The organism is Desulfobotulus alkaliphilus (genome assembly GCF_007830435.1).
Taxonomy (GTDB): Bacteria; Desulfobacterota; Desulfobacteria; order Desulfobacterales; family ASO4-4; genus Desulfobotulus; species Desulfobotulus alkaliphilus.
Map to the genome: position 1 here is coordinate 82,007 of NZ_VLLC01000001.1, position 56,431 is coordinate 138,437.

59 protein-coding genes and 4 tRNA genes (1 of these 63 only partly in view) are annotated in these 56,431 nt (G+C 50.6%); 38 read left to right on the top strand and 25 right to left on the bottom strand.

Going from position 1 to position 56,431, the window contains the following annotated elements; all coding sequences use genetic code 11:
- Positions 1-497 precede the first annotated feature (497 nt).
- The 5 genes from LZ24_RS00350 (at position 498) to LZ24_RS00370 (ending at position 7,219) form a co-directional block, all read left to right on the top strand.
- On the top strand, positions 498-4,238 hold the full coding sequence (locus tag LZ24_RS00350; RefSeq protein WP_144681154.1) for an SIS domain-containing protein: 3,741 nt from the start codon (positions 498-500) through the stop codon (positions 4,236-4,238).
- 88 nt (positions 4,239-4,326) lie between these two features.
- Positions 4,327-5,157, top strand: a complete 831-nt coding sequence (locus tag LZ24_RS00355) for a transporter substrate-binding domain-containing protein (RefSeq protein WP_144681156.1) — start codon at positions 4,327-4,329, stop codon at positions 5,155-5,157.
- Between the two features lie 74 nt (positions 5,158-5,231).
- Positions 5,232-5,555: a hypothetical protein gene (locus tag LZ24_RS17465; RefSeq protein ID WP_144681158.1), complete on the top strand. Its 324-nt coding sequence runs from the start codon at positions 5,232-5,234 to the stop codon at positions 5,553-5,555.
- 23 nt (positions 5,556-5,578) lie between these two features.
- Positions 5,579-6,439 (top strand): GGDEF domain-containing protein, encoded by an 861-nt coding sequence (locus LZ24_RS00365; protein WP_144681160.1) that lies wholly within the window; start codon positions 5,579-5,581, stop codon positions 6,437-6,439.
- A gap of 105 nt (positions 6,440-6,544) precedes the next feature.
- A complete protein-coding gene (locus LZ24_RS00370; RefSeq protein WP_144681162.1) occupies positions 6,545-7,219 on the top strand; it encodes a protein phosphatase CheZ in 675 nt (224 codons plus the stop codon).
- Positions 7,220-7,420: 201 nt separating this feature from the next.
- Here LZ24_RS00370 and LZ24_RS00375 read toward each other — a convergent pair whose 3' ends face one another.
- The 3 genes from LZ24_RS00375 to LZ24_RS00385 form a co-directional block, all read right to left on the bottom strand.
- A complete protein-coding gene (locus LZ24_RS00375; protein ID WP_144681164.1) occupies positions 7,421-8,386 on the bottom strand; it encodes an electron transfer flavoprotein subunit alpha/FixB family protein in 966 nt (321 codons plus the stop codon).
- Complete coding sequence (locus LZ24_RS00380) at positions 8,383-9,159, bottom strand: electron transfer flavoprotein subunit beta/FixA family protein (RefSeq protein WP_144681166.1); 777 nt, start codon at positions 9,157-9,159, stop codon at positions 8,383-8,385. Before LZ24_RS00380 ends, LZ24_RS00375 begins: the two co-directional genes overlap by 4 nt.
- A 66-nt stretch (positions 9,160-9,225) precedes the next feature.
- Positions 9,226-9,570 carry a flagellar brake domain-containing protein gene (locus LZ24_RS00385; RefSeq protein ID WP_186442838.1) on the bottom strand — a complete coding sequence of 115 codons (345 nt, stop codon included), beginning with the start codon at positions 9,568-9,570 and terminating at the stop codon, positions 9,226-9,228.
- Positions 9,571-9,823: 253 nt separating this feature from the next.
- On the opposite strand from LZ24_RS00385, the gene LZ24_RS00390 reads away from it, so the two are divergent.
- From LZ24_RS00390 to LZ24_RS00410, 5 genes are all read left to right on the top strand, one after another.
- Positions 9,824-10,525, top strand: a complete 702-nt coding sequence (locus LZ24_RS00390; protein WP_144681170.1) for a histidine phosphatase family protein — start codon at positions 9,824-9,826, stop codon at positions 10,523-10,525.
- A gap of 25 nt (positions 10,526-10,550) precedes the next feature.
- Entirely contained in the window at positions 10,551-11,744 is a 1,194-nt protein-coding gene (locus tag LZ24_RS00395; RefSeq protein WP_144681172.1) for an acyl-CoA dehydrogenase family protein, read from the top strand.
- Positions 11,744-12,427 (top strand): TetR/AcrR family transcriptional regulator, encoded by a 684-nt coding sequence (locus LZ24_RS00400; protein WP_246118485.1) that lies wholly within the window; start codon positions 11,744-11,746, stop codon positions 12,425-12,427. The genes LZ24_RS00395 and LZ24_RS00400 overlap by 1 nt, the downstream gene beginning before the upstream one ends.
- Positions 12,428-12,842: 415 nt before the next feature.
- Positions 12,843-13,907: a phosphotransferase family protein gene (locus LZ24_RS00405; RefSeq protein ID WP_144681174.1), complete on the top strand. Its 1,065-nt coding sequence runs from the start codon at positions 12,843-12,845 to the stop codon at positions 13,905-13,907.
- Positions 13,908-13,948: 41 nt separating this feature from the next.
- Positions 13,949-14,710, top strand: a complete 762-nt coding sequence (locus LZ24_RS00410) for an SDR family oxidoreductase (RefSeq protein WP_144681177.1) — start codon at positions 13,949-13,951, stop codon at positions 14,708-14,710.
- A 63-nt stretch (positions 14,711-14,773) separates the two neighbouring features.
- Here the strand turns inward: LZ24_RS00410 and LZ24_RS00415 are convergent, their stop codons facing one another.
- From LZ24_RS00415 to LZ24_RS00440, 6 genes are all read right to left on the bottom strand, one after another.
- Entirely contained in the window at positions 14,774-16,198 is a 1,425-nt protein-coding gene (locus LZ24_RS00415) for a sigma-54-dependent transcriptional regulator (RefSeq protein ID WP_246118486.1), read from the bottom strand.
- A 21-nt stretch (positions 16,199-16,219) separates the two neighbouring features.
- Complete coding sequence (locus tag LZ24_RS00420; RefSeq protein WP_144681182.1) at positions 16,220-17,491, bottom strand: dihydroorotase; 1,272 nt, start codon at positions 17,489-17,491, stop codon at positions 16,220-16,222.
- Complete coding sequence (locus tag LZ24_RS00425) at positions 17,475-18,413, bottom strand: aspartate carbamoyltransferase catalytic subunit (RefSeq protein WP_144681184.1); 939 nt, start codon at positions 18,411-18,413, stop codon at positions 17,475-17,477. Before LZ24_RS00425 ends, LZ24_RS00420 begins: the two co-directional genes overlap by 17 nt.
- A gap of 34 nt (positions 18,414-18,447) precedes the next feature.
- On the bottom strand, positions 18,448-19,098 hold the full coding sequence (lepB, locus tag LZ24_RS00430; RefSeq protein WP_342779228.1) for a signal peptidase I: 651 nt from the start codon (positions 19,096-19,098) through the stop codon (positions 18,448-18,450).
- A gap of 111 nt (positions 19,099-19,209) precedes the next feature.
- Complete coding sequence (locus LZ24_RS00435; protein ID WP_144681186.1) at positions 19,210-20,382, bottom strand: homocysteine biosynthesis protein; 1,173 nt, start codon at positions 20,380-20,382, stop codon at positions 19,210-19,212.
- Positions 20,383-20,438: 56 nt separating this feature from the next.
- Positions 20,439-21,809 carry a M23 family metallopeptidase gene (locus tag LZ24_RS00440; RefSeq protein ID WP_144681189.1) on the bottom strand — a complete coding sequence of 457 codons (1,371 nt, stop codon included), beginning with the start codon at positions 21,807-21,809 and terminating at the stop codon, positions 20,439-20,441.
- Positions 21,810-22,026: 217 nt separating this feature from the next.
- Here LZ24_RS00440 and kdsA point away from each other — a divergent pair, with 217 nt between their 5' ends.
- From kdsA to LZ24_RS00530, 18 genes are all read left to right on the top strand, one after another.
- A complete protein-coding gene (kdsA, locus tag LZ24_RS00445; protein ID WP_144681191.1) occupies positions 22,027-22,854 on the top strand; it encodes a 3-deoxy-8-phosphooctulonate synthase in 828 nt (275 codons plus the stop codon).
- Positions 22,851-23,366: a KdsC family phosphatase gene (locus LZ24_RS00450; RefSeq protein ID WP_144681193.1), complete on the top strand. Its 516-nt coding sequence runs from the start codon at positions 22,851-22,853 to the stop codon at positions 23,364-23,366. Before kdsA ends, LZ24_RS00450 begins: the two co-directional genes overlap by 4 nt.
- The gene (gene lptC, locus LZ24_RS00455) at positions 23,363-23,926 is read left to right on the top strand and encodes an LPS export ABC transporter periplasmic protein LptC (RefSeq protein ID WP_144681195.1); all 564 of its coding nucleotides are present in this window, start codon (positions 23,363-23,365) and stop codon (positions 23,924-23,926) included. The genes LZ24_RS00450 and lptC overlap by 4 nt, the downstream gene beginning before the upstream one ends.
- 211 nt (positions 23,927-24,137) lie before the next feature.
- The gene (locus LZ24_RS00460; RefSeq protein WP_222427479.1) at positions 24,138-24,959 is read left to right on the top strand and encodes an LptA/OstA family protein; all 822 of its coding nucleotides are present in this window, start codon (positions 24,138-24,140) and stop codon (positions 24,957-24,959) included.
- Between the two features lie 16 nt (positions 24,960-24,975).
- Positions 24,976-25,698: an LPS export ABC transporter ATP-binding protein gene (gene lptB, locus LZ24_RS00465; RefSeq protein WP_144681199.1), complete on the top strand. Its 723-nt coding sequence runs from the start codon at positions 24,976-24,978 to the stop codon at positions 25,696-25,698.
- A 1-nt stretch (position 25,699) separates the two neighbouring features.
- A complete protein-coding gene (gene rpoN, locus LZ24_RS00470) occupies positions 25,700-27,130 on the top strand; it encodes an RNA polymerase factor sigma-54 (RefSeq protein WP_144681201.1) in 1,431 nt (476 codons plus the stop codon).
- Between the two features lie 447 nt (positions 27,131-27,577).
- Complete coding sequence (gene hpf, locus LZ24_RS00475) at positions 27,578-28,147, top strand: ribosome hibernation-promoting factor, HPF/YfiA family (protein ID WP_144681203.1); 570 nt, start codon at positions 27,578-27,580, stop codon at positions 28,145-28,147.
- Positions 28,148-28,237: 90 nt separating this feature from the next.
- Entirely contained in the window at positions 28,238-28,696 is a 459-nt protein-coding gene (locus tag LZ24_RS00480; RefSeq protein WP_144681205.1) for a PTS sugar transporter subunit IIA, read from the top strand.
- A 74-nt stretch (positions 28,697-28,770) separates the two neighbouring features.
- Complete coding sequence (gene rapZ / locus LZ24_RS00485; RefSeq protein WP_144681207.1) at positions 28,771-29,655, top strand: RNase adapter RapZ; 885 nt, start codon at positions 28,771-28,773, stop codon at positions 29,653-29,655.
- Positions 29,656-29,686: 31 nt separating this feature from the next.
- Entirely contained in the window at positions 29,687-30,112 is a 426-nt protein-coding gene (locus LZ24_RS00490; protein ID WP_144681209.1) for a PTS sugar transporter subunit IIA, read from the top strand.
- On the top strand, positions 30,096-30,545 hold the full coding sequence (gene rimI, locus LZ24_RS00495) for a ribosomal protein S18-alanine N-acetyltransferase (RefSeq protein WP_186442840.1): 450 nt from the start codon (positions 30,096-30,098) through the stop codon (positions 30,543-30,545). The genes LZ24_RS00490 and rimI overlap by 17 nt, the downstream gene beginning before the upstream one ends.
- 23 nt (positions 30,546-30,568) lie before the next feature.
- A complete protein-coding gene (gap, locus tag LZ24_RS00500) occupies positions 30,569-31,576 on the top strand; it encodes a type I glyceraldehyde-3-phosphate dehydrogenase (protein WP_144681213.1) in 1,008 nt (335 codons plus the stop codon).
- A gap of 25 nt (positions 31,577-31,601) precedes the next feature.
- Positions 31,602-32,381 carry a triose-phosphate isomerase gene (gene tpiA, locus LZ24_RS00505; RefSeq protein ID WP_144681216.1) on the top strand — a complete coding sequence of 260 codons (780 nt, stop codon included), beginning with the start codon at positions 31,602-31,604 and terminating at the stop codon, positions 32,379-32,381.
- Positions 32,378-32,677: a preprotein translocase subunit SecG gene (gene secG / locus LZ24_RS00510; RefSeq protein ID WP_144681218.1), complete on the top strand. Its 300-nt coding sequence runs from the start codon at positions 32,378-32,380 to the stop codon at positions 32,675-32,677. The genes tpiA and secG overlap by 4 nt, the downstream gene beginning before the upstream one ends.
- A 13-nt stretch (positions 32,678-32,690) precedes the next feature.
- Positions 32,691-32,775: transfer RNA gene (locus LZ24_RS00515), tRNA-Leu, on the top strand.
- A gap of 68 nt (positions 32,776-32,843) precedes the next feature.
- Positions 32,844-32,928, top strand: a tRNA-Tyr gene (locus tag LZ24_RS00520).
- Positions 32,929-32,933: 5 nt separating this feature from the next.
- Positions 32,934-33,011 (top strand) — tRNA-Glu (locus tag LZ24_RS00525).
- 12 nt (positions 33,012-33,023) lie between these two features.
- Positions 33,024-33,105 (top strand) — tRNA-Leu (locus LZ24_RS00530).
- An 11-nt stretch (positions 33,106-33,116) separates the two neighbouring features.
- On the opposite strand, the gene LZ24_RS00535 is transcribed toward LZ24_RS00530, so the two are convergent.
- Both LZ24_RS00535 and LZ24_RS00540 read right to left on the bottom strand, forming a co-directional pair.
- Positions 33,117-33,761, bottom strand: a complete 645-nt coding sequence (locus LZ24_RS00535; protein WP_144681220.1) for a GntR family transcriptional regulator — start codon at positions 33,759-33,761, stop codon at positions 33,117-33,119.
- A gap of 28 nt (positions 33,762-33,789) precedes the next feature.
- Positions 33,790-35,670, bottom strand: coding sequence for a class I adenylate cyclase (locus LZ24_RS00540; RefSeq protein WP_144681222.1), 1,881 nt, complete (start codon positions 35,668-35,670; stop codon positions 33,790-33,792).
- Between the two features lie 182 nt (positions 35,671-35,852).
- Here LZ24_RS00540 and LZ24_RS00545 point away from each other — a divergent pair, with 182 nt between their 5' ends.
- Positions 35,853-36,071 carry a uracil-DNA glycosylase gene (locus LZ24_RS00545; RefSeq protein ID WP_144681224.1) on the top strand — a complete coding sequence of 73 codons (219 nt, stop codon included), beginning with the start codon at positions 35,853-35,855 and terminating at the stop codon, positions 36,069-36,071.
- A gap of 354 nt (positions 36,072-36,425) precedes the next feature.
- Here the strand turns inward: LZ24_RS00545 and thyX are convergent, their stop codons facing one another.
- The 8 genes from thyX to LZ24_RS00585 all read right to left on the bottom strand — a co-directional run bounded on the left by thyX (position 36,426) and on the right by LZ24_RS00585 (position 42,881).
- Entirely contained in the window at positions 36,426-37,820 is a 1,395-nt protein-coding gene (thyX, locus tag LZ24_RS00550) for an FAD-dependent thymidylate synthase (RefSeq protein WP_144681226.1), read from the bottom strand.
- 12 nt (positions 37,821-37,832) lie between these two features.
- Positions 37,833-38,681, bottom strand: a complete 849-nt coding sequence (gene hisG / locus LZ24_RS00555) for an ATP phosphoribosyltransferase (RefSeq protein ID WP_144681228.1) — start codon at positions 38,679-38,681, stop codon at positions 37,833-37,835.
- Positions 38,682-38,692: 11 nt separating this feature from the next.
- On the bottom strand, positions 38,693-38,956 hold the full coding sequence (locus LZ24_RS00560) for a phosphoribosyl-ATP diphosphatase (RefSeq protein WP_144681230.1): 264 nt from the start codon (positions 38,954-38,956) through the stop codon (positions 38,693-38,695).
- Between the two features lie 9 nt (positions 38,957-38,965).
- Positions 38,966-39,790: a rhodanese-like domain-containing protein gene (locus LZ24_RS00565; protein ID WP_144681232.1), complete on the bottom strand. Its 825-nt coding sequence runs from the start codon at positions 39,788-39,790 to the stop codon at positions 38,966-38,968.
- A 24-nt stretch (positions 39,791-39,814) separates the two neighbouring features.
- Positions 39,815-40,438, bottom strand: coding sequence for an HAD family hydrolase (locus tag LZ24_RS00570; protein WP_186442841.1), 624 nt, complete (start codon positions 40,436-40,438; stop codon positions 39,815-39,817).
- A 49-nt stretch (positions 40,439-40,487) separates the two neighbouring features.
- Positions 40,488-40,889, bottom strand: a complete 402-nt coding sequence (locus LZ24_RS00575) for a hypothetical protein (RefSeq protein WP_144681236.1) — start codon at positions 40,887-40,889, stop codon at positions 40,488-40,490.
- Positions 40,890-41,058: 169 nt separating this feature from the next.
- Positions 41,059-41,583: a 3-isopropylmalate dehydratase small subunit gene (locus LZ24_RS00580; protein ID WP_144681238.1), complete on the bottom strand. Its 525-nt coding sequence runs from the start codon at positions 41,581-41,583 to the stop codon at positions 41,059-41,061.
- A complete protein-coding gene (locus tag LZ24_RS00585; protein WP_144681240.1) occupies positions 41,580-42,881 on the bottom strand; it encodes a 3-isopropylmalate dehydratase large subunit in 1,302 nt (433 codons plus the stop codon). The genes LZ24_RS00580 and LZ24_RS00585 overlap by 4 nt, the downstream gene beginning before the upstream one ends.
- A gap of 162 nt (positions 42,882-43,043) precedes the next feature.
- On the opposite strand from LZ24_RS00585, the gene LZ24_RS00590 reads away from it, so the two are divergent.
- On the top strand, positions 43,044-43,961 hold the full coding sequence (locus LZ24_RS00590) for a dihydroorotate dehydrogenase (RefSeq protein WP_144681242.1): 918 nt from the start codon (positions 43,044-43,046) through the stop codon (positions 43,959-43,961).
- A gap of 111 nt (positions 43,962-44,072) precedes the next feature.
- On the opposite strand, the gene LZ24_RS00595 is transcribed toward LZ24_RS00590, so the two are convergent.
- Entirely contained in the window at positions 44,073-44,429 is a 357-nt protein-coding gene (locus LZ24_RS00595) for a hypothetical protein (RefSeq protein ID WP_144681244.1), read from the bottom strand.
- Positions 44,430-44,494: 65 nt separating this feature from the next.
- Here LZ24_RS00595 and LZ24_RS00600 point away from each other — a divergent pair, with 65 nt between their 5' ends.
- Both LZ24_RS00600 and LZ24_RS00605 read left to right on the top strand, forming a co-directional pair.
- Positions 44,495-44,959, top strand: coding sequence for a DUF2147 domain-containing protein (locus LZ24_RS00600; RefSeq protein WP_186442842.1), 465 nt, complete (start codon positions 44,495-44,497; stop codon positions 44,957-44,959).
- 240 nt (positions 44,960-45,199) lie between these two features.
- Positions 45,200-45,757 (top strand): chalcone isomerase family protein, encoded by a 558-nt coding sequence (locus LZ24_RS00605; protein ID WP_144681248.1) that lies wholly within the window; start codon positions 45,200-45,202, stop codon positions 45,755-45,757.
- A 56-nt stretch (positions 45,758-45,813) separates the two neighbouring features.
- Here LZ24_RS00605 and LZ24_RS00610 read toward each other — a convergent pair whose 3' ends face one another.
- From LZ24_RS00610 to LZ24_RS00630, 5 genes are all read right to left on the bottom strand, one after another.
- Positions 45,814-46,086 (bottom strand): hypothetical protein, encoded by a 273-nt coding sequence (locus tag LZ24_RS00610; RefSeq protein WP_144681250.1) that lies wholly within the window; start codon positions 46,084-46,086, stop codon positions 45,814-45,816.
- A 13-nt stretch (positions 46,087-46,099) separates the two neighbouring features.
- Positions 46,100-46,582 (bottom strand): tRNA (N6-threonylcarbamoyladenosine(37)-N6)-methyltransferase TrmO, encoded by a 483-nt coding sequence (gene tsaA / locus LZ24_RS00615; protein WP_144681252.1) that lies wholly within the window; start codon positions 46,580-46,582, stop codon positions 46,100-46,102.
- Between the two features lie 9 nt (positions 46,583-46,591).
- Positions 46,592-48,520 carry an AMP-dependent synthetase/ligase gene (locus tag LZ24_RS00620; protein ID WP_144681254.1) on the bottom strand — a complete coding sequence of 643 codons (1,929 nt, stop codon included), beginning with the start codon at positions 48,518-48,520 and terminating at the stop codon, positions 46,592-46,594.
- Between the two features lie 141 nt (positions 48,521-48,661).
- A complete protein-coding gene (locus tag LZ24_RS00625; protein WP_144681256.1) occupies positions 48,662-49,210 on the bottom strand; it encodes a nitroreductase family protein in 549 nt (182 codons plus the stop codon).
- A 94-nt stretch (positions 49,211-49,304) separates the two neighbouring features.
- Positions 49,305-50,969: a sensor domain-containing diguanylate cyclase gene (locus LZ24_RS00630; protein ID WP_144681258.1), complete on the bottom strand. Its 1,665-nt coding sequence runs from the start codon at positions 50,967-50,969 to the stop codon at positions 49,305-49,307.
- A gap of 310 nt (positions 50,970-51,279) precedes the next feature.
- Here LZ24_RS00630 and LZ24_RS00635 point away from each other — a divergent pair, with 310 nt between their 5' ends.
- The 6 genes from LZ24_RS00635 to LZ24_RS00660 all read left to right on the top strand — a co-directional run.
- Positions 51,280-51,843: a cohesin domain-containing protein gene (locus LZ24_RS00635; RefSeq protein ID WP_144681260.1), complete on the top strand. Its 564-nt coding sequence runs from the start codon at positions 51,280-51,282 to the stop codon at positions 51,841-51,843.
- A 114-nt stretch (positions 51,844-51,957) separates the two neighbouring features.
- Positions 51,958-52,902 carry a GGDEF domain-containing protein gene (locus LZ24_RS00640; protein ID WP_144681262.1) on the top strand — a complete coding sequence of 315 codons (945 nt, stop codon included), beginning with the start codon at positions 51,958-51,960 and terminating at the stop codon, positions 52,900-52,902.
- A 12-nt stretch (positions 52,903-52,914) separates the two neighbouring features.
- Positions 52,915-53,970: an ATP-binding protein gene (locus tag LZ24_RS00645; RefSeq protein WP_144681264.1), complete on the top strand. Its 1,056-nt coding sequence runs from the start codon at positions 52,915-52,917 to the stop codon at positions 53,968-53,970.
- Positions 53,971-54,187: 217 nt separating this feature from the next.
- The gene (locus LZ24_RS00650; protein WP_144681266.1) at positions 54,188-55,048 is read left to right on the top strand and encodes an STAS domain-containing protein; all 861 of its coding nucleotides are present in this window, start codon (positions 54,188-54,190) and stop codon (positions 55,046-55,048) included.
- A gap of 3 nt (positions 55,049-55,051) precedes the next feature.
- A complete protein-coding gene (locus LZ24_RS00655) occupies positions 55,052-55,399 on the top strand; it encodes a hypothetical protein (protein ID WP_144681268.1) in 348 nt (115 codons plus the stop codon).
- 140 nt (positions 55,400-55,539) lie between these two features.
- Positions 55,540-56,431, top strand: the 5' portion of a protein-coding gene (locus LZ24_RS00660; RefSeq protein WP_186442843.1) for a TolC family protein. It continues 494 nt past the right edge of the window; the window shows 892 of its 1,386 coding nt (coding positions 1-892); it begins with the start codon at positions 55,540-55,542; its stop codon lies beyond the right edge, outside the window.

Below are 56,431 nucleotides of genomic sequence, written 5' to 3' on the forward strand. Positions count from 1 at the left end.
CTGCAAAGCTCTGATCCGAAACGATTGCAATGTCACTTTCAAATAGCCTCGGAGCCTTGCAACAGTACGAAGCTGCTGCAATGACTGCATTGGTAGTTCGACATAAATTGTGCTGAATAATTACGGGGCTTTTTGACATCTGTGCTGTTTCTGTGTAATTTTTATTATTTTGTATAACTGACATAATGTTTTCTGATTACCACTGTCTTTCAGCCATATAAGCCTTAGTCATGGAAATTATATGACCATATTTTACGCATGTTAGCGGGCACCCGTAAAGGGTGCCCCTACACAAAACAGGGCCGTAAAAACCATTCGTAGGGGCAGGCCTTGCGCCTGCCCGTATTAAAGCTCGCACCATGGGCCTGACAACAACCGGACCAGCAAGCTGTGGCTGAGTCAGGGTAGTAATCAGATAATGTTTTTACTGCCATTTTCTCATGCTAACAAAAAAACAAATCCCTTACATCTATCACCCTTTCATTAAGGTATAATATATGCTTCTTTCCAGTTTTTTTTCCGGACAGAATCCAGAAAACCGCCCCATCCCACCTTTAAAAAAAATATTCTTCGGACGCAGCCTTTCTTCGGTACCGCAAGGTTCCCTGATATTTTTTCCCTTATCCTCAAACACCCTTGCCTGTGGCCTTGCCGGACTGATGGCCTACAAAAAAAAGGATACGGACCGGTCCTTTAAAAATATCGCATCGGAAATAAACGATACGCTCAAAGAAGTCATCCAGAGCGACATTCGCAGCCTGAAGGCTGAAAACATGGATGCCTCCTTTCTCGGCGGAAAAAAAAATATGGAAAGACTTGCCTCAAAGATCGAAGATCTTCGAAGTGAAGCTGCCATGACCGCCCTTTTTAATGAACATGACATCCTGAAAAACCTATCCGATCTGGCAGATAAGATAGCAGAGCGGATCAGGGATCAGAAAGCCGCCCTTATGGAAAAACAGGCCGTGCTTTCAAGGGAAATGCTGGCGGAACTCACGGATCGCCTCGAAAAAATACAGGATATTCACTGGCATCTTTCCAGGGATTTTCTTAACAACATGGATAAAATCAGACTGCTTGTGGGCAGATACTCCCTGCAGCCATCGGCATCTGCCATTTCCGTTTTTCACAGAACCAATACAATTTTAAACAGCATTGAAATCCTTGAGGTCCGGGGCAGGGATTCTGCCGGGATTTCCATCTTCTTTACCCTGTCCCCCAGCAAGTATAAAACATACCAGAAACTGGTGGAAGAAGAAGGCCTCGCTGATCAGCTTTCAGAACGCAGCAATCCCAGGGTGCTTGTCAACCAGTCCATTGCCGTACAGCATCAGATCCTGAAAAAACAGCACAGCGTCACCCTTGCTTTCACCTATAAAACCGCTGCTGAAATCGGATCTCTGGGAGATAACGGAAATTTTTTGCGGAGCCAGATTAAAAACGATCCCCTCATCCACCTCATCGGCAGTCTTTCCCATCTTCACTTTTCCGTGGCTGCCCATACCCGCTGGGCTTCGGTAGGAGAAATCTCTGTCCCCAACTGTCACCCGGTGGATAACCAGACAGGAGATCCCGGAAGTATTCGCACCGGCATCATACAAGTGGCCCTGAACGGTGACATCGACAATTATCTTGAACTCAAAAAACACTATGAAAACCGCTGGGACTTTATTCCAGATGAAATATCCACGGATACAAAAATCATTCCCCTGCAGACAGAACATTATCTGCGGGAAGGCAACACCATTGAAGAGGCCTTTCGCCTTGCGGTTTCGGACTTTGAGGGTTCCCATGCCATCTGGATGCAGACGGATCTGGCTCCTGGCAAGCTCTTTCTCGCCCAGAAAGGCTCCGGTCAGGCCATCTTTGTGGGAATAGGAAAGGATGGTTACATTGCCGCCTCGGAGGTTTACGGTTTTGTGGAAAGCACTCCCCGGTATATAAAAATTGAAGGGGAAAAAATCGCAGAAGGCATAAACGGCCCTGTTCAGGGGCAGGTTTTTATTCTTGATGAAAACCCGCAGGATCCTGTTCAGGATATTCATGCCTTTTATTACGATGGAACACCCGTAAAAATCAGTGAAGAAGAAATCAGGGAAACGGCCATTACATCAAGGGATATCGACCGCCAGCATTTCCCCCATTACTTCATCAAGGAAATCAGTGAATCCCCCAGATCCGTTGCAAGAACCCTGCAGGGACGCTTTCATCTGGAAGATGCAGAAACCGGGGGCTATACGGTAAGCCTTGAAGAAAACGCCATCCCTCTGCCCCTGCAGAAAGCACTTCAGGAAGGACAGATCCGGAGGATCTTCTTTATCGGACAGGGCACGGCATCCATTGCAGCCCAGACTTCGGCGGACCTGCTGCGCCATTATCTCAATGACCCTGCCATACAGGTTCAGGCCCTCAAGGCCTCGGAACTCAGCGGCTTTTTTCTGGAAGATTCGGACGGGCCGGAAACCATGGCAGATGCCCTTGTGGTGGCCATCAGTCAGTCGGGAACCACCACGGATACCAACCGCAGCGTGGACATGGTCCGCAGCCGTGGTGCCAGAACCATCGGTATCGTCAACCGCAGGGATTCAGATCTCACCTTCAAGGTTGAAGGGGTGCTTTACACAAGCTCCGGCCGGGATATTGAAATGTCCGTGGCTTCCACAAAGGCCTTTTATTCTCAAGTTGTGGCAGGGGCACTGCTGGGCCTCCAGATCGCTCAGATTACGGAAAAAAGACGCCCGGATTTCATCAGCACAGAAATCAGAGAACTCCTTGCTGTACCTGAAAAAATGGAAAAGGTTCTCTCCATCAGGGACAGTATAGGAAAGGGTGCAAAAAAACTCGCCGTTACAAGATCTTACTGGGCAACGGTAGGATCCGGACCCAACAAAAATGCGGCGGATGAAATCCGTATCAAACTCAGTGAACTTTGTTACCGCACCATTTCATCGGACTATGTGGAAGACAAAAAACACATTGATCTTTCCGCAGAACCCCTGATTTTTGTCTGCGCCGCAGGAACAAGGCCTTCGGTCATCGGAGACATCATCAAGGATACGGCCATTTTTCATGCCCACAAGGCCCTGCCCGTTGTGGTGGTATCCGAAGGGGATCACCGTTTTGATCCCTATGCCTCCCAGATCATTGCCGTACCGGATCTGCCCGAACATCTGGCTCCCCTGCTCACCACCCTTGCCGGTCATATATGGGGTTACCATGCAGCCCTTGCCATCCATGAAGGCTCCCGTTTCTTCTATGAAGAGCGTCGTAGCATTCTGGAAACCGTTCAGGGCTATTCCAGGAAGGGTATGGACATCCATGAAATTGTTCTGGAAAAACGCTTTCGTGAAGAAATGGCCCTTTTCGGAGCCCTTTTCAGAAAGAGCCTTTCCGAAGGCCCCCTGCACTCCCTGATGGATGCAAGGGATGCCACGGATCTGCTGCTGCTGACCAAGTACCTCTCAGGCCGTCTTCCTCTCAGCGATATTGAAATGGACTTCGGCCAGGGAGAAAGCATACAGGGCGTTTTAAACCGTTTTTTTGAAAAAATGGGAAAAGCCATCAATCTGCTGGCCCGGCCTGTGGATGCCATTAAGCATCAGGCAAAAACCGTAACCGTAGGCACCAGCCGCATTACGGAAAAGGCAGAAGGTCTGCTCTTTGACGCCCTTGAAAAACATGGTATCCGCATATCCCAGCTCAGCAGCCGTAACATTCTTGTTCTGCGGAATCTTCAGGGAGTGATTTCTGCGGTCAATGGTGCTTTTCTGTACAGGGTGCAGGGCCTGAATCTGCTGGGAGACGTCAACAGCCACACCAGCATCTCCCTGATTCAGAAAACAGGCTCCCTTGCTGAAATGTCATCAAGGACAGAAAAGGATCCCGTTCTGCGGGGCAGCAAGCGTATCATCGTGCAGGAGGGCAATGTTTTTATTGGTCAGGGGAAAAAGGACGGGCGCAGAATTCTGATCATACCGGCTTTTTCAGAAAAGACCCAGGGCCCGAAGCTCCTTGAATACCTTTTATCCTTAGATGTGGATTTCCATGAAAAGGTTCCCCTCTTTGCCCGGATGAAAGCCCTGGGAGGCAAGCTGGACCGCATCAGAAACAATGTCAACGAATACTCCGTACCATGGAAGGATGAATATCTGGATCTCTTTGCAACGGAAGAACTTTTCGGATTCACCGCAGACAGGATAGTGGAAGAGATACTGAAACGACGGGAATTAAAGGGTTAACCATAAAAGAATGGATTTCCAAAGAGGTTTCTGTTAATTTCTTATCAAGCTTTTCCAACCATTTTTTTTAATTGAAAGGATATACCCCATGAAAACTATCTGCCGGAAATTTTTCCTTCCTGCCATGGTGCTTTTTTTTGCCGCACTTCCCCTTGCATGTACGGAAAAAGCCCAGACAACACATGAGTCCGCCATTGACCGTATCGTATCAAACGGTGTCCTCCGTATAGGTATGGATCCCGGTTACATGCCCTTTGAAATGAAGGACAGGCAGGGAGATCTCATCGGTTTTGACGTGGATCTTGCCTATCTGCTGGGAGATGCCATGGGTGTGCGCATTGAGTTTGTTCCTCCTTCAGGTAGCTTTGCCAGTCTGATGGACGACCTTTATGCCAACCGCTTTGACATGATACTCAGTGGCATGACCATCACACCGGAACGCAACCTCAGGGTCATGTTTTCTGATCCCTACATCACCGTTGGTCAGGCTGTCCTTGCCAACATCAAGCACAAGGGAACGGTGCGCCATGCAGAAAACCTGAACAGCACCACCTACCTGATCACCTACCTCGAAGGTACAACGGGGGCTGCCACCGTAAACAATCTCCTGCCACGGGCCAGAAGGGTATCCGTTGCCAGTCAGGAAGAGGGCATTGCCATGGTCCGTGACGGCAGAGCCGATGCCTTTGTCTATGATCTTCCCGCCTTTGCAACGTTGATGGCCAAGGAAGGTAAAGAATCTTTCCTTTTCCTTGATCAGCCCCTGAGCTTTGAACCCCTTGGCATAGGTGTACGTTTTACGGACTTTCAGCTCCACAATCTGCTGAACAACTTTATCCGCCAGATTCAGGCCGATGGCACCTACGATACCCTCTATGACCGCTGGTTCCTGCAGACCGGCTGGTTCCAGAGGCTGTAAGCAAGCGAAGACCTTCACAGCCTGCCGGAATCCGCCCCGGATTCTGGCAGGTTGCAGGCCAGAAAGGTACTGCCATGATCTCTCTTGATTTAAGAAAAAAAACATTTCTTTTCTTATTCTTCCTTATACCCGTACTTTCATTATCTGCCCTTTCCATGGAGCACCAGAATTCAGACCTACCCAAAAAACCTGAAGTCAGGGAAGGTATGTCCCTTGACGAAGTCAGAAACATCATGGGAATGCCACGAAATATCACCCGAACGGAATGGCGTTATCCTGAGATTATTATTCTCATTGAAAACCAGCAGGTTGCCTGCATTATTAAACCATCCTGTTTTGGCCGGTGGACCAATTGTCAGGCATACCGGACCCGGTCGCCGGAATGCCTGATTGAATAATCCTCAAATATGAAAGTTTTTCCATGGATCCTGATCTTCTTGCCTACTTCCATGATATGATCCCCCTTGAAATGTGCATTCTTGATTCAGGGCTCAACCTGATTTACGCCAATGAAGCACTGACAAAAAGCACAGGCATCCATGATTTTTCCGGAAGAAACATGAAAAGTCTGATTCCCGAGACCCGTCTGGGAACCCTTCAGGTTCTTCTGGAAAAATCCAGAAGGGAAAACAGAGAAATCCGTTACAGAGCCGAAGGCCTGATCGGGGGCGAAGACAGGGAGGTAATTATAAAGTATCACCACGAGACCGGGACATTTTACGCCGTCCTTGTCAGAGATTCCTGTCAGCCCATAAAAGAAAACAAGGATGCCCTGACCGGTCTTGCCACAAGGGAAATATTCATGGAAAGGGGTGTACAGCTCATTCACCATGCAAAACGGCAGAAGACATGCGTTGCTCTTGTTTTCATGGATCTCAACGGCTTTAAGCCTGTAAATGATACCTATGGGCACAAGGCCGGAGACATCGTTCTTAAGGTTATCTCCGAACGCCTGCAGTCCACTATCCGCAAAACCGACACCCTGGCACGTTTCGGCGGGGATGAGTTTATCCTTGGGCTGTCGGATCTCAAGGCGGGCATCCATGCCTCCCTTGGCGTAAGAAGACTGATGAAGGCCGTTGCTGAACCCATTGATATCGGGGGGCAGCTGGTTTCTGTTTCCGGAAGCTTTGGCATTTCCGTATATCCCGATGACAACAGTGATCTCAAAACTCTGGTACGATATGCGGATGAAGCCATGTATCAGGCCAAAACCAGAGGACTGGGCTATGCCTTCTTTTCCACCCCGCATAAAACCTCCAGCGGGAAAGAATCCGTTTAGACCAGGTGATTGTTCTTCAGGGAAGACAGCCGGAGTGAAGACCAAAACATACACCCATCCCAAGACTATAGCCAACTGAAAACCCCTTACCCGGAACAGGCAGGTATGGAAGAAGAAATTCTATCGAGACTGGCGGAACGACTCAACATGGATGTTTCCAGAACCATTAAGGAAACACTGGAAAAATCCGTTGCCATTGAAGTTCAAAAAGCCCTTTCCCAAGCCATAAACGATGGTGAATTCTATCAGGGTATTTCTTCGGATATCAAAGAAGGCCTTGAGGATCTGGTAAGGGAAATGCGCAAGTTACGCAGGGAAACGGGAGAAATCTCGGATGAAGAGGCTCCAGGTGAAGCCTTCAACCAGACGGCCATGCAGTTGGAAGACATCCATTCCCGTACAGAGAATGCCACATTCTCCATCATGGATATCGTGGAAAAACAGATGGAAACCCTTGAAAAACAACGGAGCATATGCAAAGAGGGCAAAATATCAGGGGAAGATCTGTCCTGCTTTATGGATGAACTCCAGGACAATTTTTTTGAAATTCTCACTGCTTTAAGTTTTCAGGATCTCATCGGCCAGAAAATGAACAAGGTGATTGTCTTTATCAGAAAAGTGGAAGAAATCATCAATCATCTCTACCTTTCCCACAATCTGATGCTTCAAAACAAAGAAGCCAATCCGGACAAAAATACAAAGGATATCCGTGAAGAGGTCCTGAACAAAATTTCCCAGGAAAACATCGACGCCCTCCTCTCCGAGTACGGGATAGACTGAGAACTGGCCGGAACGTAACTGTTCAGCACAGTTTTCCAGGCACCATAGCTGCAAGACAGATGCACAGGCCCCAGGCTGTTTCCCCGTGACGCAATCCGGAACGATTGCAATGTCACTTGCAAATAGCCACGGAGCCTTACTAAGAGTACGAAGCTGCTGCAACTACAGCATTGGCAGTTCAGAATAAACTGTGCTGAATAATTAGGCTTTTTCTTTATCCATGATTTTGAACAGCACCCCAAGAAAAAGCTCCAGATCCTCCACAATCCCAAGATCCGCATGCTGAAAAAAAGGGGCGGTCTTTTCTCTGTTCACAGCAACAACAAAACCGGACCTGCCCATACCCGCAAGGTGCTGGGAAGCACCGGAAATCCCAAAGGCCACATAAAGATCAGGGGCCACGTCGGCACCGGTTTCACCAATCTGCCGGTCATAGGGCAGCATTCCCCCGTCACAGACAGGACGGCTTCCCGCAAGGATGCTTCCAGGAAGATGTTCACCAAGTCGGCGTATAAGATCCAGCTGCACGGGGCCCTCAACACCTCGGCCGGCCGCCAGCACAATACGGGCTTCCCGCAGCCCTGCAGCAACAGCACCGGGCTCCTCGCCCATAAAAGATATGGATGCGCCCACCTGCGGTGTTTGGAAAACTTCTGTTTTGCCGGGAATATCTTTTTTTTCTGCGGGAGTGAACACACCGGGACTGACGGTGAAAATGGCACTCTTTTTATGGAGCCGTATCCATAGCATCCGTCTGCCGTTCCATACCTGACGCCCCAGAAGTACGCCCTCAGCATCCTTTTCAAGGGCCCGTATGGCCGGAATATAGGCCGCATCCCTCTGAAATGCCAAAGCAGGTGCCACACTGCGCCAGACACCTGCATCGGGCATCAGGATAAAATCAGGCCGCTCTGATCCCCAGAAAGCATGCAGCACCCTTTGCCCATAATCTGCTGAAACATGTTTTTCCTCTGGAAACTGAAAAACCTGCACCCCGACACCAAGGAGGGCAAGCTCCCTGATATGCCGGTCTTCTCCACCAAAGGGCAGGAGAAAACGAATCCTCCTGTCTTCATTCTCTCCGGCAAGGAGCCCTGCCAGACCCAGAAGCTCTGCCCCTTGAGAAAAAAAATCACCCCTTCCCAGAACAATATCAAGCCGCATCATGCGCCCTCCTTTACCGCAAAAGGCTGAAGCCAGCCCCGCTGACGCAGTACATGCACAAAAACCCCTGCCTTTTCTTCGGTATTTCCCTCAAGAAAACATACTTTTCTGCTTGGGGGCGGCACAGTGAGTTTTTCTGCGGAAACCGGGAATGCCAGATCTTTTTCTTCAAAATCCAGAAAGGCAATCTCTGCCTTATCCGCCTTCAACATCAAAGAGAGTTTCGGATAGCGGGGACTGTAAATTCCTGTCTGAACAGTGATCAGAGACCCGGAAGGCAGGACATACCGCAGGCGTTTTCCCCCCTCCCCCTCACAAACAACCAAAAAGCCCTCCCCATGCAGCTCAATGCCCATGGCCATGGTGAGAAAAGGAATATTTGCAGCCGTTGCCAGCATGGGACCCATGGCAGCCTGCATGCCATCTTCTCCCATGGCTCCGCAAAGGACCAGGTCCGGCTTCAGTGCAAGCAACGCCGCATGCAGTGCCCTGGCAGTTTGCTGAAGATAAACCGGGTCCGGTTTGTGTTCCACACGAAAAGCAGCATCTGCTCCCATGCCAAGGGCCCGTCTCAGTACAGGTTCCCAGGAAACCGGACCCGCCGTCAAAACCGTCACCCTCCCCCCGGCGGAATGCTCCCGGAGCTTAAGGGCCGTCTCCACAGCGACACTGTCCCAGTCCCCCATGTGCACGGATTCACTGGCATCGTTTTTTTGAAACGGTCCCAGATCCGGCAGATGATCAGAAATTGCCTTTACACATACAACGATATGCATTTTCTCACTCCCCCGGATTTTTTAAAGGCGTACATAGATCGACCCATGGAAAACCGGAGAACAGATTCAGCTCTCCGACCGTATTTTCCGTCGTATGATTTTATCCGGATATTCAAGGACGACAACACGGATGGGTTTCATGATGGCATCTATGATTTTCACACCGAAAACACAGATATCACTGCCATCCTGGTACTGGGCGATGATACCGTTACCTGCATACAGCTTGGGTTTGGTCGTTGCAAGGGGGGTCGGATGGGTAATGAGAATATACTCATTCTTAACCATGCCCACCAGGCTCGCCTGAATTTTAATTGGAATATCAATACCCTCAATCTTCATCTTAAGCAGGGTACCCGGTGGAATGTTTAATCCCGTTTTTTCCGTACTAAGGGCCTTGTAGGCTGTCATCATCATATCCCTGTCAAAAATTTCATTTCAGAATATATCCGAAGACCTATTTACCCTTACACACCCTCCAAGACAATACCCAAATGACAAAAGAAAAGGATATATCTTTGTGCATAGAATACCAGAAAAGCATCCCTGTCAAATAAAAAAATCGAACGTTCGTTCTTTTTTTCTTGACCACTGCAATCCCAGGGGGTACCATCCTGTTCAACAAGTATTTAACAACTGCCACATCAGGCTCGAAGGAAAAAAAATGGGCATGCTCTATCTTATCCGCCACGGACAGGCCTCCTTTGGAGAAGCATCCTACGACAAACTGTCTCCCACAGGAGCAATACAGGCAGCCCTGCTGGCAGACTACCTCAAAAAGACAGGTTCTGTTTTTGATGAAATCATATCCGGAAATCTCTCCCGCCAGAAAAAAACAGCGCAGATACTCATGCAGGAGATGCCGGACAAGATCCGTACAAGACGGCTCATACAAACACCCGCATTTGATGAATACGATTCCGAAGGCGTTTTCCGGGAAATTCTTCCGGTAATGCTATCGGAAAATGAAGAAGCCACCTCGGATTTTCAAAATATGATTCAGGATAAACGGGCATTTCAGAGGATTTTAAGGGGATTGCTGGACAGGTGGATGAACATGGAAGAGGGCCAGTATCCACTGGAAAGCTGGCACGATTTCAGGGAAAGAGTCCGAAGGGGGATTCTGGATCTGGATCTTCAGGGAAAAAAGAAAATTCTTGTTGTCACATCCGGCGGCGTCATTGCCACCTGTATGCATCTTTTTCTAAAAGTGCCTCCCAAAAAAGCCATGGATCTTTCCTGGCAGTGCATGAACGCCTCCATATCCATATGGATTTCAGGAGAAAAAGATTTCCGTCTCCACGCCTGGAACCATGCTCCCCATCTTGAAATATGCGGCAGGCCTGAGTGGATCACCTACCGTTAATATAAACAACAGCAAAGGAGAAAACATGGATTTTACCGTTTCAGACAAAATGCAGACCATTTTAAAAATGATCAATGAATTTGTGGAAAAGGAGCTTTTCCCTCTGGAAAAGGAATTTGTTAAAAAAGATTTCCATGAGCTGCTGCCCCTTATCCGTGAAAAGCAGAAAATGGTCAGGGAAATGGAACTCTGGGCTCCCATTTATCCACCGGAACTGGGGGGCATGGGATTGTCCATGGTGGACCATGCCATGGTTTCCGAAGCCCTTGGCCGCTCCCCCCTCGGTCACTTTGTTTTCTGGTGTCAGGCACCGGATGCGGGCAATGCGGAAATCCTTCACATGTACGGGACCAAAGAGCAGAAAGAAAGGTGGCTGGCACCTCTGGTAAAGGGAGACATCCGAAGCTGCTTTGGTATGACCGAACCGGATATGCCCGGCTCCAACCCCGTCATGCTGGGTACAAGGGCTGTCAGGGATGGCAGTGATTACATTATCAACGGCCACAAGTGGTACACAACGGCCGCAGACGGTTCCCAGTTCTGCATCGTCATGGCCGTCACCAACCCCGAAGCCCCCACCTATGCCCAGGCCAGTATGATTATCGTTCCCACGGATACCCCCGGCTTCAATCTGGTGCGCAACATTCCCGTCATGGGCCATGAGGGAACGGACTATGCCAGCCACGGAGAAATCCTGCTTCAGAACTGCCGGGTTCCCGCAGAAAACCTTCTCGGGCAGGAAGGACATGGTTTTATCATGGCCCAGGACAGACTGGGACCGGGCCGTATCCACCATTGCATGCGCTGGCTGGGCATCTGCCACAGATCCTTTGATCTCATGTGTCAGAGGGCAAACTTCAGAAAAATTACCAGAGACGACCAGACCCTTGCCTCCCGTCATATTGTGCAGCAGTGGGTGGCAGAATCCGCAGCGGAAATTCAGTCTGCCCGCCTCATGACCCTCCATGCGGCATGGTGCATTGATCAGGTGGGAGCAGCCAAAGCACGGGATGAAATCTCCGCCATCAAATTTTATGTCGCCGGCATCATGCAGAAGGTCATTGACCGTGCCCTGCAGGTTCATGGGGGGCTGGGCATGACCGATGATACCATCCTTGCCTACTTCTTCCGCCATGAACGGGCGGCCCGCATTTATGATGGTGCGGATGAGGTTCATAAAACAGCCATGGCCAGAAGAATTTTAAAACGGTACGCATAATGAACTTTGAAACCTTTAAAAAAAAATATGACACATCCATGGAAAGGATGTGCCGGGAAATTTTCCACAGCAGAAACGATACCATACGGATCAAAAAGGAAGAAACCGCCGTTAAAAATCTCATGGCCATTATGGATGCCGCATTGAATCTTTCCGTAAAAAAAGGCTTTGATGCCATGAGCCTGCGGGATCTTCAGGCGGAATCCGGCCTGAGCATGGGCTGCCTTTACTCCTGTTTTTCAGGCAAGGAGGCTCTGCTCCACATCATGCAGGAGCAGGGACGGAATTTTGTCATGGGGATCATGGCCGAAGCACTCAAAGAGCCTGCCCCTCCTGAAAAAAAACTGGAAATGGCCATTCGCACCCACATTTACCTGAGCGAAACCATGCAGAAATGGTTCTATTTTTCATATATGGAAACCAAAAATATGGGGCGGGACGAAGCAAAAAAAGCCATTGAGAGTGAACTTCTTACGGAATCCGTTTTTACTGAAATTCTGAAAGAAGGAGAAAAGACAGGCATCTTTTCCTTTGAGGATGCCAGCCTGACCGCTGCCATGGTCAAGGCCATGCTCCAGGACTGGTACCTGAAACGCTGGAAATATAAAAAAAGACAGATCCATGTGGATGATTATGCGGACTTTCTCATCCGTTTTATCAGAAAAGCTCTGGTGCAGCCCTGATCAGGTGATCATCTCTTGTCATATAACACAAAGAAAACAATGAACATGTTCAGCACAATTTCTAATTTCCATATCTGTCAGGCAGATGCACAGCCCCCCAAACTATTTGACCGTGACGCAATCTTATTCGGGAGCTTCTTGCCCTGTGCGGAAGCGGCAAAAACTCCCCGCCACAGGCAGGATAAGCTTTTTGGTTACCATAGCAAACTCAAGTACGCTGCCTTTGTGGCGGCTCAGACAGTTTGCCGCTTCTTTCGCACAGGCCTTCAAAGCTCTGATCCGAAACGATTGCAACGTCACTGGCAAATAGTCAGGGGGCCTTGCAACGGTACGAAACTGCTGCAATTACAGCATTGGAGTTTCAAAATAAATTGTGCTGAACTATGACAAAACATCCATTACAGGGAGAATGAATATGTCCATTCAGGATGAAGCCACGCAGGTGCGTTCCGGCGAGGAGCTTGATCTGAAAAAACTTTCCGCTTACCTGAAAGATCAGATTCCCCACCTTTCAGAAAATATGGAAATTCAGCAGTTCCCCAGCGGATTTTCCAACCTGACCTACCTTCTCCGTTCCGGAGACAGGGAAATGGTCCTGCGCCGTCCTCCCTTTGGTAAGAAGGCGAAAACAGCCCATGATATGGGCAGGGAATACAGAATCTTAAAATCCCTGCGACCCGTTTTTCCCTATTGCCCGGAACCCCTTTGTTTTTGTGAGGATCCGGACATTATGGGCTGTGACTTTTATGTGATGCAAAGAATTCCCGGCATCATTTTACGAAAAAAACTTCCCGAAGGTTTCAGCCTCTCGCCATCCCAGGCCTCAAAGCTTTGTGAAAATCTCGTATCCGTGCATGCCAACCTCCATAAGCTTGACATCCGGGATGCAGGGCTTGAAAATTTCGGAAAACCTGAGGGCTATGTAAAAAGACAGGTGGAAGGATGGTCCCGCAGATTCCGTGACGCCCGTACTCCAGACGTACCTGCCTTTGAAGAGATCATGGCATGGCTGAATGAAAAGCAGCCCGGCGATACGGACAGACCCTCCATCATCCATAATGACTTCAAATTTGACAATGTTGTTCTGAATCCCAATGATCCCACGGAGATCATCGGCATTTTGGATTGGGAAATGGCCACACTGGGCGATCCCCTCATGGATCTTGGCGCATCCATGGCCTACTGGATCAACAAAACAGACCCGGACTACCTGCAGCACACCCGGCTGATGCCCACCACCCTTGAGGGCATGATGACACGGGAGGAGGTGGTGGCCGCCTATGCAAAAAAAACTGGCAGAAACATCCAGGATTTTGATTTTTATTATATATTCGGACTTTTCCGTCTGGCTGTGATTGCCCAGCAGATTTACTACCGTTTTTACCATGGCCAGACGAAAGATCAGCGTTTTGCCTTTCTTGTTCATGCCGTTGGTTTTTTTGAAAAAGCATGCAAGGATGTGATGGATAAGAAACACTGAGCCACCCATTTTCTATCACCAATTCCATGGAAGGAGTTTACATGCAGAATCTTTTCTCCCTTGAAAACAAAGTTGCCCTGATTACAGGTGCCAGCCGTGGCATTGGCGCTGCCATTGCCAGTACCCTCGCAGCCCAGGGCGCCCATGTCGTTCTGTCCAGCAGGAAAGCCGAAGCTCTGGAAGAAGTTGCCTTGGAAATAAGGAAAAATGGTGGCAAGGCAACGGTTATGGCCTGCCATATGGGGCAGATTCCGGCTGTGCGGGAACTTGTGGAAAAAATTGACCGGGAGCTGGGACGCCTTGACATTCTTGTGGCCAATGCGGCCACCAATCCTTACTTCGGTGATCTTTTCGGAGTGGATGAAGGGGCCTGGGACAAAATCATGGATGTGAATGTAAAGGGGCCCTTTTTTCTCATTCAGGCTGCGGCAAAAGTCATGGATAAAAACGGAGGCGGTGCCGTTGTGACGGTGGCTTCCGTGAATGGTGTCAGTCCAGCCCTCTTCCAGGGCGCCTACTCCATATCCAAAGCCGCTGTCATTTCCATGACCAAGGCCTTTGCCAAGGAGCTGGCACCCCGGAATATCCGGGTGAACTCCCTGCTCCCCGGACTCACGGACACCAAATTTGCCGGGGCCCTCATCCAAAATGATGATATCAGGGAATACGCCGTCAAACAGATTCCCATGGGCCGCTATGCCCAGCCGGGGGAGATGGCCGGGGCTGTTCTGTATCTGGTCAGTGATGCCTCAAGCTTCACCACGGGCACCACCCTTGTCTGCGATGGCGGTCAGCTGGCCTGAAAAACCGATTTCTTTTCACCTTATCTTCCTTACGGGGATAAGGTGAAAAAAAAAAAATCCTCATCACTCGATATTGTATTTACTTAGGCGGTAGCGGATGGACCGGAAGGTAATTCCCAGAAGATCCGCCGACTTCTGCTTGTTTCCTCTGGTAAGATCCAGAGCTTTTTCCAGATACCTTCTTTCAATGCGCTCAAGGATATCATCCAGCTGAACGCCTGAAGCCACATCCTCCATGGCCTCCGTATCCACAGCAGCGCCATCTTCCCTATGAATTTTACGCCTTTTGTGGAAGGAAAGGGAAAGACTTTCGGGAAGAATAATATTGGTGGATGAAAGGGCCACGGAACGCTCAATGAGATTTTCAAGCTCCCGGACATTCCCCGGAAAATCATAGCGTTGGAGAAGGTCAATGGCGTAGGAGGAAAGTTTGGTAACATCCTTTCCCATCTCCTTTGCATATTTATCAAGAAAGTGCTGGGCCAGCATGCGCAGATCTTCCCTGCGCTCCCGCAAGGGCGGCAAACGGATTTCAATGACGTTCAGGCGGTAGAACAGATCCTCCCGGAATTTACCTACAATCACGGCCTCTTCAAGGCTGCGGTTGGTTGCGGAGATAATTCTGAAATCAACGGGAACTTCCTGGGTGCCACCCACGGGAAGAATTTTACGTTCCTGAAGTGCCCGTAAAAGCTTGACCTGCAGGGCCAGAGGCAGCTCAGAAATCTCATCCAGAAAGACGGTACCACCGTCGGCGGCTTCAAAAAAACCCTTCTGATCTGTGCTGGCACCGGTAAAAGACCCGCGTTTATGGCCAAAAAAAGCACTTTCCATGAGATTTTCCGGTATACTCCCGCAATTGACCACCACAAAGGCCTTGGAAGCCCTTGGCGATGCATCATGGATGGCCCTGGCGATCAGCTCTTTACCCGTGCCCGACTCTCCTGAAATCAATACACTGGTCCGGGTGGCGGCCACCTGGGTGATGCGCTCAAAAATACGCTGCATTTCCGGACTTTCTCCAATAATCCGGCCAAAACGCAGCTTCTTTTCCATGGTATGGGCCATGGCCCTGCGTTCTTCCTCAAGGGTACGCATGGTTAAGGCATTGCGGATGGTGAGAAGCAGTTCCTTGTTGGCAAAGGGCTTGGGCAGGTAATCATAGGCACCGGCATTCATGGCCTGCACGGCCGTTTCCGTGGTGGCATAGGCAGATATAAGAATCACTGGGGCATCGGACTTTTTCGCCTTGGCCGCCCGCAGCACATCCAGCCCCGTCATATCCCCAAGGCGGATATCACTCAAAAGAAGGTCGTATGGGGTTGTATCCAGACATTTCAGGGCAGCCGCACCATTTTCCGCTACGGTGACGTCATAGCCTTCCCTTGTCAGCATCACCTCAAGGAATTCCCGCATGCTGAGTTCATCATCCACCACCAGAATATGTTTGTGCCCATGCTTTTCTTCACCCATAAAAAGATCTCCCATACCGCTTCATTACTTTACCCATCATATTTTATATACCAGCCTTCCGCCCACAATGGTTCCCACGGCCTGTCCCCTAAGCTGCCATCCCCCAAAGGGTGTATTTCTGCTTAAAGAGGCAAAGGATGCAGGGACCACTGTCCAGGAAGCCCTGATGTCCATCAGGGTCAGATCCGCAGGGGCTCCGGGAACCAGATCATTGCCCATGCCAAGGATGCGGGCCGGATTTTTACTCATCAGACGGACAAGATCCCCAAGGGATATCGAACCATCATGCACCAGCTTAAGGGATAATCCAAGGGAAGTTTCAAGGCCTATAATACCATTGGGGGCCTCATCAAAGGGAACTTCCTTTTCCATGGGTGCATGGGGTGCATGATCCGTGGCAATGCAGTCCAGGGTGCCATCCTGCAGACCTTCGATGATGGCTTTCCGGTCCGCTTCACTGCGCAGGGGCGGGTTCATTTTGGCAAGGGTATCATATTCGCCCACAGCCTCTTCCGTAAGGCAGAAGTAATGGGGGGCCGTTTCTGCCGTCACCTGCACGCCCCTTGCCTTGGCCTGCCGGATGGCCCGTACCGATTCCCGGGTGCTGACATGGGCAATGTGGACCCGGCTTCCCGTCAGTTCAGCCAGACCGATCTCCCTTTCCACCATGAGGGATTCGGAAAGATTGGGAATCCCCCCAAGGCCCAGCCGTGTGGCCACAGCGCCCTCATTCATCACACCGCCAGCCACAAGACTCAGATCCTCACAATGGGAGATGATGAAAAGATCAAAGGCCTGCGCATATTCCATGGCCCTGCGCATGGTCTGCCCGTCCACCACGGGCATCCCGTCGTCACTCAGGGCAATGGCACCGGCAGCTTTAAGATCGGCATATTCGTTCAGCTGCTGCCCTCCAAGCCCTCCGGTAATGGCAGCCACGGGGTAGACCCTCGCAAGACCGGCTTTCTCTGCCTGCTGCACAATCCAGGATGTGATTCCTGCATGATCATTCACAGGCCGGGTATTGGGCATGCAGCATACGGCCGTAAATCCGCCCTTCACGGCAGCGCGGCAACCGCTTTCTATGGTTTCCTTGTATTCCTGCCCCGGCTCCCTGAGGTGGACATGCATATCAATCAAACCCGGCGTCACAAAAAGCCCCGCAGCATCCAGCACCTCGTCCGCCTTTTCCATGCATGTACCGGGTTCCGTGACAGCCTCAATCCGGCCATCAAGAATCCAGATATCCCGTAGCCCGTCAATGTGACCCGGATCCAGAACATGGCCGTTTTCAATCTTCATCCGCATTGCGTACACCTCCTGACAAGAGATAAAAAAGGGCCATTCTCAGGGCCACGCCGTTTTCAACCTGATCCAGAATGGCTGAACGGGAGCCGTCTGCCACGGTATCAGAAATTTCCACTCCCCGGTTCATGGGGCCGGGATGGAGCACCACGGCATCGGGATGGGCCATGGATACTCTTTTTTCACTGAGTCCGAATTCTCTGGCATACTCCCTTTCCGTGGAAAAGAGAACGTTATTCATGCGTTCCTTCTGCATACGGAGCATAATGATGACATCGGCTCCCTCCAGCGCCTTGTCCACGGAAAAAAAAGCCTTTACCCCATAACTTTCAATGCCCTTGGGTATCATGGTCGGTGGTCCTGCCACCCGCACCTCGGCCCCCATCTTCACAAGACCTTCCATATTGGAGCGTGCCACGCGGCTGTGGGCAATATCTCCGATAATGGCTACCTTGAGTCCGGCAATCCGGCCTTTTTTTTCACGGATGGTCATCATGTCCAGCAGGGCCTGGGTCGGGTGGGCATGCCTGCCGTCACCGGCATTGATCACCCCGCATTTCAGGTGGCCTGCAATAAAACGGGCCGCCCCGGAAGTGCCATGGCGCATGACCACCACATCGGGCTGCATGGCCTCAAGGGTTTTTACCGTATCCAGAAGACTTTCACCCTTGGCCATGCTGGAACCGCTTTTGGCAAGGGCAATGACATCGGCACTTAAGCGTTTGCCTGCAATATCAAAGGAAGTCTTTGTCCTTGTGCTGGCTTCATGGAAAAAAAGAATCAGGGTTTTGCCCCGCAAGGTCGGAACCTTTTTCACAGGTCTTAAGGAAATCTCCTTCATGCCCTGAGCCGTATCCAGAATATGGGTCATTTCCTCCACAGAAAGGGAGGCAATATCCAGAATGTCTTTTCTGCTGAAATACATACCCCTCCAATGCCCCTGAAAACAGGGACTTATTTCAGGAAATAAAATTCCCCAAGCGATCCCAGCGGGGCCGCATACGCTCTCCATCCCAGGACCAGTAGATCATAAAGGCCCGTCCCTTCAGCTCCCGGATATCCACATAGCCCCAGAATCGGCTGTCGCTGCTGCTGTCCCTGTTGTCCCCCATGGTAAACAGCTTGCCTTCGGGAACCCGCACAGGTCCCATATTATCCCTTGGGCTGAGTTCCCTGCGGTAAATATTTGGATCAATATATCCTGCATAGGATTCATCCCGCACCGCTTCGCCATTTCGGTAAAGCTGTTTGTCCCGTATTTCAATGACATCACCTTCAACGCCCACAACCCGCTTGATAAAATCCTTGCTGCTGTCTTCGGGATAGGCAAAAACAATGACATCGCCATGGCCTGGCATTTTCCCCCCAAGAACGGCCTCGCCGAAAAAAGGAACATTCAGGCCATAGGCCAGCTTGTTGACAAGAATATGATCCCCGATCTGAAGGGTCTCCAGCATGGAGCCCGAAGGGATTTTAAAGGCCTGAACCGCAAAAGTCCGGATCATCAGGGCCAGAACCACGGCAATGACAATGGCTTCCACATTCTCACGCCAGGCAGAAGCCTTTGGTGGCTTCATCTGCATATTTTCTGCGCTTGTCTGAGTTTTCACACAAAGTACCTTCATCAGGGGTCAATAAAAAAAATGGCAGAATTTCAGGGTTCTCTGCGTTTTCCTGCATAAAAAACCCTCTTTATATTACGATAAAGAGGGTAAAAAACGCTAAGAAGGTCCGGGAAGAAGGAACTGGGGCTCTCCCAGAAAAAACTTACCCCTTTCTATCCATTCTTTTAAAATGAAAGCCACCTCTCTGGCCCTGACCATGCTGGAAAGGGGGACGGTGGGAATCACCTTGCCTTCCACCGTAATGCTGCCGCTTTTCAGTTCTTCATAGCTCACCTGTCCATAGCTGCGGGAAACCCCATTGGGATAATCCATGGCATAATCCACCACCTGGGTAAAGATATCCGAATCCTTCACTCCCGTAAACCGGGCCATTTCCTCATTGAGAATGGGAATGGGAATCCCCAGACCTAAAGAAAGGGTACAGCCATACCCCCGCATACTGGCTCCCCGCAGCCATTCGGGCTTCATCTGCTTCATATCTCCCATGACAAAGAGGGTACCCGCAGGCGTTGTGGGAACCCCCTGTTCCGTTCGGGGAGCCTGGGGCTTGTGCTGGGTTCCCCACCAGGTGACATAGCCCACACCGCCACCAAGAAAAATCCGGGTTCCAAGACCGATGGTCCGGTAGCAGGGATCGTTCATCAGGGGGCTTAGGGCACCGGCACTGCAGTAGTTGGCATTTCCCATCCGGGGTTTCAGGGTGCCCATATAGGTATAAATGGTTTTTTTGGTGGTGTTGATGGCGCAGTTATAATTCTGATACCCGTTTCTCGGATTACAGAGAAGGGCCTGGGGCAGATCCGCAAGGGTCAGATCCTTTTCAAAGAAACGGTTGGGATAGCAGGTGGTTCCATATCCTTCGGAGCGCATGTGTACGGTTTTTCCTGCAACAAGATCCTCAATCACATGGCCGCCGCCATAATTGAAATTACCGGGATAAACCTTGTTAAGGGGGTCTTCCTCTGTGGGTTCCGTAGCACCGATGTAACAGTCCACAGCGGCCAGCCCCCCATAGGCGGGCACACCATTAAACCAGGTTTTAGATGCCTTGATGGTGGGCTGGGCATGGCCGAAATTGATAAAAGCACCGGACGAACACATGGGCGCAAAGGTTCCGGTGGTAACCACGTCCACCCTCTGGGCGGCCTTGACAGGCCCGTCATTTTCTACAATATCAATCATTTCCTCTGCGGTGACAACTACGGCCCTGCCTGAGGCAATCCTGTCATTGATCTCGCGGTATGTCTTATTCACCTCAAAAGTTCCCATGTTGATCCTTTCATCATCAGGCTGTTCGCCATCAGACCAAAATTGTATACGGAGCCCTAAATACCGGCCTCAATATCACGAAGTTTTGATAATATATTGTTTTCAACCCAGTTGGCATCCAGCCACTCAATGGGGTTCACAAAGGTATTATGGATGATGACACCAAAATGCAGATGATCTCCACCTGCCATACCCGTAACACCCGTCAGGCCCAGTGTATCTCCGCGTTTCACCCGATCACCCACGGCAACGTCAATCTGGCTCATATGGGCATAGTGGGTAAAAAGACCGCATCCATGGTCCAGAATAACATTTCTGCCGTAAATGCCAACGGTTTCGGTCATCACCACCTTGCCTGAAGCCGCTGCAGGAACGGGTGACTGGGCAATGGAGGCGAGATCAATCCCCATATGAAACTGCCTGTCAATTTCCCTGCCATTATAAAAATAGATTCTTCTGTCTGCAAAGCCCCCCCTGTTGGCAGCCGCAGGCAGGGGAAGAAAATGTCTGTCCCAGAGAATGGCAGATTCTGATTTTTCAGTAGCAGCAAAAATAACCTTCTCATTTTTATCCCTCAAAAGGTTATTCACCTTAAGGAATTTTTCCAGCGGAGAGTCCGGATCTCCTCCCGGAATCTGAAACTCCGGCATTTTCCAGTTGAGAAAACGATCACTGATATTGATTTTATCTTCGGGGAAACGCCTTGCATTTACATGGTGGGGAAAACCGGCCCTTCCTTTGTTACCGGCAAAATCTTCGGCAATAATAAAAATCTCCGAGCCGGAACCAGGCTCATGGTGCAGTCCGAAAAAGGCCAGATAAACATCCTTCTCCGGACCAAAGCCGCCATGGCCGGGAAAAAATTTGCCATCCACCTTGACACCGCTGCGCACCACAGGCTCGGAAAGACGGTAGCCCACAAGCCCGGACCCGCCATGGGCAAGGTAATGACGCCTTGTCACCACACGGATCTCCGGAGGCCTTGTATCCACCCGAACCTCCCTTTCCAGATAAGCCACATTTCCTTTGAAGCCCCCCCTGAGGGAAGCATCCCGCACACGGATTCTTAAGGTTCCCACACCATCGGAGATACCCAGCGCAGAGGGCTTGAAGGGAAGGTCCACACGGACATGGTCCACACCCGTGGCCCCCAGAAGGGAAGTGGCAGGAAAGATTTTCTGTTCCAGCACATGATTTTTGCCATCTTTAAAAAAAGAAACCTGAACTTCCTTAACCCCCCTGCCTTCATCCCTGAAGTCAATTGAAATAACGGCATCTTCCCCAAGACTGTCCGAGGCCAGTCTCAAATCAAGCTCAGGGGAGCGACCTTCAAAACAGGTAATAATCAGCCAGCCTATACCGGCTATAAAAAAAAACAGAAGGGGCAAAACCAGCCAGCCCCTGTTTTTTTTTTCATTTTTTTTCATCTTCCCTTCCCCTTCCTGAAATGAATTTATCAAGCATTATGCCGCTGGCATTCATACCAGCTCACCAATGGGGAATCAAGGGTATTAAGAAGGAAAAACAAAGATGCGCCGGGGATGGGAGAAGGCATCGGCTTGACTTTTGCATATGGGGGCGTTAGGAATACCTTCAAGAAAAAAACAATCTCTGCTGCAGTCAGAAAAAAGAGAAAGAGACCCTATGGCAAACCAATTACCAGAAGCAATATTTCCTTCTTCAAATAATTCCATGCTGCTCATTGCAGGCCCCTGCGCCATTGAGGGCCTGGACCTCTGTCTTCAGATTGCCGAATTCCTGAAAAAAGAGACAGAAAAAAGACAGATCCCCTTGGTCTTCAAGGCTTCCTTTGACAAGGCCAACCGCAGCAGCATCACCTCTTTCCGCGGGCCGGGTATGGATGAAGGACTGCGCATACTGGAAACCGTAGGCAAAGCGTTCGAAGTTCCCGTCATTTCAGATATCCATCTTCCGGAACAGGCGGATGCAGCCGCAGAAGTTCTTGACATCATACAGATCCCCGCCTTTCTCTGCCGCCAGACAGACCTTCTTGCCGCAGCCGCCCGCACGGGAAAACCCGTCAACGTAAAAAAAGGCCAGTTCCTCGCCCCCTGGGACATGAAAAATGTGGTCACCAAGCTAAAGGAATCCGGTGCCAGTCAAATCATGCTTACGGAACGGGGAGCAAGCTTTGGTTACAACAATCTTGTGGTGGATTTCCGCAGCATCCCCATCCTGAAAAACTTTGGCTATCCGGTAATTTTCGATGCCACCCACAGCGTGCAGCTTCCCGGAGGTGCAGGCACCCATTCCTCCGGCCAGAGGGAATTTGCTCCGGTACTGGCCCGCAGTGCCATGGCAGCAGGGGCGGACGGCCTTTTCATCGAAGTACATCCTGAACCGGAAAAAGCCCTCTGCGATGGGGCCAATTCCCTGCACCTTTCCTCGCTGCCCGGACTTCTGGATCAGCTTTGTGCCATTAAAGCCATCCTTGGAGAATCCAGCCCATGAAATCTTCCTTTACCGCCATCTCCCTGCTGCTCCTCGATGTGGATGGTATCCTCACCACAGGTTCCGTCATCTACAGCGACAGCGGTGAAGAAATAAAGGTATTTAACGTCAGAGACGGTCTGGGGCTCCGCATGCTCATGGATGCGGGAATCCGGGTGGGGATTGTTACGGGCAGGGCAGCGCCTGCCCTGCGGCACAGGCTTAAAAACTTAAACATTGAACTCATATGGGACGGCGTAAGGGACAAGGCAGCCCTTCTTCCTGAAATAAAAGAAAAAACAGGCATCCTGCCGAAAGCCATGGCCTTCATGGGAGATGACCTTCCGGACATGGGGCTGATGAGGCGGGTCGGTGTTTCCATCACCGTATGCGATGCAGTTTCAGAAGTAAGGGAGATGGCAGACTTCACCACAAAAGCCTGCGGAGGCAGGGGGGCCGTAAGGGAGGTCTGTGAGGCCATCCTCAAGGAAAAAGACCTCTGGCCCACCATCGTGGAACGCTTTCAGGAATGAAGCCCGGCTATCGGAAAAGACGTTTTCTGCTTTTTTTTGTAAGCGGCCTGCTCCTCACCACGGCAGTACTTTTTCTTATGGAACGGTTCCGTGCGCCACTGCCACCGGAGGCCCTGCTGCAGCGTTCTGATATTACCCTGACCCGTTTCCGGCATACGGCAACGGAAGAAGACAGAGTGATCTGGACCCTCAGCGCAGAAAGGGCAGACTATGACCGGAAAGCAGATGCTGCATCTCTGGAAGATGTGAAAGCCAGCTATATGACAAAAGACCGGACTCCCATCCGGGCCTCTGCCCTTTCAGGTTTTGTAAATATCCATACACGGGATATGCTGCTTGAAGGCGAAGTAAGGATAGAACATCCAGAATATATTGTTAAAAGTGAAAAAATGGAATACAGGGCCAAAGAAAACCTCATCCTGTCACCGGTACCGGTAACGGTGGAAAGCGAGGGCCTCCGCATCCTGTCGGACACCCTCTCCTATGATATGTCAGACGGCTTGATCCGCTTTAAAGGCAATGTGAAAGGAAAGCTCCATGGCGCCATGCCATCTCCATAAGCCAGCCCCTGCGCTCTGGGTCCGGTCGATGAAAATACCGGGCTCTCCCTGCACACAAAAGACAGATTTCGCCGTGAAATATGCCTCCCATACACCTGGGTACAAGCCGTCTCTTTTTCCAGGAATCCTCTTTGCTGTCTTCTTTTTTTTAATTATTTTCAATGTATCAGCAGATTCCCCTCCCCTCATCCGTTTTGAAAGCATGCAGCAGATGTGGGATACGGAGTCCAGAAAAATTTTCATGGAGGGAGAAGCCAGAATTTCGGGGGAGCAGGGAAGTCTGGAGGCAGAAAACATAAGCATCTTTTTTTACCCCATGGAGACCAAAAAGCCCCTGTCCGCAGAAAGCCTGAAAAGCCTACGGGCCGAAGGCAGGGTCCGTCTGCTCAGCGAAGAGATCCGGGCCAGCGCAGACACGGCCATGTATGAAAGCCAGACCCAAAAACTTCTGCTTGAAGGCAGACCTGCAGAACTCCTGCACCCGGCCCTGCATATCCGTGGCAGCGTCATCCGTTTTGACCGCATTCAAAACCAGATGGAGGTGGAAGGCAGCAGCGAAGCCCCGACCACCCTCAGGGAAACAGCCCCGGAGAACAGGGAATCCCCCCCCATGACGGCAAAGGCCCTCAGGCAGCACTGGGATCTGAATAAAAACACCCTTGTTCTGTCTGGCAATGTCCATGTGACCCAGTCTGAAACGGAAATCATGGCTGATACCATGACCCTTTACTACAGGGCGGAAGAAAAAAAAGAAGATGAAACAGGTCATGGCTCCGAGCCCGGAATTGACAAGGCCATTGCCGAAGGTCATGTAAGGCTTGTTCAGGCGGATGGCAGTGCCCATGGAGACAAGGCTCTGTACACAAGCACAGATGAGCTGATCATACTCACGGGAAACCCGGCACGCATGGAACGCAACGGGAATATGCTGCAGGGGCCGGAAATCCGTTTTAACCGCAGAACCGGTGAGATCGAAATTTCAGGCGGGGCTTCAGGTTCCCTGCTTCCCGGATCCGGAGCCATGCCTTTCTGACATCAGGAGATCTTCCATGCCCATATTGCAACTCCATCAGCTTGAAAAAAAATACGGCGACCGGAAAGTGGTGGACGGGGTCTCCCTTCATGTGGAAAGCAGGCAGGTCATCGGTCTTCTCGGCCCCAACGGAGCCGGAAAAACAACCACATTTTATATGGCCGTTGGCCTGATCCGGCCCGACGGAGGCAGGGTTTTCCTTGACGATAAAAACCTGACGGATTATCCCATGTACATGCGGGCACGCCATGGCATCGGTTATCTGCCCCAGGAGGCTTCCATCTTCAGAAAACTGTCCGTTCTGGATAACATTCTCATTATCCTTGAGAATCTGGATATGGGCCGATGGGAACGCAGGCAGAAGGCAGAATCCCTTCTGGATGAGCTGGGCATACGCCATCTGGCCCCCCAGATGGCCACGGTTCTCTCCGGGGGAGAAAGAAGACGGCTTGAAATTGCAAGGGTTCTGTGTACGGACCCCTCCTTTGTTCTTCTGGATGAACCCTTTGCAGGGGTTGATCCCATGGCCGTCAGTGATATACAGAATATTATTACCTATCTGAGCAACCGGGGTATCGGTGTTCTGATTTCTGACCATAACGTACGGGAAACCCTTGGTGTCTGCGATCATGCCTACATCCTGCACTCAGGCAAGGTGGTGGAGTCAGGATCGCCTGCCGCCATCGCCGCAAGTCCCGTAGCCCGAAAAACCTACTTAGGAGACGGATTCCGGTTATAAAATGGCCATAGAACTCCGACAACAACTGAAACTGACCCAGCAGCTTGTCATGACGCCCCAGCTCCAGCAGGCCATCAAGCTGCTTCAGCTTTCCCGCCTTGAGCTGGTGGACGCCATTCAGCAGGAACTGGAACAGAACCCCGCCCTGGAAGAACGCATGGAGGCTCCGGATGCAGAGACACCGGAAGTCAGTGAAACACCTGCTTCGGAAGACTCCCTTCAGGAAATTGAAATCAGCGAAAAGGTAAGTGCGGAAACAGACTGGGACAGCTATCTGGATGAATACAGCAGTACGGGCCGGGTGCATTTTGAATCCGAGGAAAGGGAAGCCCCCCGCTATGAAAACTTCATATCGGGAAAAGAAACCCTGCACGAGCATCTCCTCTGGCAGCTTTCCATGACAGGAGCAGACATCCGGACCCAGCAGCTTGCAGGCCTTATCATCGGCAACATCAATACGGATGGCTACCTTGACACCGGTGTTGAGGATATCGTGGGGGTCAGTGACTGCCCGGAACGCCAGGTGCTGGAAGCCCTGAGGCTGGTCCAGTCCTTTGACCCTCCGGGTGTTGCTGCGAGAAACCTCCAGGAATGCCTGCTGCTGCAGATCAAACGCCTTGGCATTGCATCGGATGTGGTGGAAAAAATCATATCCCAACATTTAAAGCACCTTGAAAATAAAAACTTCAAGGCCATCGCCAAAAGCCTGAAACTGTCCATTGAAACCGTTATTGCTGCCGTTTCCCTTATCCGGTCCTTAGAACCCAAACCCGGCAGGGAATACCACCATGAAGCCCCCGTTTATATCACCCCGGATATTTATGTCTACAAACATGGCAACGACTTTCTCATCAGCCTGAATGATGATGGCTTGCCAAGGCTGCACATTAACCCCTATTATAAAAAAGCCATGAGAACAGGGGAAAAGGTTTCAGGAGAAACCAAAGAATATCTTCAGGAAAAAATGCGTTCCGCCTCCTGGCTGATCAAAAGCATACAGCAGCGGCAAAAAACCATTTACAATGTGATGGAAAGCATTGTCCGTTTCCAGAGGGATTTTTTTGAAAAGGGCATTGCCCACCTCAAACCCATGGTTCTCAGGGATGTGGCCCAGGACATACAGATGCACGAATCCACCATCAGCCGGGTCACGACCAATAAATATGCCTATACGCCCCAGGGTCTTTTTGAACTCAAATATTTTTTCAACAGCTCCATCAGCCGGGTGGAAGGCGAGGCCATGGCATCGGCCAGTGTCCTTGATAAAATCAAACAGCTTGTGGAAAGCGAAGACCCGCAAAAACCTTACAGTGACCTTAAGCTTGCCGAAATCCTTGAAAAGGAACACAATATAAACATCGCCAGAAGAACCATTGCCAAATACAGGGAAATACTAAAGATTCTTCCGTCAAGCAAACGCAGGCAGTATTGACGGCATAAGAGACCGCAGACTTTTACTTTCAGTCCGTAACTATTTAGCATCGTTTTCCAAGTACCATACCTGCAAGACAGATGCACAGGCCCCAGGCAGGCTATTTGCCCGTGACGCAATCTTATTCGGGAGCTTCTTGTCCTGTGCGGAAGCGGCAAAAACTCACCGCCACAGGCAGGATGCGCTTTTTTATTACCATAGCAAGCCTTGGTACGCTGCCTTTGTGGCGGCTCAGACAGTTTGCCGCTTCTTTCGCACAGGCCTGCGAAGCTCTGATCCGAAACGATTGCAATGTCACTTGCAAATAGCCACGGAGCCTTGCAACAGTACGAAGCTGCTGCAATTACAGCATTGGCAGTTCAGAATAAACTGTGCTGAATAATTACTTCAGTCCTTATTATGAAAGCCCATCTGCTTTCACCAACATCCCATGCAGGAGGAACACCCATGAAGACATCCGTAACCTTCAAGAACATCGAACCCTCCGAAGCACTGAAAGATTACGCCACCAGCAAGCTCTCCAGACTGGACAAGCATTTTGACGGTCCCGCCGAAGCCCAGGTGGTTCTGTCTGTGGAAAAAATACGCCACATTGTGGATGTGCGCATTACCTGTGACCGTCTGAATCTTCAGGCCACGGAAGAAACGGAAAACATGTATGCAGCCCTGGATCTGGTGGTGGACAAACTGAAAAACCAGATCCGCAGAACCAAAGAAAAAACCCGTGAAAAACGTCCCGTTTCCAAGGGCGGCATCAAAGGTGCTGAAGCAGCCATGGCTGTTGCAGAAAGCATCCGGGAGGCGGATGAGGATGCTTTACATCCGGAAACAGCCAAAGATACCGGTTTTGTCATTGAATCCATGCCCTTCAAACCCATGGATGCCGAAGAGGCCGCCATGCAGCTTAAGATATCCGACAGGGATTTTATCGTTTACACCGATGCGCGCACAGAGCAGGTCAATGTTGTTTACAGAAGAAAAGACGGAGATCTGGGACTGATTCAGCCCATGGCCTGATGAAGACCAAAAGGCCTGCCCTAAGCGACAAAAGGACAGGCCTTTTGCCCGTATCTACTCAGGTCTGCCGTATGATCAAAAGGTAAAACAATGAAACTTCTGGATATTCTGACAAGAGACACCATCCTCACCGACCTGCAGGCCAAAGACAAGCCTGCTGTTTTAGAGGAGCTGCTTGCCCCCCTCAGCCAGACTTCCGCACCGTCAAAGGAAGCGCTTATGCAGGTACTGATGGAAAGGGAAAGGCTTGGAAGTACGGGCATTGGCGATGGCATTGCCATTCCCCACGGCAAGCTGGACAATCTTGAAGATATCTTTCTGATCTTTGGGAAAAGCCGCAGGGGCGTTTCCTTTGACGCCATGGACAACCGGCCGGTCCACCTTTTTTTTGTCATTCTGACACCGGCTGCCGAAACGGGCCTTCATCTGAAAATTCTGGCAAGAATATCCAGACTCCTGCGGGAACCCTCCGTAAAAAACAGACTCCGTCAGGCTTCAAGTCCAGAAATGGTTTTAGAAGCCATTGCCCCCATGGACGAAGATTTTTAATTTTTTTTAACGGTGAGGCAGGATACAGCCATATCATCTGCCCCATCATAACCTGACATATAAAGTGGATCTCCATGGACGCCAACGGAAAAATCATTGTTGTAACGGGGCTTTCCGGCTCCGGAAAAAGCACGGCTGCCGCAGCCCTGGAAGATGCGGGTTTTTACTGTGTGGACAATCTTCCCGTAGCCCTTCTTCCCAAATTCCTGGAGCTCCGCATCCACAGTGACACGGCAGATTTCAACGGCCTTGCCTTTATCATGGATATCCGGGAAAAGGGCTTTATTGAAAATCACGCAAGGATTTTTGAAGAGGTGCGGCAACTGGGCTGGAGTTTTCAGTTGATTTTTCTGGATGCGAGGGAAGATGTACTGCTCGACCGTTTCAGCCAGACCCGCCGTCAGCATCCTTTGTCCCAGACCACCTCCCTTATGGACAGTATACGGGAAGAAATCAGGCGCATGGGCCCCCTGAAGGAAAGTGCCGACCAGGTCATCGATACATCGGAAACCACGGTCCACGCCCTCAAAGCCCTTATCATGGGCATTGCCCAGCACTGTATTTCCACGGACACACTCCGGGTGGATCTTTTAAGTTTCGGTTTCAAATATGGTTTGCCCCGGAATATGGATCTTCTCATGGATGTCCGTTTTCTGGCAAATCCCTATTTCAATCCGGATTTACGGGATCTTACGGGAGAAGATCCTGCCATTCAGCACTTCATCCTCTCCCAGGAAGAAACCCGGATCTTTTTACAAAAGTACCTCGACCTCCTTGACTATTTGATCCCATTGTATAAAAGAGAGGGCAAAGCCTACCTCACCCTGGGGATTGGCTGCACCGGCGGCCGCCACAGATCCGTGGCCATTGCCCGCCGTATCTTTGAGTACCTGCAGGGACGGGTCGGCCAGATTGGCATCAGCCACAGAGACATCCTCCGCCAATCCGCCTCCACCTGATAGAAACCCTTAACCGGGGAAATAAATATCCATGATAGGAATTACCGTAGTCACCCACTGCCAGCTCGGTCAGGCCCTGATTGAAGCTGCCGAATTCATTCTGGGAGAAAAGTCCCAGAATGTTGCCGCCGTATCTGTCAACATTAAAGAAAATGCCGATACAATACGAAAAACCATCGCTGAAACCTTAAAAAAAATGGATCAGGGAGAAGGGCTTCTCATTCTCACGGACATGTTCGGCGGCAGCCCTTCCAACCTCAGCTATTCCTTTCTGGAAGAAGGCAGAATAGAGGTCATCAGCGGTGTCAACCTCCCCCTTCTGATCCGTGCCATCAGCTTAAGAAAACGCGTACCCATCCATGAAATCGGCACCCAGCTGGAAGCCCACGGAAAACGCAGCATCACCCTGGCCAGCGGTGTACTTAAAGGAATGCCCCGCAGTGCACAGAAGGGATAGGATTCATATCCGCTCCATGGGCGACAGCGACCTTCTCTCCGTCGCAGATCTTGAAAAAGATATTTTTCCGCATCCATGGAAAAATCAGGATTTCATGTCGGAAATCCGCATTCCCAACGGGTTTTCATGTATTGCCGAAAACAACAGCAAACTGATGGGTTATCTCTGCGCCAGACAGATGGCTGACGGTATGGAAATACTTAAAATCGCAAGCCATCCCAAATACAGAAAGCAGGGAGTGGCCACCCTTCTCATGGAAGAAGCATCCAGAAAGGCTGCAGCCTCCCCGTGGCCTGTACTTTTTCTTGAAGTTGCCTGCAACAATACAGAAGCCCTGAACTTCTACCGGAGTCAGGGTTTTATTCCCAACGGCATCCGCAAGGGATATTACCCCGATGGTACGGATGCCATGAATATGATGAAACATCTTTAAATACTACCATTCAAGGAGCAATCATGCCTGTAAAAGTCGCCATTAATGGCCTGGGCCGTATCGGCCGCGTGGTCTTCCGCTGTGCCATGCAGCACCCGGATGTGGAAATCGTTGCCATCAATGACCTCACCACACCGGAAACCATGGCCCACCTTCTGAGCTATGATTCTGTCCATGGCAGACTTGACGCCCATATTGAGGCAAGGGAAGATGCCATTATTGTCAATGGCCGCAGCATTCCCTTTTTTGCTGCAAAGGATCCTGCGGAGCTGCCCTGGAAAGATCTTAAAATAGACATTATTGCTGAATGCACGGGCGTTTTCCGGGACAGGGAAAAGGCCGCAGCCCACCTCAGGGCCGGTGCCAGCCGTGTCATCATTTCTGCACCGGGACAAAACCCCGATGCCACCTTTGTCATGGGCGTCAATGAAAGCACCTTTGATCCCGAAAAGCACTTCATCGTTTCCAATGCCTCCTGCACCACCAACTGCCTTGCTCCCGTTGCCAAGGTACTCATGGACAGTTTCGGCATCCGTCAGGGCCTTATGACCACCATTCACTCCTACACCGGTGATCAGCGCATACTGGATTTCCCCCACAAGGATCTTCGGAGGGCAAGGGCGGCAGGACTCTCCATGGTTCCCACCACCACGGGTGCTGCCAAGGCGGTGGGACTGGTCCTTCCCCAGCTGCAGGGCAGGCTCAACGGCCTCTCCATCCGTGTGCCGACCCCCAATGTTTCCATGATTGATCTGGTGGTGAATACGGAGCGCAGGGGGCTTCGTAAGGAAGATGTAAATGCCGCCCTGAAAGCAGCCAGTGAAGGCCCCTTAAAAGGCATCCTCGGCTTTGAAGAAAAGCCTCTGGTTTCCATGGACTTCAATGGCTGCCCCCTGTCTTCCGTAGTGGATGCCCCCACCACGGAAACCATGGGAGAAGACATGGTGAAGGTTCTGGCCTGGTATGACAATGAAACAGGTTATTCCCAGCGCATGGTGGATCTGGCGGCTTTCATGGGAAAAAATTCATAAATCTGCTTTTAGGAAAGGCAAGGCAATGGACCGGAAACAACTCATTGTGGCCAACTGGAAAATGCACAAAACACCGGCAGAAGCTGCTGAAGATGCGGCAGCCATCGCCACGGCACTGGGCAGACTCCCGGATCATTCCAGTGTGGCGCTGGCACCACCCTTTCCTGCCCTTGTTCCCGTAAGGGAAAGACTGGCCCAGACCCAACTGCTTCTGGCTGCACAGAACGTTCACAGCGAAGCCCAGGGAGCCTTTACGGGCGAAGTCTCAGCCCCCATGCTTAAGGCCTGTGGCTGCGACCTTATCATCGTTGGCCATTCCGAAAGAAGGGCCATGGCAAATGAAAGCGATGCCATGGTACAGGCTAAAATGAAGGCTGCATTCCAGCATGAAATGGGGGTCATTCTCTGCATAGGAGAAAGTGACTCCCAGAGAAATGAGGGGCAGACATTCAAAGTGCTTGACAAACAGGTACGGGAAGCGGTAAAAGGCCTCTCCGTAACGGGCGTTAATTCTCTGGTCCTTGCCTATGAGCCCATATGGGCCATCGGAACCGGAAAAACGGCCAGTGTGGATCAGGTTCAGGAGGTCCATGCTTTTTTACGGGAAACTTTGGCAGACTGTTTTCAAACAGGCCTTGAAAAAGACCTTGCCAAGCAGACGGAGATTCTGTATGGTGGCAGCGTTAAACCATCCAATATCAAGGACTTAATGTCCATGAAAGACGTAGATGGTGCCCTTGTGGGCGGCGCGAGCCTGAATCCTGAAACCTTCGTATCCCTGATCAGAAACGGATTTGATTTATGACCACACTGCTTGTTACGCTTCATATTATTATATGCCTCAGCCTGATAGTTGTTGTCCTGTTACAAGCCGGTAAGGGTGCAGAAATGGGCGCAGCTTTTGGAAGCGGATCCAGCCAGGCACTTTTAGGGCCTTCCGGCGGTCAGAGCATGATGGGAAAAGTCACAACGGGTATAGCAATCATGTTCATGCTGACCTCCTTGAGTCTGGCTTATATGTCCGGCAACAAACAGGAAAGTTCGGTAATGCCGGCTACGACAGTAAGCCAGCCTGCAGCACAGGAAACTCCTGCAGAATAAAGCTTAAAAATATGCCGAAGTGGTGGAATAGGTAGACACGCTGTGTTGAGGGCGCAGTGGGGAGACCCGTGCCGGTTCAAGTCCGGCCTTCGGTACCATTTTTTTACCTTGCCATACCAGCAACCCATGGAACAGCCGGGTTATAAAGCGTAATAATCATGAATCCGGTGGGGTTCCCGAGTGGTCAAAGGGAACAGACTGTAAATCTGTCGGCCAAGCCTTCGGAGGTTCAAATCCTCCCCCCACCACCACATGCGTCCCCATCGTCTAGCCCGGTCCAGGACACCGGCCTTTCACGCCGGCGACAGGGGTTCGAATCCCCTTGGGGACGCCATTAAAAATTTAAGCCGAAGTGGTGGAATAGGTAGACACGCTGTGTTGAGGGCGCAGTGGGGAGACCCGTGCCGGTTCAAGTCCGGCATTCCGCAACATTTTTTTCCTACGCAATTCCACTTTCCTGCCTGCTTTCAGCAAATGCCTTCAGATAATCCATCAGCTCCATGGAAGCCTGGACAGCCCTGTCGGAATCTCCACAGGATACCCCATCAAGAATTTTTCTGTACAGACCTGCACCCCTGTGTGAGTCCGAAGTCCCTTTGTTCATAAACCAGAACCGTCGGGACCGGCTGAGGAGCGGACTCATGGCCTGGGCAAAAAAAAGATTCTGCGTTGCCTCCACAAGTACATCATGTATTTCCCGCAGACAGACAAGCACCTCTGCATCGTCATCTTCCATGGCAGCTTCCATGATGGCATTTGCCAGCATCCGCATTCTTATTTTTTGTTCCTCAGTCGCCCGCATGGCTGCATGATGCACACAGGCCCCTTCTATGGCCCTTCTCACTTCCAGAAGCCGAAGCTGTTCATCCACACTTAACTTGACTATCTGGATACCCCGGCGGGGATGGATCATTACCATGCGGTCATGGGAAAGGCGCTGCAAGGCTTCCCGCACTGGCGTCCGCCCAAGGCCGAGACGCATGGCCAGTTGCTTTTCAGAATACATCTTTCTTGTTTCAAGGATATTAAAAACGATCAGTTTTTCAAGGCCTGCCCGGGCCTGTTCCGCAAGGGTTTTATGCATAGAATTCTTCTCCGGAAAAACAACCAGATCATAAAGGACCGGAGCTCAGGGAAAGTGCCGTGAGCCGCTTGGTTCTTTCAATAATCTTTTCATAGTATGAGGCATTGCGCTGCAGATAATAGTAGACTTCAAGTCCGGGATTGCCTTTTCTGTACTGACGCATAAACGATGTTAGGGCAAAGGGAGACTGAAAACGACGCACATATATTTCACCCCATGCATTGGAAAAAATAACCCCAAGATCATTAATATCCTTTGAATAGGGACTTTTTTCAAAACTGATAACCACCAGCACCTTGGTAAATCGTTCCGCCCTTAAAAAAACATCCGCATCCCTTTCTGCCACATCGCACACCCCAAAAATATCTTTTATTTTTTCAGAAAGATTGATGATCTCCTGAAGGCTTACGCTGGAAGGATTGGGCTCCATGCGCATGCGTGTCCGGTTGTAAAGACCATTCCAGACCGCAAAGGTAACGGCTTCTAGGATATCTGCACCCGCAAGAAAGGGAAGCTTACGGTCCGATCCGGGATACAGATTCCAGTGATCCTCCATCCAGACAAATTCAAGGGACTTGAGGTTAAAGGCATACCCCGGCCTTGGAAGGTGGACCACCTTATCTTCTTTTTTCTGATAAATGGCCGTTATTCTCCGCCCCAGTACCGTAAGATCCCGGGTGTCCATCATACTGGCAACACCCTTTGCCCGGCGGACAATATCCTCATAAAAACGAAAGAGCCGCAGCAGCATTTCTTTGCCAAACCGCATCTGACGGGCTGCATCCCATTCTTCAAAGGTATCCAGTTCAAAGCAGGCTTCCCTTGAAAGCCCTGCAATACTCACAAAGCGGCGGGTCTGCTCTTTCCGTATGGGCTTTTTCTGCTCAAAGGCCGTCAGGCCACAGCGGAGATAAAAGCATCGCACCATCAACTGATGTTCTGCAGGAGGAAGATCCCTGCCGTACTCCTCAAGGATGAGTTCCATGGAAAAGCCCATGGGATCCTGGAAATCCCTTTCCCCCCGCAAAACCTGATCCCGGAAACGCTGGCAGGGCAGGGCCTCGTCAGGACGATCCAGATACATGCGCAGAAGCGTCATCTTGATGACGGATTTCAGTGGGCTGGTAAGGGATTTATGCAACTGCCAGAGTGCCGCACCAAGAAATTCACGGGAAGAAACTTTTTCAATATCTCCCAGATTGACCAGTTCATCACTGATTCGTCTGTTCTCTTCCAGCTGCTTCCAGGTACTCCCATAGGGCATATCTCCGTCCCTGTCCCAGCAGACCCACCAGAAAGGGACCTTGCCCATAATTACAATGAAAGTACGGTAAAATTCTTCCTTTAAAACATTTTTCTGGGCAGAGCCGGAGCTTTCATCCAAAGCCTGACCAAAATCCCCCCGCCGTATGGCTTCAAGATCCGAAAGAAAAAAATAAACCGGCATCCGGCAGTTCGTATCCAGCCAGTCTTTAATGATATTGATTTTCTTCTGAAGGGCTTTCCATCCTTCTTTGCCAATCATCCGGCTGTCACAGCAGATCCATATATCGCAGTCCGAGTCTGCCGTCTGGGCCAGAGTACCTGCGCTCCCGATGGAATAGAGGCCTTCAATCAGCAAGCTTTCCTGTTTCTGAAACAGCAGGTCAGTACCCACACCAAACATACGGCAGAAAAAAGCGTCTTTTTTCCGGATATTCATGCAGCGGTCAATGCCGTAAACCCTGAAAGTCTTTTCTGCATTTTTCATATATCCCGGAACCTTCGGATGATTGACGCTGAGCATCCAGGGAAGCAGATAAAGAATCTGATTGGCCTCCCTCGGGCTTGCCTCGGCAAACATCCGCTGCCGCTCATGGTTATATGTCTGAAATTTTTTTAAATTCCAGAGAATCTTTTTTTCAATCATGAAAAAAACCCCGGCAATCTTGCCATATCAAAAACAAAGAAATAAGGTACAATTGAAAAGTGTGCTGCAATCTGTCAAACTGAATCCTTACAGGCAAAAAAAGACGGGGTTTTTCCTTACCCGTCCCCATTCAAGCAGCATGATCAGAGTATATTTATCACATTTATCCAATTGTAAAAACAATGAAAAACAAGCCCAGACGCATCAACTGCCACCGCTGCCGCCACTACTACGTCACCTGGGAGCCCCGTTTTCCCCATGGCTGCAGGGGCTTAAATTTTAAAAGCCGGGAAATTCCCTCCCTTGTGGTCTTCAGAAGTTCCGGCCAGCCCTGTCATTTTTACGCGCCCAAAAAAATGAATACGGAAAAACAATCAAAACCCGGAGACATCATTATCTGAGTGTAATTATTCAGCACAATTTATTTCGAACTGCCAATGCTGTCATTGCAGCAACTTCGTACTGTTGCAAGGCTCCGAGGCTATTTGAAAGTGACATTGCAATCGTTTCGGATCAGAGCTTTGCAGGCCTGTGCGAAAGAAGCGGCAAACTGTCTGAGCCGCCACAGAGGCAGCGTGCTTAAGCCTGCTATGGTAAGCAAAAAGCTTATCCTGCCTGTGGCGGGGAGTTTTTGCCGCTTCCGCACAGGGCAAGAAGCTCCCGAATAAGATTGCGTCACGGGCAAATAGCCTGGAGCCTGTGCATCTGTCTTGCAGGTATGATATGAAAAACTATGCTGAATAATTACATCTGAGTTATTGAAGGGCAATCCGGGCCTTCACTTCGGCCATGCGTCCGCAGGACATCCGCCCCTCAGGACATTTTCCATCCCTCATACACCCCGGCCCGGAAGCCATGAACAGACCCGGTGTCCTTTTCACCAGAAGATCCCGCATCTTCCATGCAATCTCCCTTATTTCCCACTGGGCACGGAAACAGGTGCGAAGGCGCAGAAAATGATAGAGCTGCCTTGCATTCATGGTGGAAAAAATATCTATGGTATTTCCCGCCAGCAAAAGATACACCCTGTCTTCGGGCACAAGGCCCCCTTCAAGGGCCATATGCCAGAGGGCATCACTTCCGGCTACAGCATCCCTGTAAACAGCCAGTGCTTCAGGATGTGAAGAAACCGATCCGGGCAAAACCATGCCCTGCCTCCCGAAATGGGAAAAATCCGGTACCACAAGTCCCTGAATACGGTGGCGGGTGATATGGGTCAGACCGGCAAGGCTGATTCCCGGAATATGGAAGGTATAGTTCACCTGTTCCAGCTCACGGGGTCTGGAATCGGACAATACAGACGCAATGAGCCTTTTTTTCAAGCGAGGATCCTGCCCAAGCATGGCAGAAGCGGCATCGGGTCCCCAGCCGACCGACATCAGGGCTGCAAGGGCCACCCTTTCTTCACCATCTTCAGGGCCCCACATCAGCCTGACTTCCGGCAGTGCATCCTTTACAGCCCTGCTGTATTCTGTCATCACAGCAGCTTTTTCCTGATTTTGCGCCCCAAAGCCTTCCTTCTCCAGCCCCTGAAAAACATCCGGCAATATTTCTTCTGCCTGAGACAGAATTTTTTTTCCAAGGCTCAGAATCTCAGGATACATTTTCCCCCGGCCATGGATGCTTGTCCGGAGAAAATGCAAAAGCTCCCTTGCATTCATGGTGCAGTAAATATGACTGCGGAAACTGCAGGGAAGAAGAAAACGGGCATCTTCCTTGGGAATACCCAGAGAAGTCAGACGGGCATAGGCATCAAAGAGAGTTTTCATCTGGCTTTCATAGGCAGCAATGAAGGCCCCTTTATCAAACCCTGCCCTTTCAAACCGGAAATCCGGACGCATCCAGCCCATTGAAGCATAATCCACATAACGCCTTGACTTTACGGTGTAGGCCGCCAGACGAAACTCAATGAGATACTGCTCAAAAAAAACGGAAACATCCTCAAAGGCAAGGGTAAACACGGCATGTTCGGCAATGGACCGGTGACCAAGCCCCATGACATTGCGGATCAGCCCACCGATATTTTCCCGACGGGTTTCTTCATAGATGGTGGTTGCAGATCCCTCTTTGGTGGATATCCGGGCCGAAGCCGCACATATGCGTTCCGGCTCAGGCGTATGGGTAAGAATCAGGGCCTTTGCCTTTTCCAAAATATCTCTCCTTTAAATCCTGCAGGTACGGATATCCAGAACCATGATACCTCTGGCACCCAGCTCCGTCAGTGCATCCATGATTCCATTGACTTCTTTCTTCTTTGCCATGGCCTTGACCGCCATCCAGCCCTTTTTGCTCAAGGGAGAAACCGTAGGGGATTCTATACCCGGTGTGATGCGGCAGGCCTGATCCAGAAGATTTTCTGGCACGTCATATTCCACAATGACATAATCCCTGGCCACGACAATGCCCTGCAGCCGGTCCACAAAGGTTTTCACCAGAGGATTTTCCAGCACGGCTTCATCCTGTCCCACCAGCACAGCCTCACTGTTTAAAATCACATCCCCCACCACCTTAAGACCGGCATCCTTTAAGGTTTTTCCCGTCTGCACCACATCGGCAATGAGATCTGCAACACCCAGGCGGATGGAAATTTCCACAGCACCATCCAGAGGCACAATCTCAGCCTTGACCCCCCTTTTTTCAAGATCCTTTGACACCAGAGCCGCATAACTTGTGGCAATACGTTTCCCTTCCAGGGTTTCCGGTGTAATGGGGCTGTCTTCGGGAACCGCATAACAGAATTTTGATTTTCCAAAATGAAGGGGCAGTATCTCCACAACATCTGCCCCGGAATCCAGAGCAAGATCCCTGCCGGTAATGCCCAGTGCAAGAATGCCTTTACGGACATAAACGGCAATATCCTTAGGTCTCAAAAAGAAGAAATCAATCCCGTTCTCCACATCGGAAATGATCAGCTCCTTGCCCAGACGACGGCAGTTATATCCCGCCTCCCGGACAAGGCGCACACTGTCTTCGGAAAGGCTTCCCTTATTGGGTAAAGCAATCTGTAGCATGGTTTTTCCTTTTATAAATATTTATAAACATCCTCAAGGCTTAAGTCACAGGCCAGCATCATGACCTGAATATGGTAAAGGAGCTGGGAAATTTCCTCAGCGGTTTTTTCCCGGCCTTCGTATTCGGAAGCCATCCAGACCTCTCCGGCCTCTTCAAGAATTTTTTTTCCGATAAAATGTTTACCATACCCCAAGGCCCTTACGGTTCCGGAATCCGGATTCCCGGTTCTGGCCTTTTCCTGCAATTCGGCAAAAAGCTCTTCAAAACGTTTCATAAAAATCCTTTATCCGGATGCTCCGCAAAGGGCAAAGGCCTCTCCAAGGCGTACCATATGGGCTTTTTCTGCCTGTGCCAGCGTCATAAAGGCATCCCTTTCCTCTCCTTGTGCGGTTTCTCCTAAGTTTCTGTACAGATCATAGGCCATCAGCTCCACACCCATGGCCGTTTCAAGCACCTTGATACAGTCTCCTTCGCTAAGGCCGAGGATGCCTGCCCGAAGGCTTTCCAAAGATTCCCCGCCCTCGGTAAATTCCGTGCTGAGCGCCCCATAGACGGTTTCAAAGGAACCTTCTTTTTTCATAAAACGCCAGAGAATTTTTGCATGGGCCACCTCTTCGGCTCCCATTCCGGCCAGAAAGGTACCCAAGGGGCCTTTTTCCCAGCGGCTAGCCAGAAAACCATAAAAAAGCTCGGCCCCCTTTTCCAGAGCCATGGCCCGTTCCAGTGGCGTTCCCTGCATTTTTGACCCGAAAAAGAGCGAAAGGTCCGGGGGATGATCAAGAATCTGCCCTTCCCACGCTGCAATACCCCCTGTCATACTGAAAAGACGGATACTTTCCCCAAGGGCATCCCTTCCCATAAAGGCAGCGGCTTCCGACCGCACCCCACGGGCACAGTAGAAAATCACCTCACGGGCCCTGTCCTTCACCAGTGTTCCGATCCTTGATGTCACATCCTTCAGGGGCAGATGCAGGGCACCGGGAATATGCTCTTTTTCATATTCATGGTCCTCCCGCACATCCACAAGGAGATAATTTTTTTCCCTGTGGCTCCGGATATAGGATGCAACCTCCTCCGGCCACAATCTTTCAAAGGGCTTTTCTCCCATCTTGCCGTCTCCTTTTATGGCGAATCAAAAAAGAACGAAGGGAAAGCGTTTTTGCACTTCTTCCCTGAAAGCTTCCTCCTCCTGATACCAGATGGCATCCATGCCAAGGCTTAAAGCCCTCTCCACGTGGGGCCTGTGATCATCGACAAAAAGCGTCTTTTCCGGCGTCGTGTCCATGGCATCAAGAACCTGAAGAAAAAAATCCGTATCTTTTTTGGTGATACCCGCATAATAAGAATTAAAAACCCTGTCAAAACAAGGGAAAAAACCATCCCGTGCATCCAGCTCTTCCAGCCAGTGGGTCTGGTCACTGAGAATGGCTGTGCGGATACCCTTCAAGCGAAGGCGGGCGGAAAGATAGAGCATGGATGGACGCACAACAAAACGGGCATGCACAAAGGCTGTCAGGGCTTCATCACTGCCAACAATACCGGATTGTTCCCTCAAGGCCTGCCAGAAATCCTTATCCCGGATTTTCCCAGTGGTAAAACCCGTGGCATAAACCAGATCAAAGGCCATACGTTTCAGGGATTCGGGATCTTTATCCTGTTCAAGGGCAAGGTCCACCATGGCCGCCTTGAAACCCTCCTCTGCAATAACACCACCAAAATCCAGAAGTACCAGTTCCGGCATCCGGACAGTATTCATATTGATCTCCCTTTGCATGACGATACAGCCCATGCCCCCTTTTCAATGGCTACCAGTGCATCCACAGGTCCAGAAGGATGGCAAGGCATGAAAGGCCGAAGATAAAAAGATAATTGATGTTTTCACGGGATTTGCGGATGGAATCTACGATGTACAAAAGGGCATCCCTGTCTTCCCTGCTTAAGGCGGTCTCGTCTTTTAGTTTTTCCGCCAGCCTGTAATCTGCAATGACTTTTCGTCTTTTGCGGGAAATGTAGTAGCGGAAGGCAAAGAAAAAAACATAGCCCACCACCCCGGCATACCAGACTGGCCGGAACCAGTGGACCTGCCACTGGGTAAATAAGATCAGGATGCGGAACATCAGGGCGGAAAAAAGACCTAAGACAAAAAATGAATCAATGACAAGGGATGGGAATGTATGTGGAACCTTAAGTCTGCCTGCCTCTTCCATTCATTCTGTCTCCGGTAATCGGCTGCCACCGCTGCTGCGCTCCACCATGGAGCAAATGCAATCTTCTCCATGTACCAGAAAGCAGGAAACGGCGCAATGCCGCTCCCTGCTTCAAGGGAATTTTCGACCAATTTTTATGCCGGTCTGTAATCAGACGGACGGAGAAACATCAGTAGTTTTTATCCGCAAAATCCACCCAGCCTCCGGCCTTGACCAGACTTTTATCAAATTCCGAAACACTGAAACCAATTTCAAGGGTATCCTCACCCGCCTTAAAAACAAAAAGCCCCTTTTCCAGATCCACGGAAACAAAGGTTTCCTTTCCAGAAAAACGGGAAAAAAGCACATCAATGTCTTCCTTTGGCAGCTCCACAGCCATCATGCCGCAGTTAAACATGTTCTGCCGGAAAATCCTTGCAAAACTTTCGGCGATCACAAGATAAATACCGTTTACCTCAAAGGCCCATGGCGCATGTTCCCGGGAAGATCCGCACCCGAAATTGGCCCGGCTCACAACAACGGAAGCCCCGGCAAAACTTGAAGCCGGATGAAAGCCTTCCATATTCAGGTCTTCCATAAGAAAGGGTTTCAGGGCCTCTTTGGTAATTTCCGTAAGATAACGGGCAGGAATAATTTCATCGGTATTGATATCCGAGCGGTCCAGAAAGGCCACCTTACCGTCAAAGGATTTCATGCGCTGGCCTCCTTTCCCGTATACAGTAGGGAGTTAGAGATTTTTCCTGTCAGGGCCGTGGCTGCTGCCGTAGCCGGACTCATGAGATGCACCATACCGCCTTTGCCCATACGGCCATTGAAATTCCGGTTTGTGGTGGCGGCACAGACCTCCCCTTCGGCCAAAACCCCGTTGCTCATTCCAAGGCAGGCTCCGCAGGTGGGGTTGGTAACACAGAAACCCGCATCCATGAAAATCTGAATAATCCCTTCGGCCAGTGCCATACGGTAAACTTCCGGCGTAGCAGGAGAAACAACTCCTCTCACCGTATCCGCAATGCGCCCCCCCTTCAGTACAGCGGCAGCCACCCGGAGATCTTCAATGCGTCCGTTGGTGCAGGAGCCGATATAGACCTGATCCACAGGGGTACCCTCCATTTCGGAAACGGGCTTCACCTGATCCGGCTTATACCCGAAGGTCATCATGGGAGAAAGACCTGAGACGTCAAGGGTCATGGTTCCGTCATACTCCGCATCCGCATCGGAAATCCACTGAGAATAATCCGCAAGGGCCGCTTCCTTTGAAGGATAATCCTTTTCAATGAAAGGCCAGAGATAGTCCACGGTCACGGCATCGGGATAACAGACACCGCAGGTCCCCCCCGCTTCAATGGCCATGTTGCAGAGGGTCATGCGGGATTCCATGCTCATGGACTCGATCACAGGGCCTGTGAATTCAATCACCTTATTGGTGGCACCGTTCACACCCAGCTCTCCGATGAGGGCAAGGATCACATCCTTGGCGTACACACCGGCAGGCAGGCTGCCCGTAACCTCCACCTTAAGGGTCCGGGGAGCCTTGAAGGCACAGACGCCCTTTAAGATTCCCACCTCAAGGTCTGTGGTGCCCACGCCTGCGGCAAAGGCACCAAAGGCACCGTGGGTACAGGTATGGGAATCACCCATGATCACCGTATATCCCGGCCGGACAAAACCCTTTTCCGGGAACAGGGCATGGCAGACACCGTTGCGGCCAATATCAAAAAAATCCTTTATGCCGTGGCGTCTGGCCCAGTCCCGGATAATTTTTCCCTGCTCTGCGGTTTTGGAATCCTTGGCCGGTGTCACATGATCAATCACAGCCTTTATTTTAGAAGGATCAAACACCCGATCCTTGCCCCGGGCCACGAGATCATTGATGGCCACAGGGGTTGTAATCTCATGGCAGAAAACCGCATCCAGGCGGATCACCTGAATGTCTCCTGCCGGATTATCCACCCGGTGAGCATCAAATATCTTTTCTGTAATGGTCTTGCCCATGTCCTCTCCCTGATAATAAATAAGGATTGATTTTTAAAAAAAGCATCTTCTCTTGCCACAAAGATGCCCTTCCGTCTATAAACGAGGCGCTGGCCTATGGCAAGGCCCTATCCCCCCAAAGGCCCTATTCTTCAAAGACATTTCAAAAAACAAGGAATAAAGATGCTGCCGGATCTTTGTGTGAACATCGCAGGACTCAGACTGAAAAACCCCGTACTCACCGCTTCAGGAACCTTTGGTTACGGCCTTGAATACGCAGAAGCGGCAGACCTTTCCCGCATCGGTGCCATTGTTGTCAAAGGCCTCTCCCTGGAACCTTCGGCAGGAAATCCGGAACCGAGGGTGGTGGAAACGGCATCCGGCCTCCTCAATGCCGTAGGCCTTGAAAACATCGGTGTGGAAGCCTTTCTGAAGGACAAGCTGCCCCTTCTTAAAAGCCATGGAACGCCCGTCATTGCCAACCTGTACGGAAAAAGTGAAGAGGATTACAAAAATCTTGCCCTGCGCCTTGAAAGGGAGCCGGACATCGCAGCACTGGAGCTGAACATCTCCTGCCCCAACGTCAAAGCCGGAGGCATGGCCTTTGGCACAGACCCTGATGCTGCAGCCCGCCTGACGGAAAACGTGCGCCAAGTCAGCAGCAAACCCCTCATCGTCAAGCTTTCCCCCAATGTAACGGATATAAAAGTCATTGCCCGAAGTGTTGAAGGTGCAGGTGCCGATGCCTTAAGCCTCATCAATACCCTCACGGGTATGGCCATCGACATAAAAACAAGAAAACCAAGGCTTGCCAATGTCACAGGCGGACTTTCGGGACCTGCCATCAAACCCGTGGCCCTGCGTATGGTATGGGAGACCAGCGCCTGTGTGAAAATCCCTGTGATCGGTCTGGGGGGAATCATGAATGCCAATGATGCCATTGAATTTTTTCTGGCCGGTGCCAGTGCCGTGGCCGTGGGAACAGCCAACTTCATCAATCCGAAGGTCACCTCAGAGATTGTTGGGGGCCTTAAGGATTATATGAAAAAAAATAATTTCAGCTCCATTGCAGATCTGAAAAAAGGGCTGGTTCTTCCATGAATTCATTTTCTCCTTACATAAAAAACGTGTAATTGTTCAGAACAATTTTCCAAGTATCATACCTGCCAGACGAATGCACAGGCACCCAGACTATTTGCCTGTGACGCAATCTTATTCGGGAGCTTCTTGCCCTGTGCGGAAGCGGCAAAAACTCCCCGCCACAGGCAGGATAAGCTTTTTGATTACCATGGCAGGCTTCATCACGCTGCCTTTGTGGCGGGTCAGACAGTTTGCCGCTTCTTTCGCACAGGCCTTCGAATCTCTGATCCGAAACGATTGCAATGTCACTTGCAAATAGCCAGGGTGCCTTGCTGCAGTACGAAGCTCCTGCAGTTGCAGTATTGGAATTTCAGAATCAACTGTGCTGACAGTTACAAAAAAACTTTTCATACATAAAAGCAGGCGGTCATTTTCTGGCGTTTCATGCAAAATACCTTCTTGCCATTTGGTCATTCCTGTTGTAAACAATGTTTCTCAATCAGATCCTGCAGATACGGATTCACCGTCCAACCAAAAGGATAAGGAGGCCTTTCATGTACAAAAGAAGTATCCCCCTGCTCTTGTTTTTCATTGTCCTGTTATCCATCCCCGCATTTTCCCAGACCCTTGAACCTCCCACGGGCCTCTGGAAGACCGAAGGGGGAAAATCCATTGTAGAAATCATCCCCCTTCCCGAAAATAAAAGCTGGGCTGCACAGATTGTATGGCTCAAAGAGCCCATGGATGATGAGGGTGAAGAGCTGCTGGATGCCCTGAATCCGAATCCTAAAAAAAGAAACAATCCCATTCTGGGGCTAACCATTGCCTGGGGTTTCAGAACCGCTGAAAAGGGCGGCTGGAAAGACGGTCAGGTCTATGATCCTGAAAACGGTAAAATATATAAGGGGCAGGCCAGGATGAAGGGAGACCAGCTGGAACTGCGGGGATACATCGGCATCCCCGCCTTTGGCAGGAGCACCCACTGGAAACGGATCAGCCATTTACCGGAAGCCTCTTAATTCAAACAGCAGGCAGCCTATGGGAAGCCCTCCAGGCCACTACGCTGCGTGGACAGCCGTCACAGGCAATCACGGACAGATTCGGGGATTTTACCAATAATTTTAATCATTTTAAGGTTCCTGCAGCGAAAAGTTTCTGCCAGCCAGAATATATTCTATGCTATGAGTCTGTATATGTGGCATTCATACACTAAAAAAACTTTAAAACCCATAAAACCTGTCAAACCAAAGGAGTTTTCCATGAAAAAAATTCTCGTATTCCTAACCGTCTGCCTGATGGCCATGCCCGCCATGGCTACCCTGAATGTAAGAGGTGTGGATCTTCCCACCTCCATCACCCTTGAGGAAGACACCCTCGTTCTGAATGGTGCGGGTACCCGCAGAAGGGCCATGATGAACCTCTATGTTGGCGCTCTGTATCTTCAGGAAAAAAACAGTAATGCAACCGCCATCATCAATGCGGATGCTTCCATGTCCATCCGCCTTCACATCACATCGGGCATGATTACCAGAGAAAGAATGCTGGATGCCATCAATGAAGGCTTTGAAGCTGCCACAGGCGGCAACACCGCCCCGATACAGACTCAGATAGATATACTCAACGGGTTTTTCAGCGATGAAATTAAGGAGGGTGATCTCATTGAGCTGGCCTACACGCCGACCCGAGGAGTCATCATGAGTAAAAACGGAGCAACCAGAGGCAGCATCGAAGGCCTTGATTTCAAAAAAGCACTCTTTGCCATCTGGCTGGGGGATAAACCCGCAGATAATCGCCTGAAACGGGATATGCTGAATTAATCTCCGGGCAATGCGCCATGAAAGGTCTGCAGATCCGATTTTCTGCAGACCTTTTTTTATATTTTTTTAAAAGTCCTCCGCCTTTCCAGGGCAGAACGGGCCACAAGGGCCATTTCAACGGCCTCCCGCCATTCTCCGGCCCCCAGCCCAAAACGTACGCAGAGCTCCTGATCCGGGTCCGAATTAAAAACGGAGCGCAGCTCCCGCAAAGAAAAACCATCATAATAATACGCCGCCAGCCCATCATCCCGCAAAAAAACAGAGGGCATGAGTTCCGGATGGCGGCGGATCAGTACCTGCAGCTCTGCCGCAGAATCCGCATACCTCATTTTTCACATACTTTCATATAAAGCGCTCATCGGATCGCATGGCAAGCACCGCTTCCCTGCCATGCTGCATCCAGCCGGACCGGACATTGTCCCTGTGATCAAAGGCAGGAATATAGGGCTTAATATCCAAAAGGGGTGTGCCATCCAGCATGTCCACACCTGAAATTTCAAGCCTGCCCCCGTCCACGGAAAGAAGTTCCACGACAGAAAGCCCAAGATGAGAAGGCCTTAAGGGCGATCTTGTGGCAAAAACCCCCCTTTCCTCCGTATCCATAAAAGGGATGACCCGCATCTGCTCACGTTTCGCCCCGTGGAAAACATACAGAAGATAAATATGGCTGAACCCTTCAAGATCTTTCAAACCTTCATGGAAATCAGGCTTCACCGTCACATATCCTCTCACATCTCCAGCACCCACGGGCTGAATGGGCATATCTTCAAGGCTGTGAAACGGAGAACGGATGACACCCATCACAGGCAGACAATAACTTTCCATGCAAACTCCTCAGCCAAGAACAGGGCCTTTTTTATAGAGTTTTTCAACTTCATCACCATAGCGGGCCATCACCACATCCCTGCGCACCTTCAGGGTCGGCGTCAGCTCCCCAGACTCCATCGTAAAATTTTCATGGAGGATCATATAATTTCTTATTTTTTCAAATCCCTGCAGTTTTTCATTGACAAGGGCAATTTCAATTTCAATCATGGCGACAACTTCAGGCATCCGTACAAACTCCGGAGACACCTCATAGCCTTCACCGGCTTGTCTTACAAGTCCTTCATCAATAAAAAGACCCGATGCCCGAAACATGCGGATGAAAGCACCGAAATCCGGGACGATCAGGGCCACGGGAAAGGGCCTGTCATCCCCTATGGTTACTGTTTTTTCAATATAGCTGCTCAGGGAAAAAAGGGTTTCAATTTTGGCAGAGGCAACCCTGTGGCCCGTTGCCAGCATCAGCATCCCCTTTTTTCTGTCGATTACCCGGAGATAGCCATCCTCCTGCACCTCCACCACGTCCCCCGTACGGTAAAAACCATCCGAAGTAAAAGCCGCCTCTGTGGCCATGGGATTGTTCCAGTACTCTTTAAACAGGCTTTTCCCCTTCACAAGAAGCTCCCCGTCTTCGGCAAGGCGGTACTCAACTCCCTTACAGAACCTTCCTGCGGAGCCGGGTTTTACGGCTTCTATGGGATTCAGGGTCACGGAATTGCAGGTTTCCGTAGCTCCGTAGCCTTCCAGTATCGTAATACCCAGAGCCATATAAAGGCGACAGATTCTTTCCGGAAGGGCACCTGCAGCAGAAAAAACAAAACGAAGCCGCCCGCCAAGGCGCTTTCTCAGTTTCCGGCAAACCAGAAAATCCATGATCCTGTAATTCAGGGAAACAAGCACGCCCCCTGACCGGGATTTCCCTTCCCCCATATCCACACAGCCCTTTGCATCCATGATACGGCTGACCCAAGACAAGCCTGCGGCTTTGGCTTTCCGGAAAAGAAAACGCTGAAAAGCCCCTTTCAGGGTTTCTTCAACACGGGCATAAATCTTTGCGTAAGTATGGGGAACTCCCATCATGTAAGTGGGCTTAAAAAGCCTGATGTCATCCCCAAGGGAGGCTATCTGACCATAGGCAATGGGTACGGCGGCAAACATGGCCGTTCCATGGCCACACTGACGCTCATAGCTGTGGGATAAAGGAAGAAAGGATAAAAGACAGTCATTTTCCGTAAGAAGGGGAACGGCGCAGAGATCCCGGATACAGGCGCAGGTCATGGATTCATGGGTATGGAGAACGCCCTTGGCCTGTCCCGTGGTGCCTGAGGTATAGATCAGGGTCATGGGATCATCGGGCTGCACACTGCGCCAGCGCTGACCATAGGCAAGGGGGTGCTTCTGAAAAAAATCCCGGCCCTTTTCACGGAATGCCTTAAGACTGACAAGGTTCAGGGAATGAGCGGCATGGGATGAAATCTCGGGAGAGTTTTCACCGGGCCCCATCCATACGATGGATTTTAAAGATTTCGTCCCGGAAACCAGCAGGCGTTCCAGTACGGTTTTTCCATAGACAAAGACCAGACGCGCCCCTGAATCTCTGATCTGCTCTGTCATTTCATAATCGGAAAGAGCCGGATGAATGGCAACGGTAATGGCACCTGTCGATAAAACAGCATAATCCGCCCACATCCACTGGGGAACAGTCGGTGCCACAATGGCAACCCTGTCCCCTTTTTGAATACCTTCTGCAAGCAGTCCTGTACCAATTTCCTGAACGATCTCTCCAAGTTCGCGATAGGGAAGACGGACCACATCATCCCTGCCGTTTTCCCTTCTCCACATCTGGGCCGTGCGTTCCGGAAAACGCAGAACATTTCTCTGAAAGAGCTCAGGAAATGTCTGTCGGGTAAGATACCATTTCTGTGCCTGCTGATGCATACGCAACCTTCTCCATACCCGCCTGCAACTGGTTTGGCTTTCCTTTGACTTGCGGCCGCTGTCCTGCCCACCTGCAGTTAACGGATTTCATAAAAAAAATCCATCACCACAAAAAACCTTTCGTGATGATGGACCCTTTATCTAACCGCCATATCGCTCATTATGGGAAAAATCAGATAGGGCTTTTCGTTCCGGTGCTTTCGGGGTTTTATCCGGATACCCCAGAGGAATCATGCTCACCACCTGAACAGAGTCCGGCACACCAAGAATATCTGCCGCTTTCCCGTGGTCAAAAAGACCGACCACCACCGTACCGAGGCCCATGTCATGGGCCGTCAGGCACAGACTCTGGGTGGCAATACCCAGATCATAAAGCATCCAGTCTCCGAAAACCGTGGAAGCCCTGCCATCATAATATCCGCTGGCAGCCTTCTTTCCACAAAGAACCAGAAGAACGGGTGCTGCCACCAGAGCCTTTGTTGCAGGATTTTTCGGTGCGAGGGTCTCCTGAAGGCGCAACTTTGTATCTGCATCCTTTACAACAATCACCTCCCAGCACTGGGTGTTGGCCCATGACTGGGACCATTGCACGGATTCAAGAATTTTTTCCAGCTCCGCATCGGAAACCATGCGATCCTGATACTTACGGACACTGCGACGGTTTTTTAAAAGATCCAGAAATTCAGCCATGCTCTTCCTCCTTTATCTGTTGAGGTACGGATACTCCCCTCTAAAGCTCTCCCCCGAGAAACCAGGTTCATGAGGCCATACCTTTAAATCTTTGTCAAACACCAGCTCCCGAATCCCCGGAAGTGGCACGGCAAACCCTGTTTCTACCGGCCTGCTTGGCCATATACATGGCCTTATCCGCTGCGGTGATAAGCTCATGGGGTGAGGGAGCATCCTCCGGCCAGCAGGCAATTCCAAGGGAAATAGTTATACCAAGCTTTTGATTTTCTGCGATAATCAATGGAGAAGATGCCACCCTTTTCCGGAGTGCTTCCGCCCTTGTCAGCCCGTCTTCTGCCGAAAGACCCGGGAGTAACAGCAAGAATTCCTCCCCTCCGTAACGGCAGGCAACATCTTCGGTGCGAACATCTTTTTTCAAAACACCTGCAAGGTTCTGCAAAACAAGATCTCCGACATCATGGCCATGGGTGTCATTAAAAAGTTTAAAATCATCCACATCCATGAGGATGACGGAAAGGGGGAGGTTTTCCCTTTTCATCCGGGAAAGTTCCCGTACAAAGGTCTCTTCCATGTATCTTCTGTTATAAAGCCCCGTAAGGGGGTCGGTCACGGCTTCCCTGCGGAGCCTGTCCACCAGATGCAAAGACGTCAGGCAGGCCGTCAGATGACCCGCCACACTCCCGGCCAAAGCCCTGCGCGCAGCCTGTTTTCTGCCATAAAGATCTGCCATCTGACGCAGCCGGATGCGCATCATGGCCCCTTTTCCTTCCCTGGGGATCACGGGAATACACAGCTCTTCGCAGCCATCCACACCCGCACCGCAAACGGATACCCGGTCAGCGGCGGATTTTTTACAGGGGCAGGCCTCCCCCATACAATGGTCTATATCCGGCCGGTCCCGCCCCCAGCCTGCAATAATCTCCATGCGGCCCTGAGTACCAGGCAGAGCAAGAATCCCCGCATCGGAAGGAAAAATCTGCTGGCAGGTCCGGACCACAAGGGAAGCGGCATCGCTGGTATCCTTTGCATTCTGAAGGGCTTCTGCCAGCCGGTTCAGCTGTGTAATCTCAAGGGTTCGCCTTTCCAGGGAACGGACACTGCTGCGAAGGGCCGTATTAATAGTCTCCAGCACATGGGTCCGTGCCGCAACCTTTTCCTCCAGTCGTTGCTTATGAAGCGCAAGGGATTTCTGCCGGCGCCGCACCTCACGAATCCATTGGGTATTATGCCTGATCTGTATTTCCAAAAGGGTTTTGCGTGCCTTATCCGAACGTTCCAGCGTTGCGGCCATCTCATCAAATGCCCTGAGCAGTTCTTCTGCTCCATCCATGCCTGCACCATGGATTCTGCATGAAAAGTCCCCCTGCTGTATGGCCTGCATTCCCCTGCTCACCTCCACGAGGGACATGCGCAATCTGTATCTTTCCCAAAAAAAGGCCGCAACAGCAAAAAAAACCGATACGATTGCACAGATGAACCCGGAAAGTATCCAGAATACTGCCAGATGCATGTCATTTATGATATCAGAACCATGAGCTTTTTCGTCCGCTTCTTTGTTAGAAGCAGTCCCCTGATTTTCATGGACAGGGAAAAACGAAGAAATCCCCTGACCGAAAAAGCCCCTTTCTTTTCCTTCAAGGATGGCTCCATGGAGCTGATATATCCCTAAGCCGGAAAAAATAAAAAAAAGAATGAGAAAAACAAGGGCTGCGGCCACAGAAATGCGAAAAGAAAAGCGGTTTGGAGGTTGATCTTTCATCGCTTCTTTCCAGAGAAATGTTCAGAGCTGATTTTTTGCCTCTGTCATCAAAACAACCTTATTTAAGAAACAAAGGCATTTTGTCACTATAGAAAAGGATTATGCTGAAGGACATAACATGCTTTCATAAAAACGCCTGTCTTCTTATCACCCTTTTTCCCTGAAATCAAAATACATCCCTTTGAATTGGAAAAAATAAAAAAACAGTCCCCGATATTTTCCTTATCCCCGCCCGATGTGTTATGGTGAAATAAATGGTCAGAGCTGCCATATAAAAAAGCTTTCTTTCTCCCCTCTGCAAGGAAAAAACATGCGATACCTTATATTTGTATTTATTTTTTTTCTGGGAACCCCCATTTACAGCCATGGAAATGATCTCTTTACAACACCCTTCCATGGTCTCAGCGGCGGTACAGCCGATACCCGCATCCTCATCAAGGATGCCCCCAATGATCTGGAAAATTTTTCCTTTGTACTCTCCTATGATCCTTATATCCTTTCCTATGACAGGTTCATTGAGTCACCGGGACCGGGGTGGGAAATCACAACGGAAAAACTGACGGACAGCGGCCTCAATCACCGTATCCGTGTTACATTCAAGACAGGCAACAGGGAGCGTATACTGGAAAAGGATCAGGATTACCTGCTTGCCATGCTTCGTTTTTCCGTAAAAAAAAATCAGAGCAGCACCATACAGATCAGTGAACCCGAAGGGGATATCAGGAACTGGCGCACGGCGGGTTCCCGTTTTTTCCATACCAGCCAACATTCATCTGATGAAGACCCTGACACAACCGCACACATAACTTGTTTTATTAACGTTCTGTCCAGCCCCCTCAACAGATCCAGTCAGACACCTTTTTTTGGGCTTTGACTTTCAGGCTCCGCTATCGTATGGAACATGTGTTTACAATAAAAAACATAACAGCAAGGACCCAGAGGACATGGCGTCCGCACGAATGATTTTTCCCTGATACCGGAAGTTTTCATGGCCTGTCTTTTTTCCTTTCCCATACTTACGGAGCCGGATATTCAAAGGCTTGCCGTTCTCATTTTAGAAGCCACGGACAGGCTTAAGGGACCGGTTTTTTCATCGGCCATACGGATTCCCCAATTGAATATTCAACTGAGACAGGCTCTGGCCTCTGAACAGGCATCCCTTACGGTTTCCCTGTCCCTTGAGAGTGGCAGCCTGCAGGCCTCATGGCAGGGATATACTTTTTTGCTGCTTTCAGGTATCCGCCCCCCCGGATCAAAGGAGCTGGAAAAACTGCAGCAGGACTTCAAAGATAAAAGCCAGACCAGCAATCCGGATCTCCTGCGGATACAGAATGAAACCATCCGCAAAAAACTGCAACTGGCCCGGGAAGAAGCCCAGAAGGAAATCCGCACCATTGAGCAGCAGCTCCTGCACAGAAAAAAGGAGCTGGATCTTTATATCAAAAGGGCAGAAACAGACAGTCTCACCGGGCTTTTCAACCGGGGGGCCTATGATCGCCTGCTCCACGAAACCATCCGCCAGCTACAGTATAATCCCCGGCCCTTTTCCCTCATATTTCTGGATCTGGATTACTTCAAGGAGGTCAATGATACCTTCGGCCATGCCTATGGAGATGAGGTTCTCCGTTCCATGGCCTTTGCCATGCGTACCGCCATCCGGGAAGGACAGGATCTGGCCTGCCGCATCGGGGGAGATGAGTTTGCCATTCTTCTTTTTGCAGACACTGAACAGGCAGAACGCATCGCCCGCAGTATCCTTTCGGATATGGACAGAAAGGTCAGCATCGGTATCGCTGTTTTTGAAAAGAACGACACACCGGAAATTCTTGCCCACAAAGCAGATCAGGCCCTTTACCATGCCAAGGAAAATGGCAGGGGACGCATCTCCATGGCAGGGACATCCAGAGAACGCCAGCTGGAATATATGAACTGAAGGCAGGGTATCATGCATCTCATCGCACAGCAGCTTATAAAGGAAAAGGGAAGCGCACCCATGGTGCGCTCAAGGCTGCGTGCTGTATCCATGCGCATGGGTTTCAATGAGGTTCAGAGGGAACGGATTCAGATTGCCGCCAGTGAAGCCATGTCCAATCAGGTCAAATTTGCCACAGGCTCCGGCATTCTTCAGATCTGGGAGCATATTCATCCCACACCGGCTCTGGATCTTTTTGCCCTGGACCATGGGCCGGGCATTGCGGACCTTAACCGGGCACTCCAGGATGGTTTCTCCACGGCGCAGACCCTTGGAAGGGGGCTGGGGTCCATCCAAAGGGCTGCCGATATTTTTGATATCTACACCAAAAAAATTTCTCCGGGGATGCGGTCCTGGTGCGGAACAGCCCTGTGGATCCGGTTTTATCCAGCCGTTAAAATGCAGCCACCCCTGCACAGCTCTCTCCGGACGGGTACGTTTTTAAGGGCCTTCAGGGATCATATTTTCAATGGTGACAGCTTAAGTACTGCATCGGACAAGAGGTTTTTCAACTGGATTCATCTGGACGGACTGGGCCACGGACGCAATGCCGCCGAAACCGCCCAGGCCCTTCACAGGCTGCCTGAGCCCGGATCAGACCCCGCAGCGATTCTGACGACCCTCAATCAGAGGCTCCACGGCAGCCGGGGTGCCATGGGGCTTGCCATTCGGGTGGATACCAAAAAAAGAATCGTGGACTATGCGGGCCTTGGGGATCTGGTGCTGCGCTGCCACAGTCCTCTGGGAACCCACCAGCCCCATTTTCCCGGTGGTGTACTGGGCAGGGGCGGAGGCTCTCCGGGGACCGGCACCTTTGAGCTGCCTGAAGATGCCCTCATAACCAGCAGCTCCGATGGTATCAACGGAAAGGATTCACTGGAAAACCTGCCCGGTATCCAGAGATGCCACCCGCAGCTTATGGCCTTTTTGCTCGGTAACATCCATGGCCGGGACCATGACGACAAAAGTCTTTTTATCATGCATTACCGTACAGACCAGCAGACAGAAATAAACAGCGAGCCGCTGTAAACCCAAAAAAGGAGTAACGATTTAGCAGAATTTTCCTTTGGTAAATCGAATACCTTTAATCAGGTGCATAGACAACCGGACCATTTGTTCGTGACGAAACGATTGCAATGTCACTCACAAACAGCCCGATTGTCTTTTGCCAGAACAAATGTTTTGAAATTAAAATACAATTTTTCAAGTTAAAATGTGCTGAATAATTATAAAAAGGAAGGAACCCATGGATATCAATTACAGTACCATTGGCCCTGAAGTGCTGGACCGCATCGACATGAGCACCATCGCCGATAAAATTGCAGAATTTGCGGATCAGACACTGGCCAGCCAGCGCTACCTCAATGAAAATGAAATCAGGGACTACACCTTTGAACTCATTGACCTTTTTTCATCTATTTTAAAAAAAGGCGAGATTTCAGGCTCCGACCCTGCCTACCAGACTCTGGGTCGCCTCATGATGGAGGTCCATGGAAAAATACAGATGCGGGGAGGCTCTGCGGAAGCTTTTTTCCGTCTGATCCAGTTTATCCAGAACCTTTTTCTGGAATCCCTTCTCGCACAGGTGGAACCCTCCGAGGAAGTCCGTCAGATGCTCCTGTATCTCATCCGTTTCTTTAACAAGCTGGTCATGGATACCTTCAGGCTCTATCAGCTTGAAAGGAAAATGGCCGTGGAGGCCCAGCAGAACGAACTCATGGCCGTGGCAACCCCCATCACGGAAATATGGGACGGCGTACTTTCCCTTCCCGTAATCGGCACCCTGGACTCCAGCAGGGCCATGGATCTTATGGAAAAGCTGCTTCAGCGCATTGAGGAAGTCAGGGCCCGTGTGATCATTCTGGACCTTACCGGTGTTTCCACCATCGATACCCAGGTCATGCATCACCTCATACAGGTCATCCGTGCTTCAGGACTGATGGGAGCCCGCGCCATTCTGACGGGTATCCGGCCCTGCATTGCAAGATCCCTTGCCAACCTGAACATCAATATGGGAGATATCCAGACAAAATCCACCCTGTCCGAAGGCCTCAAGGAAGCGTTCAGATCCTTAGGTTTTCAGGTCAGCCGGACTCAGGCGGATTAAACCATGGTAACGGGCATTCACATGACACCCATAGAAAAGGGCCGGTTTCTTCTGGAACCCGATACAGCCCTTGACCCTTCGGATCCGGACAGGCTGATTACGGAAATCCTTGGCGAACTCCAGAAAAAAAATACGCGGGTTATCTTCTATGATCTCAGCCGCACGCCTGTGATCGACACTATCTATTATGAATGGCTCTGCCTGCTGGCAAAATCTTGCAGTGCAGCAGCCATCACCATGACCGTCATCCGAATGCCACCCACGGCCGCATGCAGTCTCGCCTCCCACATGAAATCCTCGCCACCCTTTGCCTGCGCGCTGGATACCCAAAGCCCTCCGCTGAACGTATAAAAACCTTGACAGTCAAGGGGCATGCCTTAATGTAGCTGGGGACACGGCTTTTGAAAAAAAATGCAGCCCTATGCGGTCATTCATGGAGACCCTTAATGATGAACTCTGGTCAGAAGACATATGGATATAAAACAGGCCTCATGCTGACATTCCTCCTGCTGTTTTTTATCCCCACAGGGGCCAAAGCCCTTCAGTTTGAACAGGCCTTTTCACGGATGATGGAGGAAAACCAGAGACTGGCTGCAGCCCGATCCGGCATTGAACAGAAGGAAGCCGAACAGAAGGCAGCCCGGGGCCTTTATTATCCCCAGCTTCAGATTTCCGCATCCTGGACCCATATGAATGCCCCCCTTGAAGTGGAACTGGGGGCCCTGAACACCAGAGCAGGTCAGCTCATCCACACCCTGCATCCTGGACCGCATCCCCCTGATATCTCAGCCATCACGGGCAGCCTGCCCCAGCATTATGAACTGCAGGAACAAAGTTTTCTTAAAAGCGATCTCACCCTCTCATGGCCCGTCTATACGGGCGGAAAAATCACCGCAGCCAACAGGGCAGCGGATGTTCAGCTGGAGCTCGCCCGGACTTCTAAAGAGGCCCTTTCCCATCAGATGTTCAGCGAGCTTGTCCGTTTTTATTATGGTGTTCGCCTGGCAGATGCCGTGGTGCAGGTTCGCAGGGAGGTTGTGCAGGGGATGGAAAAGCATCTTCATCAGGCCATACGCCTTGAAGAAACGGGCATGATTGCCCTTGCCGAAAGGCTGCACGCCCAGGTGGCCGTAGAAGAAGCCCGCAGGGAATACAAAAAAGCCCTCCGGGATGCGAAGATTGCCCGCACAGCCCTGAAATCCCTCATTGCCTGCGAGGATGATGTAAAGCCCCGGTCTCCGCTTTTTTTCTACCGGAACATCCCGGATATGGCTGTTTTTATGGAAAAAGCCCGTAAAAACAACCCCCTGCTTCTTCAGCTCCATCAACAGGAAGCCCTTGCCAGTGCGGGTATGCAGAAGGAAAAAAGTGCCTATAAACCCG

Coding starts and splice junctions, on each gene's coding strand:
- LZ24_RS00350 (WP_144681154.1), top strand. CDS start 498: ATGCTTCTTTCCAGTTTTTTTTCCGGACAGAATCCAGAAAACCGCCCC.
- LZ24_RS00355 (WP_144681156.1), top strand. CDS start 4,327: ATGAAAACTATCTGCCGGAAATTTTTCCTTCCTGCCATGGTGCTTTTT.
- LZ24_RS17465 (WP_144681158.1), top strand. CDS start 5,232: ATGATCTCTCTTGATTTAAGAAAAAAAACATTTCTTTTCTTATTCTTC.
- LZ24_RS00365 (WP_144681160.1), top strand. CDS start 5,579: ATGGATCCTGATCTTCTTGCCTACTTCCATGATATGATCCCCCTTGAA.
- LZ24_RS00370 (WP_144681162.1), top strand. CDS start 6,545: ATGGAAGAAGAAATTCTATCGAGACTGGCGGAACGACTCAACATGGAT.
- LZ24_RS00375 (WP_144681164.1), bottom strand. CDS start 8,386: ATGATGCGGCTTGATATTGTTCTGGGAAGGGGTGATTTTTTTTCTCAA.
- LZ24_RS00380 (WP_144681166.1), bottom strand. CDS start 9,159: ATGCATATCGTTGTATGTGTAAAGGCAATTTCTGATCATCTGCCGGAT.
- LZ24_RS00385 (WP_186442838.1), bottom strand. CDS start 9,570: ATGACAGCCTACAAGGCCCTTAGTACGGAAAAAACGGGATTAAACATT.
- LZ24_RS00390 (WP_144681170.1), top strand. CDS start 9,824: ATGGGCATGCTCTATCTTATCCGCCACGGACAGGCCTCCTTTGGAGAA.
- LZ24_RS00395 (WP_144681172.1), top strand. CDS start 10,551: ATGGATTTTACCGTTTCAGACAAAATGCAGACCATTTTAAAAATGATC.
- LZ24_RS00400 (WP_246118485.1), top strand. CDS start 11,744: ATGAACTTTGAAACCTTTAAAAAAAAATATGACACATCCATGGAAAGG.
- LZ24_RS00405 (WP_144681174.1), top strand. CDS start 12,843: ATGTCCATTCAGGATGAAGCCACGCAGGTGCGTTCCGGCGAGGAGCTT.
- LZ24_RS00410 (WP_144681177.1), top strand. CDS start 13,949: ATGCAGAATCTTTTCTCCCTTGAAAACAAAGTTGCCCTGATTACAGGT.
- LZ24_RS00415 (WP_246118486.1), bottom strand. CDS start 16,198: ATGGGAGATCTTTTTATGGGTGAAGAAAAGCATGGGCACAAACATATT.
- LZ24_RS00420 (WP_144681182.1), bottom strand. CDS start 17,491: ATGCGGATGAAGATTGAAAACGGCCATGTTCTGGATCCGGGTCACATT.
- LZ24_RS00425 (WP_144681184.1), bottom strand. CDS start 18,413: ATGTATTTCAGCAGAAAAGACATTCTGGATATTGCCTCCCTTTCTGTG.
- LZ24_RS00435 (WP_144681186.1), bottom strand. CDS start 20,382: ATGGGAACTTTTGAGGTGAATAAGACATACCGCGAGATCAATGACAGG.
- LZ24_RS00440 (WP_144681189.1), bottom strand. CDS start 21,809: ATGAAAAAAAATGAAAAAAAAAACAGGGGCTGGCTGGTTTTGCCCCTT.
- kdsA (WP_144681191.1), top strand. CDS start 22,027: ATGGCAAACCAATTACCAGAAGCAATATTTCCTTCTTCAAATAATTCC.
- LZ24_RS00450 (WP_144681193.1), top strand. CDS start 22,851: ATGAAATCTTCCTTTACCGCCATCTCCCTGCTGCTCCTCGATGTGGAT.
- lptC (WP_144681195.1), top strand. CDS start 23,363: ATGAAGCCCGGCTATCGGAAAAGACGTTTTCTGCTTTTTTTTGTAAGC.
- LZ24_RS00460 (WP_222427479.1), top strand. CDS start 24,138: ATGTGGGATACGGAGTCCAGAAAAATTTTCATGGAGGGAGAAGCCAGA.
- lptB (WP_144681199.1), top strand. CDS start 24,976: ATGCCCATATTGCAACTCCATCAGCTTGAAAAAAAATACGGCGACCGG.
- rpoN (WP_144681201.1), top strand. CDS start 25,700: ATGGCCATAGAACTCCGACAACAACTGAAACTGACCCAGCAGCTTGTC.
- hpf (WP_144681203.1), top strand. CDS start 27,578: ATGAAGACATCCGTAACCTTCAAGAACATCGAACCCTCCGAAGCACTG.
- LZ24_RS00480 (WP_144681205.1), top strand. CDS start 28,238: ATGAAACTTCTGGATATTCTGACAAGAGACACCATCCTCACCGACCTG.
- rapZ (WP_144681207.1), top strand. CDS start 28,771: ATGGACGCCAACGGAAAAATCATTGTTGTAACGGGGCTTTCCGGCTCC.
- LZ24_RS00490 (WP_144681209.1), top strand. CDS start 29,687: ATGATAGGAATTACCGTAGTCACCCACTGCCAGCTCGGTCAGGCCCTG.
- gap (WP_144681213.1), top strand. CDS start 30,569: ATGCCTGTAAAAGTCGCCATTAATGGCCTGGGCCGTATCGGCCGCGTG.
- tpiA (WP_144681216.1), top strand. CDS start 31,602: ATGGACCGGAAACAACTCATTGTGGCCAACTGGAAAATGCACAAAACA.
- secG (WP_144681218.1), top strand. CDS start 32,378: ATGACCACACTGCTTGTTACGCTTCATATTATTATATGCCTCAGCCTG.
- LZ24_RS00535 (WP_144681220.1), bottom strand. CDS start 33,761: ATGCATAAAACCCTTGCGGAACAGGCCCGGGCAGGCCTTGAAAAACTG.
- LZ24_RS00540 (WP_144681222.1), bottom strand. CDS start 35,670: ATGATTGAAAAAAAGATTCTCTGGAATTTAAAAAAATTTCAGACATAT.
- LZ24_RS00545 (WP_144681224.1), top strand. CDS start 35,853: ATGAAAAACAAGCCCAGACGCATCAACTGCCACCGCTGCCGCCACTAC.
- hisG (WP_144681228.1), bottom strand. CDS start 38,681: ATGCTACAGATTGCTTTACCCAATAAGGGAAGCCTTTCCGAAGACAGT.
- LZ24_RS00560 (WP_144681230.1), bottom strand. CDS start 38,956: ATGAAACGTTTTGAAGAGCTTTTTGCCGAATTGCAGGAAAAGGCCAGA.
- LZ24_RS00565 (WP_144681232.1), bottom strand. CDS start 39,790: ATGGGAGAAAAGCCCTTTGAAAGATTGTGGCCGGAGGAGGTTGCATCC.
- LZ24_RS00570 (WP_186442841.1), bottom strand. CDS start 40,438: ATGAATACTGTCCGGATGCCGGAACTGGTACTTCTGGATTTTGGTGGT.
- LZ24_RS00575 (WP_144681236.1), bottom strand. CDS start 40,889: ATGGAAGAGGCAGGCAGACTTAAGGTTCCACATACATTCCCATCCCTT.
- LZ24_RS00580 (WP_144681238.1), bottom strand. CDS start 41,583: ATGAAATCCTTTGACGGTAAGGTGGCCTTTCTGGACCGCTCGGATATC.
- LZ24_RS00585 (WP_144681240.1), bottom strand. CDS start 42,881: ATGGGCAAGACCATTACAGAAAAGATATTTGATGCTCACCGGGTGGAT.
- LZ24_RS00590 (WP_144681242.1), top strand. CDS start 43,044: ATGCTGCCGGATCTTTGTGTGAACATCGCAGGACTCAGACTGAAAAAC.
- LZ24_RS00600 (WP_186442842.1), top strand. CDS start 44,495: ATGTACAAAAGAAGTATCCCCCTGCTCTTGTTTTTCATTGTCCTGTTA.
- LZ24_RS00605 (WP_144681248.1), top strand. CDS start 45,200: ATGAAAAAAATTCTCGTATTCCTAACCGTCTGCCTGATGGCCATGCCC.
- LZ24_RS00610 (WP_144681250.1), bottom strand. CDS start 46,086: ATGAGGTATGCGGATTCTGCGGCAGAGCTGCAGGTACTGATCCGCCGC.
- tsaA (WP_144681252.1), bottom strand. CDS start 46,582: ATGGAAAGTTATTGTCTGCCTGTGATGGGTGTCATCCGTTCTCCGTTT.
- LZ24_RS00620 (WP_144681254.1), bottom strand. CDS start 48,520: ATGCATCAGCAGGCACAGAAATGGTATCTTACCCGACAGACATTTCCT.
- LZ24_RS00625 (WP_144681256.1), bottom strand. CDS start 49,210: ATGGCTGAATTTCTGGATCTTTTAAAAAACCGTCGCAGTGTCCGTAAG.
- LZ24_RS00630 (WP_144681258.1), bottom strand. CDS start 50,969: ATGAAAGATCAACCTCCAAACCGCTTTTCTTTTCGCATTTCTGTGGCC.
- LZ24_RS00635 (WP_144681260.1), top strand. CDS start 51,280: ATGCGATACCTTATATTTGTATTTATTTTTTTTCTGGGAACCCCCATT.
- LZ24_RS00640 (WP_144681262.1), top strand. CDS start 51,958: ATGGCCTGTCTTTTTTCCTTTCCCATACTTACGGAGCCGGATATTCAA.
- LZ24_RS00645 (WP_144681264.1), top strand. CDS start 52,915: ATGCATCTCATCGCACAGCAGCTTATAAAGGAAAAGGGAAGCGCACCC.
- LZ24_RS00650 (WP_144681266.1), top strand. CDS start 54,188: ATGGATATCAATTACAGTACCATTGGCCCTGAAGTGCTGGACCGCATC.
- LZ24_RS00655 (WP_144681268.1), top strand. CDS start 55,052: ATGGTAACGGGCATTCACATGACACCCATAGAAAAGGGCCGGTTTCTT.